The organism is Corynebacterium sp. SCR221107, assembly GCF_027886475.1.
Taxonomy (GTDB): Bacteria; Actinomycetota; Actinomycetes; order Mycobacteriales; family Mycobacteriaceae; genus Corynebacterium.
Genome location: NZ_CP115670.1, coordinates 2476114 through 2533784 on the forward strand (window position 1 = coordinate 2476114; position 57671 = coordinate 2533784).

A 57671-nucleotide genomic window follows, 5' to 3' on the forward strand; every position below is an offset into this window, starting at 1 on the left:
AAGAAGCGCCGAGGGAAAAGAACTCGTGGCCGTCGGCAAGCGCGTTGAGGTCGAGGATGACTTCTTCCCCGTCGGCGGGCACGCCCTCCTCGATGACCGGCGGCACCCAGCCATTCTCTCCACTTGCCACGGGCTTGCGGCAGGAATAGCCATAGCTTTTCCCTTCCTCCGTGCGGGTGTAATACCAGTAGTTGCCCATGCGCTGGGGAACGGACATGGCCGTTTCTTTCACCCGCGACTTGATCTCTTGGTAGATGTTTTCCCGCAAGGTCTCTAGCCCCTCGGTGGCCTCGGTGACGTAGGCATTTTCGGCCTCGAGGTACGCGCGCGTGTCGGCTGCGTCTTTGTCGCGCAACCACTCGTAATTGTCTACGAAATCATGTCCGTGAAAACTACGTACGAAGGGGATCTTTTTTGCTACCGGCGGATTAAGAGTCATGTGTGACTATCGTAGCCGTTTGCAATGGCTCTTGTTGCTTGCCGACGGCCATGGGCCAACGTTTATTGGATGCTAAAAAGCTCCACCCGCTGGGAAGGAATCAGCGGGTGGAGCTTTGTAGGTATTGCACTGTATCGACGGACTAGTCGTTTCTGCGGGATCGGGTGATGAAGCGGATACCTGCCAGTGCCAGCATGCCTGCCATTACCATCAGGTGCCAGACACTGGCACCGGTGTTAGCCAGGACACTGCGGGCCTGCTTCGCGATACCACTTGCCGCTGGTGCTTGCGCGTGATCGGCCGTCACGGTTCCCATGTCGCCAGTGCCTGCTGCAGCGTAGGCAGCGACATCGGTAGTTGCTACGCGATCATTCGTCGCCGGCGTAGACTGCCCTGTGGAACCAGTTGAATCGTTGGTGTTCTTATCAAGCTGACTCTCATGCTGCGCAGCGTAGGTGAAACTTGGAACCTCGTTGCTCTTGACTACCGGCCAGGTAAAGCCGCCATCGGTCTTCGTGGATGGAACGGCTGGCGTGGAATCAGTAGGCGCATTCGGGTCCTCGACCTCGACGATGGAGCATTTACCGATTCTCCAACAGAATTTCAAGCACTTTGATCCCGCGCCAGACCGAAAAGGCGCACAACCATTCACCTATGAATTCCATATTTAGGGCACACATAGTTGCCGGTCATCATATAGAAAACAATCGAATAGTAGGTTCAAAATTCGATTTTGAAACGGATTCATACGAACCTTAATTCACCCTCAAGACACCGAGCCCCAGATTAAGAAACCAGAGCCCACACTTTTGTCAAAGCGCCAGCATAAACCGTTAATTAGGGCCAAAAATCTAGCTTTCTGCCATACATAGCGCGAAGGCTTTTTGAAACACCCACACTCAAGGAGTCGACAAAACATCAAGGTAAGACGACAGCCCTTTCGCTAAAGCCACCTTCAGTTTCTTCGTCTTTTCCACAGCACTTCATCCAATTAGTCGCAGAATTTTACTCAACAGACTGGAAAGGATGTGCACAATTTAGTGCCATAAAACACACTTTTCGAGACTGTGACTTATGTGACTCTCAAATATGGATTGGCAGTTATTTTCCATTGCTGAGTGCAAAAGCCCATGATCAGTCCCGTGTGGCGAATCGCCGAACCCATTTTCACGCGTTAGACCCCACTACCAAATTCGACTACCACGCACCAACATGCCTACCCACCAGCAGAGCAATCGCAATGAAAGCGCCCATGCAATGACCCGGGAATGACTGCCGAATGATTAAGTCCCGCTCCCTGTCACACAGCACAGGAGGCGGGACTTACATTTCGATGAAACTCGTGCGCTTTACACGCAGCAACCAATCCATTCGTTGAACTTATGCCCAGTGATGCGCTCAAATGCCTCGACGTATCGCTCGCGGGTGGCCTCCACCACGGAGCCGGGCAGCACCGGCGGGGGCGTGGTGGAGTTGACATCCCAGCCAGATTTCGGACCGGTCAGCCAGTTACGGACAAATTGCTTATCAAAGCTAGGCTGCACGCGTCCTGGCTGATAACCGTCGGCTGGCCAATAACGAGAGGAATCCGGGGTGAGGACTTCGTCGGCAAGCACAAGGTTGCCCTCCTCATCGAGGCCGAACTCGAACTTGGTGTCGGCCAAGATAATGCCGCGCTCCTCAGCGATCTTCGCCGCCTGCGAGTAAATCTTGATGCTGGCATCGCGCAGCTCCTCCGCGCGAGCCTGACCCAACCTCTCTACAACCGCCTCAAAGGTGACGTTTTCGTCATGGTCACCGAGCTCCGCCTTGGTTGCCGGGGTAAAGATCGGTTCCGGCAGCTTGGAGGCCTCAACGAGACCCTCCGGCAGTGCAACGCCGCAGACGGACTGGCTCTCCTGGTATTCCTTCATGCCGGAGCCGGTAAGGTAGCCACGCACCACGCACTCGAAAGGTAGCATCTTCAGCTTCTTGACCACGATTGCACGCCCGAGGACCTCCTCAGGAATACGTGGATCATCGATTGGACCTGCGAGGTGGTTGGGAAAGTCAATGTGGTTGAAGAAGTACATGCTCATAGCTGTGAGCACGCGCCCCTTGTCCGGGATTTCTGGATCAAGGATGTGATCGTATGCCGAAATACGATCGCTGACGACCATGAGGAGGGTCTCGTCATCGATCTCGTAGATCTCTCGCACCTTGCCTGCGGAGACATGGTTGTACTGAGAAAGTTCAGGACGCATAAAGATGAAGTCTAGCCCTACATGGGTACTTGCGGTAATTGGCGAGGCATTCCAGCCTGCTTTTGCTTGCCGCACGCTCCCCCACGGGCGCCCGCTCTTGCAGTTGCTTGCCGACGCCAAGGGGGCGCGCCTTTCGGGAAAGCATCGGTGTGAGCAGGGCGTTCTCGGACCGTCGAACCTGACTTGTGTCATTTTAGTGCGGAAATCAGGGGTTCATGATGGTGTCCACGAGATTTTGCACCTCAGGCGGTAGCGGCATGGTGACGTGAACGGTGGTATCACCTGCCCCCAGCTCAATCGAGCGGTACTTCTTGAGTGCCCACACGACCCGCACAGGCAGCTGGGGCACTTTCGTAGCGCGAAAATGGTCTAGACCAACTTCGACAATGACAGTCTTGTTGCGAGATAAAAACATACCTTTACCAGCAACAACGGTTATTCTCTCAAGGCTGTAGGCCGCTGTGAATGCCTCGATCATCGGCGGCATTGTTTGGGTTTCTTCCTTGTTGCCCTTGTACGTCCCGACACGCAGCGGGAAGCCGGACAAGGATTTGTGGCTCTCCTCGGCGCTCTTGGGAAAATCCGGTCGACATGGAAGATGCCGGTTCTACGACCTCAAGAAATGGGCCACCCGGGATCAAGTACGCAAAGCCTCTCACTTGGTGGATCGAACTGGTCCACAACCGAAGAAGACTGCACTTCGCACTCGGGATGCAAACACCTGTGACCTTAGAAAACACCCATCAACAACAACTCAAACGAGAACAACTCGGTTCCCCCTAATGCCGCTTAACTAACTGTCCACAAAGTTGGGTGGGCAACCCCAGCCAGACCACCACTTGGACGTCAGTAGCACCAGATGCAGTCGTGACGGTACGGATGCACGATCTCATGAAAAATCACACCACAACTAAACTCGACCCGACCCGCATCGCACAAAAACTGCCATCCCCGAACCAAACCCGCAGGTCTACATGTCAAGGGCTAAGATGACCACACCTCTGTGACACAAGTCAGCTCGAACGTGAAAATCCTGCAAGGGAAAGCCCCATGTCCTAGGGGCATGGGGCCAGATGCGCTTGTGAGAATCGCGGGCTAGAGAATCTCACCCGGGTTGTAGTTCGCGGCCTCCGGGTAACGGCCAACGAGATCCTTGATGCGTGCAAGCACGCGGTCAACCTGGGACTCGGCCGAGCCGATGAAGGCGTGGCGGTCGGCAAGTGCCTCGTCGAGCTGTTCGCGGGTCATAGGCAGGCGCTCGTCAGCGGCCAGGCGCTCGATGAGGTCTTGCTCGCCACCGTTTTCGCGCATGTTCAGCGCCACGGCGACCGCGTTTTCCTTGATGACCTCGTGGGCGGTCTCACGCCCGACGCCCGCACGGACGGCTGCCATGAGGATGCGGGTGGTGGCCAAGAATGGCAGGTAGCGCTCGAGTTCGCGGTCGATCATGGCCGGGAAGGCGCCGAACTCCTTGAGCACGGTCAAGAAAGTCTCGAACATGCCGTCGAGGGCGAAGAAGGCGTCCGGCAAGGCCACGCGGCGGATGACGGAGCAGAAGACGTCGCCCTCGTTCCACTGCTGGCCGGACAGGTCAGCAACCATGGTGAGGTAGCCGCGCAAGATGACCTGCAGGCCACCGACGCGCTCACAGGAGCGGGCATTCATCTTGTGCGGCATCGCCGACGATCCGACCTGACCTTCTTTGAAGCCCTCGGTGACGGTCTCGTTGCCGGCCATGAGTCGGATCGTGTGAGCCAGAGAGGACGGGCCCGCACCCAGCTGGACGAGTGCGGAGACGGCGTCGAAATCGAGCGAGCGCGGGTAGACCTGGCCCACCGAATCGAATACGCGCTTGAAGCCGAGGTGATCGGCGATCTGGGTTTCCAGCGCGGCGAGCTTAGCTTCGTCCCCACCCATGAGGTCGAGCATGTCCTGGGCGGTGCCCATCGGGCCTTTGATGCCGCGCAGCGGGTAACGTCCGAGCAGCTCCTCCACGCGCTCGATGGCGATGAGCATCTCCTCGGCGGCGGAGGCGAAACGCTTGCCCAAGGTGGTGGCCTGGGCGGCGACATTGTGGGAGCGGCCCGCCATGACCAAGGTCTGGTACTGCCCGGCGCGCTCACCGATGCGGGCGACCACGGTAACAGCCTTGTCGCGCACCAGTTCAAGGGAGCGGTAGATCTGGAGCTGCTCGACGTTTTCGGTGAGGTCGCGGGAGGTCATGCCCTTGTGGATGTGCTCGTAGCCTGCCAGGGCGTTGAACTCCTCGATGCGGGCCTTGACGTCGTGGCGGGTGACCTTTTCCCGCTCGGCGATGGAGGCCAGATCCACCTGGTCGATGACTGCTTCGTAGGCGGCAATCGCCTCGGCGGGGATGTCCACGCCCAAGTCCTTCTGCGCGCGCATCACGGCGATCCAGAGCTGGCGTTCCATGACGATCTTGGCTTCCGGGCTCCACAGGTTCGATAGCTCTGCGGAGGCGTAGCGGTTGGATAGGACGTTTGCGATCTTCTTCTTTTCAGCCACGGTGGCAATTATCGCACGTTAAGCGCGCCTAATCCATCACATGGGGTGTCCTTGTTATCCCGGGAGGTAGGCCGCCAGGCGTCGGCAGGCTTCTTGGGTGTCCTCGACGCTGGCGCACAAGGAAATGCGTACCCACTTATGCCCCTCGAAGGGGTCAAAGTCGACGCCTGGGGCCACGGCCACGCCGATGTCTTCGACGAGCCTGTGGGCAAAGGCCTCGCTGTCGTCGGTAAGCGATGCAACGTTGAGCCACAGGTAGAGCCCGCCGTCGGGTTCGGCGAAGGTGCGTAGTCCCATCTTTGGTAGTTCTTCGAGCAGGACTTCGCGCGAACGGCGGTAGCGTTCGACGTGGGTATCTAGTTCGCTTAACGACGCCGGGCTCAAGGCCGCAACCCCTGCTACCTGGCTTGCCGCGGGGGCACACAGCGACAACGACGCCTGCAGATTCGATAACGGTTCCACGAGATTGTCGGGCACGATCATCCAGCCCACGCGCCAGCCGGTCATGGAGAAATACTTTGACAAGGTACCGATCACGATGGCGTCATCGGAAAACTGCCGTGCCGTTGCCGTGGGGCGGCCGAAGGAGATCCCGTGGTAGTCCTCGTCGGAGATCAATACGCACTCATTGCTCGCGCACCAGTGGGCGATGTTTTTCAGCTCTGCCGGGTCGATGATGGTGCCGGTGGGGTTGCCCGGGCTGGTGACGATGACCAGTTTTGGACTTTCGCCCCTCGCCGCGAGCTCCTCAAGCATCGCCGCTGTCGGCTGGAAGCGGGTGGAGGCATCAACCTTGAGGTAACTGACCTGTGCGCCCATTGCCTTGAGGATATTGCGGTAGGCGGGGTAGCCCGGGGCGGTAATGGCCACCCGATCGCCGTGATCGAGCAGGGCGAGAAAGGCATTCGAGAAAGCCCCGGACGAGCCGGTGGTGATGATGACCTGCTCCGGGGAGGTGGCTACGCCGTAGGTGCGGGAGTGCCACCCCGCCACCGCCTCGCGCAACCGGGCATCGCCGATGACCTCGGTGTAGCCCAAGGGGTCCTCAAAAAGTACCTCGTGTAATGCCTCCAACGCTGGGCGCGGGGCGCCGGTGGAAGGCTGGCCCACACACAGCATGAGGGTGTCCTTTCCCTCCTGCCGCCGCCTGTGGATCAGGTCAAGCATCTGCATGACTCTAAACGGTTCCACTTGGCTGCGATTCGAGGGAGTAAGCATAACCGCAAGGCTAGTCCATCGTGCCAAATGCCTCCAGATCGGCGGGGGCTCCCGCTGCGAGAATCAGCGAGCCCGCGCCCAGAACGTCGTCGGGTTGAGCGTCACGGAAGGTTTGCCCCGGCGGGCGGATGGCGATGATCTGGACTTGTTCGATGTCGCGGACCTGGTTGCCGTACAAGCTCACCGGCGGTGCCACCTTGACGATGGCATAGTCGGCGTCGAATTCGGCGTATTCCTGGAGCCGGCCATTCATGAGGTGCGCGATGCGGCGCCCGGTGTCATGCTCGGGGCGGATGACGTGGTGCACTCCGATCTGGCGCAGAATCTTGGCATGGGAGGGACTGGTGGCCTTCGCCCAGATACTCGGCACCTTGAAGTCGACCACGTTGGAGGCACAGAGCAATGAGGCCCCCATGTCCGAGCCGATGGCCACCACGACCCGATGAGCCTCGTGGACCGAGAGCTGGCGCAGCGCCTCGGGGCTATTGGTGTCGGCGACCGCCGCGTAGGTAAGCACCTGGGCGGCCTCGTTGACCTTGGCCTCGGAGCAGTCGATGCCGAGGACCTCCACGCCGGAGCGCACCAGCTCCTCTCCTACCGCCATACCAAACCGGCCCAGCCCGATGATGACAACGGAGGGGCGGGGGTTGCGTCTGAAACTAACCAATGATCGGCCTTTCAACTGGGAAGGAATACTTACGTTTCGTGGTGCGCGCCGACAGTGTCGACACCAGCGCCACCGGGCCCACGCGCCCGGCGAACATGAGCAAGACCAACAAAAGCTTGGCTGCAGGCGGCAGCGCGCCGGTGATGCCGGTGGAAAGCCCCACCGTGGCAAAGGCGGAGATGACCTCGAAGCTGAGTTGCATGGTGCGAAACTCGGGTGCCACGAACAGCATGAGCATGACCGAAAATCCGACGAACAGCACCGCCATCATGAGCACCGCCATCGCCTGACGCGCAGTGCGATTGGGGATGCGCCGGTGGTGGATGAGCATGTTTTCATCGCCCCGGATTTCGGCGATCATGACCGCGAGCAGCACCGCTACGGTGGTGATCTTGATGCCACCTGCGGTACCACCCGAGCCTGCGCCGATGAACATGAGAAAATCGGTCATCACCAAGGTCGATGGGTGGAATTGCCCGATATCGACGGAATTGAAGCCGGCGGTACGCGAAGAAACGGAGTGGAAAAATGCGGCCAATAGCTGCGTCGGCAAGCCAAATTGAGCCAGCGCCCCGCGCCTTTCGATGGCAAACGTGCCCACCGTGCCAACCGCCAGCAAGAACACGGTGCCCCAGAGGGTAAACACCGCCGTCAGCGACAGCTGCCCGCACGCACGCCCGGCACGCCTCTTTCGGTAGCGCACATACAGTTCCAACAACAGGGGAAAGCCCAGGCCACCGAGGATGATTGCGCCCGCTATCGGCACGATGATAAACCAGTCACCCACAAACGGCATGAGGTTGGTGGAGCGCAGCCCGAACCCTGCGTTATTGAAGGCGCTGACGGCGTGAAAGACCGCCTCCCACACCGCCGCAGGCCACGACAGCCCCAAGGCTAAGAACCGAAAGAATAGCAACAACGCCGTGATGGCTTCGACTAAGAAGGTAAACACCACACTTGCCACCAGCAGGCCGCGGACCTCCCCCAGCTGGGTGCCGCGACCCTCGGCCTTCGCGTTGAGCCGGGAGCGAAGCCCGATGCGGCCACTGATCACCCATCCGGCGAAGGTGGCAAGGGTCATGATGCCCAGCCCGCCCAGCTGGATGAGGATCATGATGATGGCCTGGCCCGTGTGCGACCAGTACGTGGCGGTATCGACGACCGTGAGTCCGGTCAAACACACCGCCGAGGTGGCGGTAAAAAGCGCTGTAACGAGATCTGCCTGGGCATCACCTTCCCGTGAGACCGGGAGGAGCAACAAAACAGTGCCCACGACAACCAGCGCTGCGAAACACCCGGCGACCAGCCGGGCTGGAGTAACGCGCATTGCGGCAATGCTACTCGACTCTTTTCCTCCCGACAACTGAATGCACGCGGCGCAATATTCAAGAAGATGAGAAAGAAAAAGCGGGCGAGCATCCCACCAGAAATGGGGCGCTCACCTGCATGCACGGTAACTTCGGCAGCGACTGCCTCAAGGGGCTAGATCGTGATCTTTCCCTCCACGGCAGGAAGCGCGATGTCACTGCGGTAGTGGCCACCGTCGAGATGAATGCCCTTGAGGACGGCATAGGCCTCATCCCGCGCATCAGCTAGGGTGGCGCCGGTGCCAATCACGTTGAGAACCCGGCCACCGGCGGAGACGAGTTCGCCTGCCTCGTTGCGGCTGGTTCCGGCGTGGAGCACGGCCTCATTGTCGGCTCCGGTGATGACATCGCCCGTACGCGGGGACGCGGGGTAGTCCTTCGCCGCGAGCACCACCGTGAGCGCGTAGCCATCCTTCCACTTCAGCGGGGGCAGCTGCGCTAGCTTGCCGACGGCCACAGCGTTGAGAGTCTCGGCCAGCGGCGATTCCAGCAGCGCCAGCACCGCTTGGGTCTCTGGGTCACCGAAGCGGCAGTTGAACTCCACCACGGCAGGGCCTTCCTTGCCCCAGGCGAGTCCCGCATACAGCAGGCCAGAATAGGAACAGCCACGGGCGACCATTTCCTTGGCAACGGGCACGCAGACCTCGTCGACGATGCGCTGCACGCCGTCCTCCGGCAGCCACGGCAGCGGGGTGTAAGCTCCCATGCCACCGGTGTTCGGGCCCTCGTCGTTGTCGAAGGCGCGCTTATGGTCCTGGGCGGGCAGCAAAGGCACCACGGTTTCGCCGTCAACTAGGCAGAACAGGGACACCTCGGGGCCGTCGAGGAAGGACTCCAACAACACTGGGTTCCCCGCGGATAAGACGCTATCGACATGAGCCCGGGCCGCCGCGCGATCATCGGTGACCACAACGCCCTTGCCACCTGCAAGTCCATCGTCCTTGACGACGAAGTGCGGGCCGAAGTTATCCAGCGCCGCCTCGATCTCGGCGTCGCTTGCGCCAGGGTTAATCTGCTGCGCACGCGCCGTTGTGACCCCGGCCTTGGCCATAACATCCTTGGCGAATGCCTTGGATCCCTCAATCCGGGCGGCATCCTTATTCGGGCCAAACACGGCGAAGCCTGCCTCGCGCAGCACGTCGGCAACGCCCGCGACCAGTGGGATCTCCGGGCCGATCACGACCAGGTCAGCCCCAATCTCCTGGGCCAAGGACAGCATCGCGGCTGGGTCATCTACCTTGCCCGCCTCCGGGTGACAAGTACCCACAGCCGCCATCCCGGCGTTACCCGGCGCGATGTGCAGCTCGGTGGTTGCAGGGTCCTTAGAAAGGCCAAGGGCCAGGGCGTGCTCTCGGGCGCCCGATCCGATTACAAGAATGCGCATGGTTGTTGATCTTAGCCGGTACATGGCCGCTCGCCGACGCTTCCATGCCCACTGTCCAAGAAGGCGTGCCTCACACTTTGCACGCGCCCCCTTCATGCACGTCAACCCCCAGCGTGTGCTGGGGGTTGAGGCAAGACTGTTCGCGAATTGTTCGATCGTTGTGGCATTGGCCCTAGAGAACTGGCAGCTCCTTGATGACCTGACCTGGGATGGTGCCGCGGACAACGAGGGCGTTGTACACGGTGCCCCAGAAGGCGAGGGTCAGCCCGATGCTCAGGGCGGAGTAGACGAGGCCTCCACCCGTGGAGGAGAGGATGGCCGAGGAGGTTGCAGCCTCCGAGGAAACATCTTGTGCGTGTGCTGCGGGAACAGCGGTGGTGACCAGCGCAACGGAGGTTGCTGCTGCCACGAGACCACGGCGGAATTTCAGTGACATGAGTGTGCTCCTATTGTGTGGGGCCGGGCCCGCCGGTATGGCGAAATGGAAAAGCGGGTAGCGGGCCCGGCAATCTTGGGGGGGGTGTCCCTATGTTTTTGTCAAGGGGCAGGCGGTGTACTTCCCGAAGCGTTTCGGGGGTAGCTGCTGATCCTGATGATGGGCGTGGCTGATCGGCTGGTCGGCAGGCTCGTGGCCAACCAGCTGATCAGCATGTGCTCTTGACTACGCGGCGATTCTGGCGGGGACCTCCCGGAAGAACTCGCCACGGGTCAGCATCGCGTAGATGACGTTGCACCGCCGTCTGGCCAGGCACATCACTGCAGCGTTGTGACGCTTCCCTTCGGCGCGTTTCTTCTCGTAGTAGGCCTTGGATGGTTCGTGGAACCGGATGGATGCGAACGCGGAGTAGAACAACGCATTCTTGAGTCGCTTGTTACCTGACCTGGCGGGGAACTCACCACGGATGGACGTACCCGATCTTCGGGTGACTGGGGCGATGCCGGCATAGGCGGCCAGGTGGCCAGCGGACCGGAAGTCAGAGCAATCACCGACGGCCAGGAGGATGTTCGCGGCGGTCTTGATGCCGACTCCCGGCATGGACATCAAGACCTCGGAAAGAGGGAAGTCCTGGAGCAACTCCTCGACCTGCTCGGCGATGGTTTTCCGCTGTTCCAGCAGGGCCTTGATGTTGGTCGCCAGCTGCGGGATCACCACCTCAGCGGCCGAGGTGCCAGGCACAGTGACGGTCTGAGCTTTGAGGCCCTCGAAGATCGCGTCCACGAGTGCGGTGGGGTCTTTCTTCGACCGCTTGGCCATCCAGGTGTGTACCCGCTGGTAGCCAGCCTTCTTGAGTTTCGTTGGCCCTCCGTAGTGGATGAGCATGTCCAGCACGAGTGGCCGGGTGATCACACTGCCCGGCAGCACGCGTTCCAGGGAAGGGTAGATCTGGGTCAGCACGCTACGCAGCCGGTTGATGGTGCGAGTGGCGTCCTTGGCGATGTCATCGTCGAAGCCGGACAGCATCTTCAGCGCTGACAGCACGTCGTTGTCACGGTCGACGGCCCGCAGGGTGTGCGGCATCGTCCGGGCGGTATCGGCGATGATGAACGCGTCCCGGCATTGTCGCAATCGGCTACATCAGCCCACTAGAGTACGAACGACGCCAGCTCACGCTGGCAGCCTGACCAACTAACCACCTGTCCGGAAAACGGGGTCAGCCTCAGAGCGCAACGGAGTGGACCTGCAAGACCCTGAGTGGGAGTCAAAACGCGCCCATAGTTGCCGGCAAACCATAAATTTCGCCCGCGCGCACTGACTGTTCGCGGTGTTAGGCTTGGGATGCCGCTTCTTCTCGCAGGCGTAGCTACTCTAACTTCACCAAGTCGAGGTGGATATGTTCGACAAAGTATCGAAGACATTCAAACGGGCGTTCTCTACCGGAGCGCCAGCCCATGCTGGCTGGGCCAAGCCTATTCGCGTGGTGAACGTTGATAAGACGTTCACGCAAGACGGCACTTCAGTTTTGCATGAAATTGTCACCTTTGACGTGGTCGCCTATTGCCACGACCTGCCACCGTACCGCACACGGTTACGACTGAAAGGTGGTCCTGGCGAGTTGGTAACCAAATCTGGGAAAGCTGCGATCAAGGAATGGCCGGTTGCGCGGGTTCGGCCAGACGCTGGCGACTTAACCACCGGTCCCAAGACTGAAAAACCCGCGAATTTCGGCACTGCTGACCCCACGAAAGTCGGCACATTTAGGTCTGTCGCAGGTAAGCTAAGCTGACTGAAGCGCATTTCCCTGCACAATATTCGCGGAGTCTTCCAACGGAAAATCCGTGATCGTCGAATAAACAATCGACGGGGCTTCAGCGTCCTCGCCGGCGAGGACGCTGAGCACGATCCTCGTCTTCTTCTCCACCGGAATCACTGGTGGTCTACCCATGGTCAAACACTCCGTTCAGGACTCAATCAATGGTCCTGCCACAAAGTCTGACGCGCGACATGAAGGCGTTTACGCCTTCGTAATGAGCGATGCCGGAGTGCAAGTGACCGTGGAATACCGGAGCGAGCGCAGCGAGCGAGGATATGCCGCGAAAGCACTTGCGCGCAGGTGGAGCGAACGTAGAATGCCGCCAGGCTTCAAGGTAAAAAACGCGAAGCGTTCAAGCACTGCGGCCGCTTGCGGCCGTCACATGGTGCAGCTCTTCGAGCTGCACTGCTTTGTCTGGGTCGCGGTGCGACCCTCGTGTTACTGCTTGGCTGTCCACACTGTGTGCAGGCTAGCCCCGCGATAGCTGGGCTGTGCACATTGTGGGCAGGTGAGGCTCTGCTTCGGTGTCCACATGCTGCCGCCTGCTCCGTCAGGTGGCGGCCTGTGTGTCATCCGACAAAGCGAACGGTCGTCGTGCGGTCGGTTCGCTCACGATAGGGCTGCCGCGCTCCGCTGCGCTGCGCTTTGCCTTCGAGGGGGTCTTCGGTTCCGTCGCTGCCGTAGATCTGTGTGGCTAGGGTTTTGACGCGGTCGAGGTCGCGGAGGTCAAAGGTCCATGCTTTGGTTTGTGGGTTCCATTTGCCGCCGAGTTGTTTGGCTGCTGGTGGAAGGACCTGACCCCTTGATGGTGGACACCCAGACCTGGATCTCCTCAGCAGAAGTCGCGGAAGTCCCCTTCACCGCGTTTGCGTCGAAGCCGGAGGTCGATCAGGTTCCCGGACGGCTGGTGGTCCGCCGGATCCCGGAACTCAACCCCAAGAAGAATGTGGATCAGCCGGGACTATTTGATCTGCACCGCTTCCACGCGGTGTTCACCACCGCTGACCCCGCACTGCTCGATACCGTGGCCGCGGACAAGACCCACCGGCAGCACGCAATCATTGAACAGGTCAACGCGGATCTGAAGAACAGCGCCCTGGCGCATATGCCGTCAGGGAAGTTCACCGCGAACGCGGCGTGGCTGGTGTGTGCGGTCATGGCTTTCAACCTCACCCGCACCGCCGGGGTCGTTGCTGCGGGGGCGCTGGCCAGGGCTACGACAGCGACGATCCGGCATCAGATTATCGCGGTGGCGGCCCGGGTGGTGCGTCGGTCCCGGCGACTGGTGCTGCACCTGCCGGAGGGCTGGAGGTGGCAAGCCCAGTGGCGGAGACTGTTCGATCACGGTCACTCGCCGCCGGTGGTTGTTTCTTCCTGACTACCTGCGCCGGATTCCTTCGGCCCGAGCTGAACTACCAATTCGTGGAACGACCAGACGACGACGTGATCTGGGGATCGCCCCTGCCCGAAATCCTTGGTAGTGCCCGCAGCCGAAATCAACCGATCACCGAAGGACCATCGGCGGATCCAGGCTAATCCGATGGTGACGTCGATGGTGCCGGTGGTCATGGCCGGCCTCCTCGTGTGTCGGAGCAACAGTGACAGGTCGAACCTCGTCGCTGGTGTCTCGACATCCGGTGCTGGCACCCACGTTACAAAGAGAACTGAACCTCGAGGTTCGTCCGTGTCCCTATTAGCAGTCAACGGGTGTCCTGGTAGCCCGGCGGCAACACCCCCCGGATCATGGAAACTACAGGGCGATTAAGCCATACCGGGCCCAGCGACTATCCCCATTATGGGGACACCATCAAAGTAACGGGGGGTAACACTCGGCACAACGTGTCGAGCGTGTTACCTACATTACAAACACCGGATTGATAAAGCCACCCTTTTTCATAAATTGTCCACTTTATTTGACATCGCCTCCATAAAATCCCACGTCATAGGGAAAGCCGTTGCTAGGACGAGACAATGGGTTTACGTTCGACGCAACGACGCTTCCGACTCCTGCCCGAATCAAGCGGAGGCGTATTACCCTAAAGGACATGAGTAGCGTATTTACCAAGATCATCAATGGGGAACTGCCAGGCCGTTTTGTCTACCGCGACGAGACGGTAGTTGCCTTCCTCACCATCGAGCCACTTGCCTACGGCCACACCCTCGTAGTCCCGGTCCAAGAGGTGGATCGCTGGACGGATCTAGACGCTGAGACGTGGGCTCACCTCAACGAGGTAGCGCAGAAAGTCGGCCAGGCCATTATCGCCGCTTTCGGCTCCCCGCGCGCGGGTTATATCATCGCAGGCTTTGACGTGCCACACACTCACATCCATGTCTTCCCCACCTCGAAGATGAGCGATTACGATTTCGCGAATGCCTTGGCCATGGACGCCACCGATCCGAAGAAAATGGATGAGGCCCAGGCCGCCATCCGCGCACAACTTGAGGCCTGACCTGCAGCGTCATCATGAGTCTGCTACTGTGGTTGCCCACCCGAGGCAGCCTTCCAGAATCTCCGGCGCTTACAGCGAAGGTGCCACCCGTGCTGTTCATACACGGGGCCCTTGCCTCGCCGGGAAACTTTGAGGTACCCGCGGGAATGCTCGCAAGCCGGGGTCGGGCGTTTCTGGCACCCGCCTACGGTCAGCGTGGCACCGGCGATATCACACAGTCACTAGAACACCTCTTGGGCATCGTCGATGACATCTCATCCCCGCAACTCGATATCGTCGGCCACTCCCTCGGCGGGCTCCTAGGATTGCAGATCGCCCAGCAACGACCGGGGCGGGTGCGCACCTTGGTGGGACTGGGTGCCTGCTTCCGCGGCGTCCCCCGCAGGTTACGTTTCCCGCGCCTGATGTCGCTGGTGGTCGGCCCAACCGTAGTTCAATTGACCCAGACCGACCGCTTTGGCGTTGACGTGCCTGCGGGGACGAGTGTTTTTTCCATCGTCTCCGATGCAGACGCCGTCGTGCCTCGCTCCTCCTCCGAGCTGGGCACGGTCATCCCGGTTCATGGTATCCGCCACGAACGCCTCCCGAGCCTCGGCAGCGAGGTTCTCCGCGCGCTCGGCTACGAATAAATGGTGGGCTGTGGGATCACGAAAGATCACACAACCCACTTTTAAATCTAGGAAAGTGCTTCATCCCCGGAGCTTGCAGCAGGAAGCGCCACGTGGAAGGTCGTACCTTCGCCCTTGGCAGAATCCACCGTGATCGTGCCGTGATGAGCCTCCACCAAGGACTTGGTAATCGCAAGCCCCAGGCCGGAGCCACCGGTGGAGCGGGTGCGCGAGGTATCCGCACGGTAGAAACGCTCGAAGATGTGAGCGGCATCGTTGTCGGACATGCCCACGCCATCATCTTTGACATCCACCACGATGGCGTTGACAGGGCCGGTGGGGCGCACGAGCGTATCGTCGCGAACGGTGATGACCACCTTTGCGTCTTCGCCACCGTGTTTGAGGGCATTGACCACCAAGTTGGAGAAGACCTGGTGCAACCTAGGGGCGTCGCCAAGCACGATGGGCACGGACCTGACTGTCGACTGGACGGTAATGGAACGGCCCGGATACGCCGCCGATAGCGAGCTTGCCACGGACAAGTTGAGCTCGAGGATGTCGACCGGCTTTTCCTCGTGCCGCGCCCCCTCAGCGCGGGTAAGCGCCAAGAGGTCTTCGACCAGCAGGCTCATTCGGGAGGCCTCGGACTCGATTTTTTCCACCACCAGGTCGGCATCGCGGGTAGCGCCTGAGCGATACAGCTCTGCATAGCCCTTCACACTGGTCAGCGGCGTGCGCAGCTCGTGGGATGCGTCGCCGACGAAGCGGCGCATCTGATCTTCTTTCTCCTGCAGCTCGATGATGGACTGTTGAAGGCGCTCGAGCATCTGGTTCAAGGCCAAGGCCAAAGAACCGATCTCGGTGTTAACCGGCCACTGCGGCACGCGGCGATCGAGGTCTCCCCTGGCGATCGCCGTCGCGGTTTCTTCCACCTCACGCAACGGACGCAGGGTTCGCCTGATGACGTAGTAGGCGATCAGAGCCAAAAGCAGCAGGATCACGCTTCCGATGACCAGCTCACCCAGCCCGAAGCTGCGCAGGATCGAATCTTCTCGCTGCACGCTCTTTGCCACCACGATGATGCGCCCGTCGCTCACGCTGCGGGCAAGGGCGCGCCATTTTAGCTTCTCCGTCGACGCCGCCGTGGACTGCACCGTCTTCGCCCCGGCGTTGGCGTAGAGGCCTTCCAAGTTCGGAGCGGAATTCTCGCTCGGGCCTGGGTTCACGCTGACGGATCCATCCGGGTAGATCCAGGCCACCCAGAATTCATTTGGCGGCATCGAACTGCGCGAGCCGTAGATGGAGAAGATGTCTTGGTCCATCGCCCAGCCCTCGATCGCACGATCAAGGTCGGCGTCGACCGATTGGTAGGTCACATCCTGCAGCGTGCGCTGCGCGGCAACAGAAAAGGTTGCCAGGCCAAGACCCGACAGCACCAGCACGATGATCAGCAGCTTAACACCCAGCGGCGTGCCTTTGCGGGCGCGCCGCTCACGGAAGGCGTCGATGCGCCGGCGCAACCAAGAAGGACCATCCTTGGGTGGGTCGACCTTTAAGGATGTGTCGGCCACCGCCGGCAGCTCTTGGGTGAAGGCCTGCTGTTCGGCTGGCGCAGACGCCCCTGGTACGGGCTGGGCTTGCGCGGTGGGTACGGGCTGTTTCTTGCCCTTGTCTGGCTTAAATACTGACACGCGCGCGACCTAGGTGCGCGGGGTGCGCAGGACGTAGCCGACACCGCGGACGGTGTGGATGAGCGCGGGCTCGGTGGTATCAATCTTGCGACGCAGGTAGGAGATGTAGGATTCCACGACGTTGCCGTCACCGCCGAAGTCGTAGTGCCACACGTTGTCAAGGATCTTCGCCTTGGACAAGACAACCTCGGCGTTGAGCATGAGGTAGCGCAACAGGTTGAACTCCGTCGGCGACAACTCCACGACCTCGCCGGCTTTGGTGACCTCGTGGGTATCATCGTTTAAGGTCAGATCGGCGTAGGTCAAGGTGGCATCGTCCTCGGCCTCCGGCTCGATGGTCGCGCCGCGGCGCAGGATCACGCGCAGGCGGGTGATGACCTCCTCCAGCGAGAAGGGCTTGGTCACATAGTCATCGGCGCCGATGGTCAGCCCGTGGATGCGGTTTTCCACCGCATCCTTGGCGGTGAGGAACAAGACCGGGCCGTCGAAGCCCGCCGCGCGCAGCTTCGGGAGCAGCTCGAAGCCGTCCATGCCCGGCATCATCACGTCCAGGATGAAGGCATCGGGCTCAAATTCTTCAGCAACCTCCAAGGCCTCGATACCGGAGTTGGCCGTAGCCACCTCGAATCCCTGGAACTTGAGGCTTACGTTGAGAAGCTCGACGATATTGGGTTCATCGTCGACGACGAGAACTCGGGTTGCGCTATCATTCATAGTTTCCATTTTTACCTCAACAACCTCTAATTTCAGACTTTTTATTAATGGGCCTTCGAAAAGCACAAAGTCTTATGACTTCCACTTTTCCGCGCGTGCTCTTTCATTGGCCCAGCTTTTCGCGCACTCGCGCTCTAGTCTGAATGCCATGGCTTGGCACCTCCTGCCCTCACACTGGAGGAAAGCTGTGAGTTTGAGGTCTACATTATGAGAATCGAGCCCACCTCCAGATGCGGTAGCAGCTCATGCCCCGACCCGTTCGCCCTGGCACATGTCTTCCTTATCTTCCCCAATACCTGCGTTGCGCCCTCCCTGCCCCTTTCCCAACCCCTTTTCGGTCGTTACTCTCCCCATTCCACGTGCGCCAGATCCACCCCTTCGGCTTGCGCCTGTGCCTCGACGAGGCGGAGGAGGTAGTCGGCGTTGCCTTGATAGTTGCTGGCAAAGCGCTGATCGGTGACATACATGCGGGCCAGCAGCACCTGCTTGGCGGCACTGACCTCATACCAACGCCCGATCTGGGCGCGGTGCCAGGCCACCAATTCGGCTGCTTCCGCGCTGGTCGGCTGAACACCCATCTCGCGGGCCGACGCCAATGCGGCCACAAATTCCAGGTGGTCGTCCTTGATTCGCTCGTAGTCCGCGCGGCCGAGTGTCGCCTTGATGCTGCTTGCCTGTTGCCATTCCGGGGTATGCCCGTAGAGTTGCTGCGCTTCTTCCTGATAGGCGGGCATGTCTTCGCCGAATACTGCTTTGATCTCTTCCATGGTGATTTCCTTTTCGGTATGGGCCTGGTGGTCGGCGATGATCTCATCGAGGTGGCCGATCATCACATGCACGTTGCGCAGCTGCCGGGAAAGCACCTCACGCTGGGCGCGCAGGCGCTCGAGGCGGGTTGCGGCCGAGGACTCGCTGAGCAAGTGTTCGATCTCGGCGATGCTGAGCCCCGCGCTTTTATACAACACGATCGCAAAGCCGGTCTGGAGATCGTCTTGGGTATAGAGGCGATAATCGCTGGCCGTGCGCCAGGCGGGCACCAGCAGGCCCTTGTCCTCCCAGTGCCGCAGGGTACGCGGGCTGACCCCAAGAATTCGGGCGGCCTCGCCGATGTGATACTCAGCCTCCGCATTGGAAGCCACCTCATCCGCTGTTTCCTGGGTGGCGTGGGCAGCTACGGCGCTTGCCCTGATTCCCGGGTTGCTCATTTCGTGCATAGTTCCATTCCAGTCCTTGCCGTCGCGTCAAGGTCAAATCAACACCACCGACACCAGCCAAGCAAACCCCACAAGGAAGGTATTGGTTTATTCCATTCCAGTCGGCACGCTTGCAGCCTAGGCAGAATGTGGTCGCGCACGCCCCAGAGAAAAAAGCTGATGGCGCACGATAACTCTCCTACCCGGCCGGCACCCGAGCGCCCTCCGCGAAAGCGACTAGGCCACAGTTGCGGCTATCCCCGCGAGGCTGGTGACCTACCGTAGGCGTCGGAAAGCGCCCCTCAACGCGGCCTACCACGAACGCCGTTGGCCTAAGCCAAGCTAGCAGGCGGCAGCACTTTTGAAACTGTAACGTCCGTTCGGTACAGTAACGGGAATGAACAACGTTGCGACAACCACCCACAACAGGTGGGTGTTCCTTGGGGTTATCTCGCTGGGACTGTTTCTGATCGCAGCCGACAACTCGATCCTGTATTCGGCACTCCCCACCCTCCGCGAGCAGCTCCACACCACTGAGCTCGAAGGCCTGTGGGTCATCAACGCCTATCCGCTCGTGCTCGCGGGACTGCTGCTGGGCACCGGTACCTTAGGCGACCGCATCGGCCACCGCTTCATGTTCGAGGCGGGACTGGCAATGTTTGGACTCGCCTCGCTCGTGGCCGCCTTCGCCCCGAACCCGGAGGTTCTCATCGCAGCCCGCGCCTTCCTAGGCATGGGCGCCTCCGCCATGATGCCAGCCACCCTAGCGCTGATCCGCATCACCTTTACCGACCCGCGCGAACGCAACACCGCGATCGGAATCTGGGGATCGGTTGCCACCGTCGGCTCGGCGGCTGGCCCAGTCCTCGGCGGACTGCTGCTGGAACACTTCTGGTGGGGTTCGGTGTTTCTCATCAACCTGCCCGTCGTGCTCGTGGCACTGGTGGCAATGCACCTGCTTGCCCCCGCGAATGTGACCAACCCCGATAAGCACTGGGACCCTATTTCCTCGATCATCGCGATGGTGGCCATGGGTGGTGTGGTCCTCGCCATCAAGGAGCTCACCCACTCCCCCATCAACCCCGTACTCCTCGCCGCGTATGTTGCGGCCTTCGTGCTGGGAGCGGCCGGCTTTGCGCACCGTCAACGCCGCCTCACCCAACCGCTGGTGACCGCCGACATCTTCGCCAATCGCCTGTTCGTCGCAGGTGTTGTGGGCGCGATGTTGTCGATGTTTATCCTCGCCGGCACGGAGCTGCTTACCACTCAACGCTTCCAGCTCGCCGAGGGACTCAGCCCCTTGGAGGCGGGACTGATCAACGGCGCTATCGCCATGGCGGCCTTCCCCACCTCCATCTGGGGCGGGGCGAATCTGCACCGTTTGGGCTTCCGCCCCATCATCTCAGGCGGCTTCCTCGTTATCGCTGCGGGCCTTGCCACCAGCCTCCTCGCTCTCGGCACGGGTGCGGGCTTCGGCTGGTTTATGACCGGCGCGATGGGACTCGGCCTCGGCATTGGCCTGGTCATGTCGGTGACCTCCACCGCGATCATCGGGTCTGCCCCACGCCACCGCGCGGGCATGGCCAGCGCGCTAGAGGAGGTCTCCTATGAGCTAGGGACGGTTTTGTCCATCGCGATCTTAGGCTCGCTGATGAGCATGTTTATCCACGGGCCTTTGGACACGGCCACTCCAAAGGCCATCGATTTTGCCTATGTTGCCACGATGTGCGTTGCGCTTGCTGTGTCGGTTGTGGCGATGGTGGTGACGTTTATCCTTCTCAAGGGCAACCCCAAGGAGACCGAGTATGCGCACGAATAAGAAGGAACAGTTGTTGACTACGGCGATTGAGATCGTCGACAAGCACGGCCTGGAGGCGCTGACCTACGAGTCACTGGCAGAGGCTTCGGGGCTGTCAAAGTCCGGGCTCATCTACCATTTCCCTTCCCGCTATGCGCTGCTCATGGACATTAACCGCTTCCTTGCCACCCAATGGAGAAATCGGCTGGTTGCGACGGCCGGAGCCGATGCCGACTCGCTTGACGACGACCAGCGCGCCGCAGCCACCCTCGCGGTCTGCAGTGCGAACGCGACCCGCGCCGACCTGCTTTTCGCACTCGATGCCTCGCGCGTACCGGAGTACAACGCGGTCTGGGACGAGGTCTTAAGCGCCTGGCAGCTTCCCCGGGCGCTCATCTTGTCCGACCCGCGCCGCTACCTCATCCACCTCATCGGCGACGGCCTGTGGGTTCACGACCACATCAACGGCTTTTCGCTTTCCGACGACGAACGTCGCGCGCTCGTCGATGCGGCCTTGGAGCTGCTGGGCTAACCCCGCCGGCGCCAAGGCAGGCCAGCATCAGCGGGCCCATTGAACGCAAGAAGGCTTCCAGCTGCCTAAAGCTTAGGAATGTTGCGCAGGTTGGACTTGGCCATGTCGATCATGTGTCCGACGCCGCCGTCGAACACGGTGCGGGTGGCCGCCTTGGAAAAGCCCAGGAGCATGGCCATCGTGATGCTCGGCGGGATCGACAGCGCATTCGGATCTGTGATCACGTCGATGAGCACCGGACCGCGGTAGGCAAAGGCCTCCTCCAGCTGGGCCCGCGCAGCCTTCGGATCGGTGATCCTTACGTGCTTGATTCCAATGGCCTTGGCAATGCCCGCGAAGTCCACCTGATCATGGTCGGTCTCGTGCTCCGGCATGCCCTGGACCAGCATCTCCAGCTTGACCATGCCGAGCGAGGAGTTGTTAAAGACCACGATCTTGATGGGCAGCTCGTGCAGCTTGACCGTGAGCAGCTCGCCCATGAGCATGCCCAGCCCGCCATCGCCGGACAGGCTCACCACCTGGCGGTTCGGCTGTGCAGCCTGCGCGCCGATGGCTTGAGGCAGGGCGTTGGCCATGGTGCCGTGACGGAAGGAGCCCAGCAGCTCACGCTTGCCATTGGGGGTGACATAGCGGGCGGCCCACACATTGCTCATGCCGGTATCCACGGTAAACACGGCGTCGTCGGCGGCGATCTCGTCGACGATATTGGCAATATACTCCGGGTGAATCGGCACGTGCTTGTCCACGTTGCTGGTGTAAGCATCGACAACATCGCGCAGCTTCTTGTGGTGCAGCTTGAGCATGTGATCGAGGAAGGTGCGGTCCTTTTTTTCCGCAACCCGGTCGATGATCGCATCAATGGTTGCGGCGACATCGCCGGTGACCGGGTGCTTGATGGTGGTACGCCGGCCAATATGGGAGCCGTCGATGTCGACCTGGGCGACATTGTCGCGCGGCAGGAAGTCGTTGTAGGGGAAGTCGGTGCCCAACAGGATGAGCAGGTCGGCCTCGTGGGTGGCATCGTAGCAGGCGCCGTAGCCCAAAAGCCCGCTCATGCCGACGTCGAAGGGGTTGTCGTACTGGATGTACATCTTGCCGCCGAGGGCGTGGCCAATCGGGGCTTTGATCTTTTCCGCCAGCGCGAGCACCTGCTCACGGGCATCCTTGGCGCCAGCGCCACAGAAAAGGGTGACGGTCTTGGCGGAATTGATGGCCTCGATGAGGTCGGCGGCCTCTGCCGGATCGGGATGCAGTGCCGGACGCCCCGAGGAAATCTTCGAGGCAACAAAGGTATCCGGCTCGGCCTCCTGCATGGAAACATCACCGGGGATGACAAGCACGGACACACCCTTGCCGGCCATCGTGGACTGGATGGCGTGGTGGAGGATCACCTCGCCCTGGAAGGCGGAGTTGACCATCTCGCAGTAGCCGGAGCACTCGTTAAATAGCAGTTCCGGGTGGGTTTCCTGGAAATAGGAGGAGCCAATCTGGCGGGAGGGGATGTGGCTTGCGATGGCGAGCACCTTCGCGCCGTTGCGGTGGGCGTCGTAGAGGCCTTGCACAAAGTGGGTGTTTCCCGGGCCGCAGGATCCAGCGCACACGGCTAGCTCGCCGGTCACCAAGGACTCAGCCTCGGCGGCGAAGGCGGCCGCCTCCTCGTTGCGCACGTGGACCCATTCGATCGAGGATCGACGCACGGCATCGACAATCGGGTTTAGACTATCGCCTACCAGGCCAAAGATCCGCTTCACCCCCTGCGCTTCGAGGGTGTCGACGAGTTGTTCCGCATACGTGCGTGCCACCGGTCTTGCCTTTCTTTGTCGTGTACTTCGTTGCTCATTAATTCGATTCTTGCTTGCCGACGATGGGAGGCGGCGAGCCAAAAGAGTTACTTAACCGTTTCAGTAACCCCTTTGACCCCACTATGCGCCCGCAATTGTTGCTATTTCAACCTAAAATCTCAAGAACCTCACTGACCCCCACACTAAGTCATAGGTCACACTTTTTCCTCCGCTTGTGCTGCGCGCTGGCCGCAAAGGCCTTAAGTTGGTTCCCATGAACGAGACAGGACTTGCCCACCGCCAGCAGCATCCCGCACCGGCACCAACCAGTTCCCCCGGCATCCGCACCGATCGAGCCACCATCGTCTCGTGGGGCCTGTGGGATATGGGTTCCGCTGCTTTCAACGCGGTGCTGGTCACCTTCGTCTTCTCCGTCTACCTCACCGACTCGGTGGGGCTGAACATCCACACCAGCGCCCCTCCCTCCACGTGGTACTCACTCGCCATCGCGCTTTCCGGCGTTGCCATCGCCGTGGTCGCGCCGGTCATGGGGCAACGCGCCGATGCCCGCGGGCAACGCCGCCGCAGCGTGCGGGTCTGGACGCTGGCAACCTTCGCGCTCATGATGGCGTTGTTTTTCATCCGAAACGATGGCCCCGGGTATTTCTGGGCGGGCATCACGATCATGGCGATCGCCTCGGTCACCTTCGCCATGTCCGAGGTTTCCTACTACGCGATGATCAACCAGGTCTCCACGAGGGACAACGTCGGCCAGGTCTCCGGCTTTGGCTGGTCGCTTGGTTATTTCGGGGGCATCATCTTGCTGCTGCTGTGCTACGTGGGCTTCATCTCCGGCTCTGCGGGCGGTCAGGCCGGACTGCTGGGTATCTCCACCGACGGTGGGCTCAACATCCGCCTTGTTGTCGTCATCGCAGCCTTGTGGTTTTTGTTCCTTGGTCTTCCCGTGATGTTCAAGGTCCCGGAGATCCCCGCTAACCCAGCGATGGAAACTGGGGGCTTGAAAAGCTCCTACAAGTACCTTTTTGCCACCTTGAAGCACCTGTGGGTGGCCGACCGCAACACTTTATGGTTCCTGCTGGCCTCGGCCGTCTTCCGCGATGGGCTCGCGGGGGTGTTTACCTTCGGCGCCATCCTCGCGGTGTCCGTCTACGGTTTCGCCGCCGACCAGGTCCTCTTGTTTGGTGTTGCCGCCAACGTCATCAGTGCTATCGGCGCCTTGGCCTGTGGCCGCTTCGACGACAAGTATGGCCCCAAGCCGGTAATCGCGGTCTCTCTTGCCTGCATGCTCATCGTCTCTGCGGTGCTCTACGTCGTCTCCGGCCCCACAATGTTTTGGATCTTCGGGCTAGCTCTGTGCCTTTTCGTTGGCCCCGCCCAGTCCGCCTCCCGCACCTTCTTGTCGCGCCTAGCTTCCGGCGGCAACGAGGGCCAGCTCTTTGGGCTTTATGCCACCACCGGCCGCGCCGTAAGCCCCCTGGCACCGGCTTTGTTTTCCCTGTTTACGGGCATCACCGGCCAGGATCGCACCGGCATCCTCGCCATCGGGCTCATTCTTGTCGCCGGTCTGGTCATGATGATCCCGGTCAAGCAGCCCCGTTAAGGCAACACCTGCGCTATTATCGCGGATAACTTCTTGAGCTCATCCAATAAATTCGCTGGGTGTAGCGCTGTGCACTGAGCACAAGGCGCTGCGCTCAGTGACCAGCACACAATGAGAACAACGAACACGGAGGCACCATGCACAATGGCACCTTGGCACGGATCCTGCGCGTCCAAGATGCCGGGGCTTACCTGGCTGAGGGCTGCTCCAACCCGGTCACAGCGTGGAAGTTGCAGCAGCTTGTGTACTTTGCCCAGGGGTTCGCCTTCGCGCTCACCGATCGGCCGATCGTCAATACCACCTTCCAGGCATGGTCGCGGGGGCCGGCCAGCGCCGATCTGTATCTAAGCTTGGACGAGCAGACCATCGTAGACACTGTCGACGGCGGAATTCCCTCACGCATCGACGGCAATAACAAGGTCATTCTCGACTCCATCATCACCACCTTCGACAGCTTTAGCGAGGACAAGATCACCCACATGGTCACCAAGCCCGGAACCCCCTGGGATCAGGTGCGCTCCCATCACGGGCTTACCCTCGGTGCCGACAGCAACGTAGAAATCCCCGAAGACATCATCTCCGACTACTTCCACGCGATACTCAGCCTGACCGACACCCCACCTACCCCATGAGCATGCCTTGGGGCAGCAGAATCTTGCTTTGTCCACCTAGAGCACGCTACTGCACGGTGCCTAGAAGAACTTTTTTCGGTGTGACCTGCGGTCTATTTTTTAGTGATTTTTTAGTGACTTAGCACTACAGGCCACAACCGGTTGGGCTGTGGCCTGCATGTTTGGAGCTGAAGATGGGACTTGAACCCACAACCTACGGTTTACAAGACCGTTGCGCTACCAATTGCGCCACTCCAGCACTGTCACGGCGAAACTGGCCATAAGTGAAACCCACCACGGGGCGATGAATCCAACCTTCGCTTTGACTGCCCACTGATAATAGCCTAAAGGCGCAGCCGATTCCAAGGAACGGGTACACGCGGCGTTGTTGGTAGTTTGGTGGCAGGTTAATGTGGGCGCGGTGAACGTCGGAAAGCAACGACCGTACCGCCTGCCATAAGCGATCGAGGTGTGGAAGCCTAGGCCGCGATTCATCACGCCCATCTTGTCATTGCCCCATTAAAGCGGAAGGAAGCAACCGAATGACTTTAGGCACAAGGATGCGCAGCTTCCTCCAGCGCGCAGGGCGGGTGGCCACCATCGATGCCGTCGGTGCAGCGCCGCCGCCGTCGCCGCTGGCACCGGTGGATCTCACCGATACCACACAGGTCGCCGCCGTCATGGACGTCGCCGCGCGGATCGGCGACATTTTGTTGTCCTCGGGCACCTCCAACAAGGACGCCAGCGCGCAGATCCATGCGGTCACCGCCGCCTACGGCCTGGTGTATTGCCACGTGGACATCACCCTCAACACGATCACGGTCTTTACCAACATCGGTGTCGACGATCAGCTAACTCCGGTGAGCGTGTTCCGCGTGGTGGGCAAGATGACCACGGACTTCTCCAAACTCAGCGCGGTTGACCGGCTCATTCGCTCCATTCAGGCGGGCGCCACCCCGCCGGAGGTGGCAACGAAGATCCTCGACGAGCTCTACGCAACACCGGCAACCTATGGTTTTAGGACCTCCCTCGTGGGCTGGGGTGGCATGGGTGCCTCAGTGGCGGTGCTTTTGGGCGGTAGCTGGCTGCAGGCGGTGATCTCCTGCTTGGTCTCCGTGCTGATCATCGCCGGTTCAGCCTGGTTGGCTAAGCATTCGCTGCCGCTGTTTTTCCAGAATGTTTATGGCGGTTTCGTCGCCACCCTGCCGGCCGCGGCGGCCTACTTTATTGCCACCAGCCAGGGGCTTTCGGTGGTCCCCAGCCAGATCGTCGCCTCGGGAATCGTGGTGATGCTGGCCGGTTTGACGATGGTGCAATCGCTGCAGGACGGCATCACGGGTGCGCCGGTGACGGCATCCGCGCGGTTTTTCGAGACCTTGCTGCTTACCGGCGCCATCGTCGGCGGCGTGGGCCTTGGAATCCAGGTCGCCCAGTTGATGGGGATTTCCTTACCGCCGTTGGAGTCGGCGGCCGCGCCCAACTACGCCTCCGCGCTGGCCAAGGCGTTGGCCGGTGCCTTTGCCTCGGCTTCCTTCGCCCTGGCGTGCTACGCGGAGATCGGCTCGGTGTTCATCTCTGGACTTACCGCGCTTGCCGGTTCGTTGTTGTATTACTTCGTGCTCATCCCCTCCGGCCTGGGTGTGGTGACCTCCACCGCCATTGCCGCAACCGTCATCGGACTCGCCGGTGGCCTGCTCGCGCGCCGGTTCCTCATCCCGCCACTGATCACGGCCATCGCGGGCATTACCCCCATGCTGCCCGGCTTGTCGATCTACCGGGGCATGTATGCCGCCCTCAACGAGCAGATGCTCGCCGGCTTTACCAACCTCGCCATCGCGCTTTCGCTATGTTCCGCGCTGGCCGCCGGGGTGGTGCTCGGCGAATGGATCGCTCGTAGGTTGCGCCGTCCGCCGCGCCTGCGGTTGTATCCCCGCGGCAGCCTGAGCCGATAGTCGCTATTGCTTTCCGACGTCCACCGCGTGGCTTCCCCCGCCGGTTGCCTCCGCGTTTGAGCCGATGGGCTACAATATTTTGTCAAGACTTGTCTTACTTTCATAAACAGGAGGACCCTTGCCACCCAAGGTCACTGACACCCGCACCACCTCAGCCGACGCGCTGCACGCCGTCGAGGCCGAGACCGCAGCCGCCGCGCGCCGCATTGTTGCTACCTACGCGGAGGATTTCTTTGACGGGGTCACCCTCATGTGCATGCTCGGCGTAGAGCCAGAGGGCCTCAACTACCGCCAGCTCGCCGCTCAGCACGAGGAGGCCACCGCCCCGAAGAAGGCCACAAAGAAGGCCTCCAAGAAGGCGGCGAAGAAGGCCACCAAGAAGGCTACGAAGAAGACCACCAAGAAGGCGGCTAAGAAGACAACAAAGAAGGCCGCCAAGAAGACAACGAAGAAGGCCTAAAGATCATGAGCGGTGACAACACATTCGTAGTGGTAGCTAACCGGCTGCCTGTAGATATCAACGTCGCCGTTGATGGCACCAGTACTTTCAGCCCTTCGCCGGGCGGCCTCGTCGCAGCGCTCAGTCCAGTGCTCGAGCGCCATCAGGGCTGTTGGGTGGGCTGGCCGGGCACCACCGATGAGGTGCCCGATCCTTTCCACACCGACGGCGGGGTGCTCCTGCACCCAGTCGCTTTGAGCGCCCACGACTACGAGTCCTTCTACGAGGGCTTTTCCAATGCCACCCTGTGGCCGTTATATCACGACCTCATCGTCCCGCCGATCTACGATCGCAGCTGGTGGGTGGGCTACCGCGAGGTCAACCTCAAGTTCGCCCACGAGGTCGCCGAGGTCGCCGCCGAGGGAGCGATCGTTTGGGTGCAGGACTACCAGCTGCAGTTGGTTCCCGGCATTCTCCGCCAGATCCGTCCGGATCTGACCATCGGGTTCTTCCTGCACATTCCATTTCCCTCCCCGGATCTTTTCCGCCAGCTTCCGTGGCGCGAGGAAATCGTCCGCGGCCTACTCGGCGCCGACCTGGTCGGTTTCCACCTGCCGTCGTCTGCCGCCAATTTTCTGGAGCTTACCCGGGAGGTGGCAGGCGGGGTTGGCTCGCATACCGGCCAGCCGGACGAGCTCGAGGTTTCCGGCCAGCCAAGCGTCCGCGAGATCACTGCACACATCACCGCAAGCGACAAGCGCGAGGTGGGAGTGGGCAGCTTCCCCATCTCCATTGACGTCGATGAGGTTTTCCGTCTAGCCCCCACCAAGGAAGAGGTCGCCGCCGTGCGCGCCGACCTCGGCGATCCCGCAACGCTTATCCTGGGCGTGGATCGCCTCGACTACACCAAGGGCATCCTGCAGCGCCTGTTGGCCTTCGAGGAATTGCTCGAGCAAGAGGTGCTCGACCCCGAAGAGACCGTGCTCCTGCAGATCGCCACGCCTTCGCGCGAGCGCATCGATCACTACAAGCGCACCCGCTCCCGCGTGGAGGAGGCCGTGGGGCGTATCAACGGCCGCTTCGGGCGCATCGGCAAGCCGGTTGTCTTCTACCAGCACCAGTCGGTGTCGAAGAAGGAGCTCATCAAGCTCTACACCGCGGCCGATATTATGCTGGTGACCCCGTTCAAGGATGGCATGAATCTCGTGGCCAAGGAGTACGTGGCCTGCCACGGCGACGGCACTGGCGCGCTCGTGCTCTCGGAATTCGCTGGTGCTGCCTTAGAGCTTTCCGATGCCTTCTTGTGCAACCCCTTTGACATGGAGTCGATCAAACGCCAGCTCAGCAACGCCGTCTCCATGCTGCGAAATGACGAGGCCACCGCTGCCCGCCGCATGCGCGCCATGCATCAGCAGGTCATCGACCACGACGTGAACCTCTGGGCCAGCTCTTTCCTCGAGTCACTTGCCACGATCCACCGCAACACCCGCGACAGCGGTGATGCGTGATGCGGGCACTGGCCACCCGAGTTGGCCTCGCCCTTATTGCTGCTACCTGTCTTGCCCCCCTTGCTGCCTGCGCCGATGATTCCACCGCCGTCGCCGATGCCACCTGGCAGGTCACAGATGTCTACACCACCCCCGGCACCCCGAGCGCGGTGGATGATTCCGTCGCCGGCGCAGTGGAGCTGGGATTCGGCGGAAAGTCGGTGACCGGGTTTAGCGGCTGCTCCCCTCTTGCGGGCATGGTCGCCTTCACGGATGAGTCGGGCGCTGCCGCAGCACCGGAGGATGCCACCCACGCCACGTTTAGCCAGATGCAGTTTCGCCCCATCGACGAGTCCCAGTGCACGGGGCGGGTGCGCTATATCCATGACGCGCTGGTGGACCTGCTCTACGACGGCACCTTCAGCATTCGCCATGAAGGCTCCGGGGAGATGATCTTACAGGAAGATAAAGGCGATGCCGATCCGCGCGCCATTCGGCTTGTCTCGGTGGGCTAGAATTTAATAACCATGAGCCCAAGCATTGAAGAGTTAGCAACAACGAGCCAGCTCCTGGTGGTTTCTGATTTCGACGGCACTCTCGCCGGATTCAGCGCCGATCCCAACGACGTCCCTATCAACGCCGAGGCAGTCGACGCATTGCGTCGCCTCGCAGCACTGCCGGCCACCACCGTTGCCATCCTCAGCGGCCGCCACCTAGACGGACTGCGTTCCGCCTCGGGGTTCGGCGAAGATGAGTTTCTCCTCGTCGGTTCTCACGGTGCCGAGTCCAGCGACCACCCAGTCGTGCTCACCTCGGCTCAGGTCACCGGGCTTGCCCAGGTAGAGGCCAAATTCGAGGTGTTGGCATCCGCGGCAGAGGGCATGTTCGTCGAGCACAAGCCCTATCACAGGGTGCTGCACGCCATCCGCGCGATCGCGCAGGGACATGAGGACGACGTGGAAAAGGCCAAGCGCGCGCTTGATGAAGCCCTGGAGCTTTCCATTCCAGGTGTTCGCCTCAAGCCCGGCAAGTGGATCGTGGAGGCCTCGGTCACCGAGGCCACCAAGGGCACCTGGATCGCCGACTACAAGGCACAAAACACCCCCACCGCCACCGTCTTCTTAGGCGATGACACCACCGACGAGGATGGCTTCCGTGCGCTCGGCCCAGATGATTTGTCCGTGAAAGTGGGCGACGGTGACACGGAGGCAACCTGGCGGGTTGCCGACATTGCGGGCGTCGGCACGCTACTGGCACAGCTTGCCGACCGCCGTGAGGCCTTCATGGACCGCTAGGTCACCGCGCGGCCGCTGCTAGATCGCAGAAACCTCCATGCCGTTGGCCTGAGCCCAGCGGATAATGGGGCCACGGATCTCTACCACGTCGCCGACGGTCTTTGGCACAAGCACCGGGTCGTTCGGCAGCACTCGAGTGGGATCGCCCACCGGCACCACGTCGAGCACCGCCTTTGCCCCGTCGACGCCGGGGTGCAGGATGGCCAGGCCAATCATCTCCACGTTGGTCTGCTCGCACACCGCCCAGGTGTACATCGTGTCATCCGCCCAGCGCTGGCGTAGTTCGGCCACACCCACCAGGTCCATGCCACCCGGGTTGGCCAAGGCCAAGGCCGGGGTGTCGTCGATACGCTCGTCATCGTGCAGCGGGCGGGCGTAGAAGCGGCCGCCGTTGATCTCAAGTGGTTCCATAGCTATCAAGCATAGAGGCAACTAAACACCGTTCAGCACCCGGTGTCATACATTACTTTGCACGCCCTAGGCGCGCGGCGCCGCCACGGTCGTTCCCTCGTTGTACGTGTACTCCAAGAGCACTCGTTGGTTGCCCTCGACCGCCTCGTCCCCGGTATTGAGCAGCGATGCCAGCATCCGGCCGGCGTGCTTTCCCTTGTCCTTGTTCGGCTGAATCACCGTCGACAGGCCCATCGTCAAAGCAGGCGCGATGCCGTCGAAGCCGGTGACCGAAAGCTGTTCGGGCACGGAAATCCCCTGGGACTTTGTATACCCGATAACCCCGAGAGCCATGGTGTCGGTGGTGCACAGCACCGCCGTCAGCTCCGGGTTCTGCTCCAGCAGCTCACGGGCGGCATCGATATTGTTCTCGGGATCGTTGATGTGGCGCTCGACGATTGGCACGTCCGCGGGGTCAATGCCGGCATTGCCGAAGACATCCAAGGCGCCCAGCACGCGGGAACGCTGCACGTGATGGTGCGCGTTTTCGAGGCGCTCTGCGCTCACGGGCCCATTGTTGGGCTGGGTATCCAAACGGATACACAGGATGCCGATCTTTGTATGGCCCGCATCGACGAGCGCTTGGGCGGCGGGGCCGATGGCGGCGCGATCATCAATACCCACGAAGGGCAGTTCTAGATCGTCAGCGGGCTGATCACAGATGACGATCGGCAGGCCGCGGGTGCGCGCGGCGACCAGATATGGGTCATCCTTTGCCACTGAGTACACCACAAAGCCATCCACCACAGCGGAGTTAACCAGCTGGCGGGCCGAGAGGACGTCGGTGGTGTTGGGGCCCACCGGGACGAGCGTTAGCGAGGTCTGGGAACCATAGGACGCCTCGGCCATGCCGGCCAGAAAATCTACCGATGCCAGATCCTCGAAGGCGTAGGTGAGGTGCTCAGTCAGCAACACGCCTACCGCGCCTACCCGCTTCGTGCGCAGGGAGCGCGCCGTGGGGTCAGGGCCTGGGTAACCCATCCGCTCTGCGGTTTCCAGGATCTTCTCACGAAGACGCGCCGAAAGCTGCTCGGGGTGGTTGTAGGCATTCGAGACGGTGGTCCGGGAGACCCCCAGTTCCTTCGCCAGGGAGGCAAGGGAGGTTCGCTTTGCTCGCTTCGACATGAAACAAAAATATCCCACAAAGTTTTGCTTTCACATAAGCACGCAGAAATGGTTAAGTAAATTTCCCTCATTCGGGGCTGTTTTTCACGAATTGTGCCGACACCCTATCCCCGTGCGCACTTTTATGCCGTAGCCTGCACGAACTCACCCTTTATGGTCTGACCTTTGATGGACGGTGTCTACAGGCAGCCACTTTCCGCCCCTGCTTTCCGCCCCCGATCATGTTCGATTGCATCCCCTTTATCGTTTTAGTCCTTGTCAACCCGGCGGTACGAAAAGCGTGACATGGTACGCCCAGACCCACAATTTACAACGCCCGGTTATGCTGACTTCTCTTCCGTTTTCTTCCACCTTCTTTGGCGGAAGTACTCTGGAAGGCATGCCGAACTCGTCCCACGCGCGCCCTCAGCGCCATGAAATCGCCGTTGGTGCAACCTCGCGCCATTATCTGACGATTCCCGGCACGAACCCGACCGGCGATCTTCTCGTGTGGTTGCATGGCTCCACCCAGTCGGGCACCGTTGCCCGCCGCTTCACCAACCACACCTTCGATGCTTTCGCACAGACCGGAACCACCGTGGTCTATCCCGAGGGCATCGCCCATCACTGGAACGACTCCCGGCGCGACCTTGGCGAAAAGACCAGGCAGCTTGGCACCGACGACGTCGCATTCCTGCGCCTGCTCATCGAAGCCTTCTCCCCCAACCGCGTGATCGTCGCCGGTTATTCCAATGGCGGGCAGATGGTCATCCGCCTATTGCACGAGGCCCCAGGCCTTATCGATGCCGCCGGCATCTTCGCCGCCACCCAGCCCGTCCCCGACAACTTTTTGTCCAGTATCACCGGATGGAAGCCCACCCCTATCTTCCTCATGCACGGCACCGTAGACCCCCTTTCCCCCTTCCACGGCGGCCACAATACCCGCGGCGACATCACCTCTTTCAGCGACACCGTCGACTACTATGCGCGGCTCAATCACGCCGTGCTTGCCGACGTCACAGCGTTACCACATTCCCTCGAGCAAACCGCCGCCATCGCCCGCTATACCGGCCTTGCCCCCATCGAGGCGTGGGCGTTGCATGGGGTGGGACACGCAGTTCCCTGTGGCAAGGAGTTCCCCGAAAGATTCCTAGGCCCTTCAACCACCATGTTTCTGGCCGCAGAAAAGTTTGCTCAATTCTGCGGGTTGGACTATCCAATTCCCCAGGACTGACGCACCGCCAGCAATGACGCAGGCTGGCAATAGGAACATCGAGCGCCCAAGCAATCGAAGCGATCACGACACCCAGCTACTCACGAAAAGTGCGTGGGCACCGGCAGTCCTGCCACTGGTGTCCACGCTTCGAAGGAGTAGAAAGCCTCCTAATTTGCCCGGCGCTGGCGTGCGAACTCGCTTAAGACCACGCCGGCTGCGACCGAGGCGTTGAGGGATTCGACCCACCCGGTCATTGGGATCGACATGATCGTGTCGCAGGTCTCGCGCACGAGGCGAGAAATACCCTTGCCCTCGGAGCCGACCACGATGACCACCGGGCCGGTGCCGTCGTAGGTGTCGAGCGTGTAGTCGCCGCCCGCGTCAAGACCCACGACCTGATAACCGTTTTGCTTGAATTGCTTGAGCGTGCGGGTGATATTGGTGGCCTTGGCCACCGGCAAGCGCGCCGCGGTACCCGCCGAGGTACGCCAGGCCACGGCCGTGACCGATGCCGAGCGACGTTCCGGTATCACCACGCCGTGCCCGCCGAAAGCGGCGACGGAGCGAATGACCGCACCCAAGTTGCGCGGGTCGGTAATGTTATCCAACACCACGATCATGCCATTTTCGCCGGAGTCCTTCACCTTGGCAATGAGGTCGAAGACGTCGGTGTACTTATAGGGCGGAATTTGTAACCCAATGCCCTGGTGCATGCCGTTGCCGGTCATGCGGTCCATCTCGTAGCGGGGAACCTCGATCAGCGGGATGCCACGGGAATGAGCGATCTGCACCGCTTCGCTTAAGCGGTTGTCGTTCTTAGTACCCTCCACGATATACATCGCGGTGGCGGGCACACGCGCGTGCAGGCACTCAACAACAGGGTTTCGCCCGACGACCAGCTCGGTGGTCTCCTCTTTGACGTGGCGGCCGGAATCCCGGCGTTCCCGTTCCTTCTTGCGCTTATACGCTGCGTGGTATTCGCGCTCCTCTGCCTTCGGGGTGGGGCCTTTGCCACGCAGGGCGCGGCGGGCGTGTCCGCCGGTGCCCTTGACGGCACCCTTCTTGTTGGTCTTTCGCAGACCTGGGCGCTTGGGGTCGTTACCAGCCATGTGAGTCCTTATTGAAAAAAGTATGAGTGTGCAAGTCTAGTTGTTGGAATCCTGAAGCGACCAGCGCGGACCTTCAGCGGTATCGGTAACCTCGATGCCGGCCTGGGCCAGACGGTCGCGAACTTCGTCGGCAACTGCCCAGTTCTTCTCGGCGCGGGCATCGGCGCGACGCTGTAGCTCTGCGGTGACCAGCACGTCCAGGGCGTCCAACGCGGCCGTGTTCTCGGCGTTGGCCTGACCCGCCCACTTCTCCGACTGCGGATCCACGCCCAGCACGTCCGTCATCGCGCGCAGCGCGGACGCCAGGCGCACGGCCTCCGCCTTATCGCCTGAAGCAAGGGCGGAGTTTCCGGCGCGGACAGTGTTGTGGATTTCGGCCAGCGCGCGCGGCACGGAAAGGTCATCGTCCATCGCCGCCTCGAACTCGGGCGTCCACTCGCCCTTGTCAACCGGACCCACCTTGGCCAGGAAGGCCTCGATGCGCCGATAGCCTTGGGCTGCTTCCTTCAGCGCCGCCTCAGAGTATTCGAGCATGGAGCGGTAGTGAGCCGAGCCTAGATAATAGCGCAGCTCCACTGGGCGCACCAGCTCCAAGATATTGGGCACGCTGAGCACATTGCCCAGCGACTTCGACATTTTCTCCCCACTCATGGTGACCCAGTGGTTGTGCATCCAATACTGAGCGAAGCCATCGCCTGCGGCGTGAGACTGGGCGATCTCGTTTTCATGGTGAGGGAACTGGAGGTCGAGGCCACCGCAGTGGATATCGAAGGAGCCACCGAGGTACCACGTGGCCATCGCCGAGCACTCCAAATGCCAGCCTGGTCGACCCGCTCCCCACGGCGTGGGCCACGAGGGTTCGCCGGGCTTGGCGGCCTTCCACAGCGCGAAGTCCAGCTGATTGCGCTTGCCCGCGTTATCCGTTTCCCCTTGCTCCATCTCATCGACTCGGTTGCCGGAAAGGCTGCCATAGTCACCATCGCTGGCGGCGACCCAGGCGGCAACATCGAAGTACACCGAGCCATCGGCGGCGTAGGCGAAGCCGGCGTCGATGAGGCGCTGCATGTACTCGACCATTTGGGTCACGTGTCCCGTAGCTCGCGGCTCCACCGATGGGGGCAGCACGCCTAGGGTGTTATAGGCCCAGGTGAATTCGCGTTCGAAGGTGGACACCCACTCCCACCACGGGCGTCCATTCTCGGCTGCCTTGGTGAGGATCTTGTCATCAATGTCGGTGACGTTGCGGACAAAGGCAACATCATAACCCTTGGCCAATAGCCAGCGACGCAGCACGTCGAAGGCCACGCCAGAACGCACGTGACCGATGTGCGGGTAGGACTGCGGTGTGGCGCCACACAGATAGATTGACACGTGCCCTTCCCGGAGAGGCTTGAAGTCACGGAGCGAGCGGGAACCGGTGTCAAAGATCTGTAAAGTCACGCCCTTTAGTGTAACTGATGCCCTTATTGGCTTCGCTTCCACACGACGGCTGTGGCCACTGCGGCCCGCCCCTCACGGCGACCGGTGAAACCGAGGTGGTCGGTGGTGGTTGCCGAAACCGACACCGGCGCACCGAGGATCTCACTCATGACGGCCTCGGCCTCGAGCCGGCGCGGCCCCATTTTAGGGGTTTGCCCCACCAACTGCACCGCGCCGTTTCCAATGACGAAGTCATTGTCCTCCAACAACGCGCGACACTCGCGCAGCAACTGGGCACCGGAGACTCCGTCGTATTCCTTGCGCCCCACGCCGACGAAGCTGCCTAGGTCGCCCAAGTTGGAGGCGGACAGGAGGGCGTCGACAAGCGCATGGGCGACGACATCGCCGTCGGAGTGCCCTTCACAGCCGTCCACGCCGTCAAAGAGCAGGCAGGCGATCCAGCAGGGCTTGCCCTCCTCGATTTGGTGGGCGTCGGTAGCTACACCGACGCGCGGGATGATGAAATCAGACATCGGGCACCTCGAAGATGGTCGGTTCGGCCTGGTCCGTCACTGACCTGGCCAGTTGGTAGTCCAGCGCGGTGGTGATCTTAAAGGCCATCGGGTCACCCTGCACACAGGCCACGCGGGCGCCGAACCACTCCATGAGGCTGGCATCGTCGGTGGCCGTGAAGCCGGGGGCGGGATCGCCAAAATAGGCGCGATTGGCCGCACGCAAGGTGCGCAGATCGAATCCCTGCGGGGTTTGCACCGCGCGCAGGTCGGCGCGGGCGGGGGTTTCCACCACCAGGTGGTCGTGCACCCGCTTGATGGTGTCCGCCACCGGCTGGACGGGGATGACGGCATCTTCGCCTTCGAGCACCGCACGGGTAACCCGGGCGATCATGCCGGGCGGGGTCAGCGCACGGGCGGCGTCGTGGATGAGCACCACGGCGTCCTCGTCGGCGATGGCCTGCAGTCCGGCCCACACGGAATCGGCGCGTTCGCCCCCACCGTGGACCAGCCGCACGGGGATTTCGGCGTCCAGAAGGCCCGACTTTGCCAGCAGCGTACAGGCAAAGTCCTCCATGGCGGGGCTAACCAAGACGATGACCTCGTCAACCACCTCGGAGGTGATCATGGCCTGCACCGAACGCACCACCAGTGGTTTTCCTCGCAGTGAGACGTAGGCTTTGGGAATCTCGGCGCCGAGCCGAGTGCCCTGCCCCGCCGCGGCCACTAGCGCGACGACTCGGCGCGGATTTTCGCCCAGTGCGGCCATGTCGGACTAATCCTCGTCGTCGAAGTTGAGGTCATCCAAATCCACGTCGAAGTCATCATCCAGCGAGGACTTCGCTGCAGCGTCGGCACCCGAGACGCCGGAGGCGCGCTGGCGTTCGATCGTTGCGTCGATGTCAGCCAGCAAGGAATCAGCTTTGGCGTCATCGACGTTGTCGGCCAGTGCCAGCTCCCCCACCAGCACCTGGCGTGCCTTGGCGAGCATGCGTTTCTCGCCCGCGGACAGTCCGCGTCCCTGATCGCGGCGCCACAGGTCACGCACGACCTCCGCCACCTTGTTCACATCACCGGATGCCAAGCGCTCCTGGTTGGCCTTAAAGCGACGAGACCAGTTGCCTGCCTCTTCTACGTCGGTTTCACGCAGGAAGCCAAAGACCTTGCGCAGGCCCTCGTCATCGACGACGTCGCGCACGCCAACCAATTCAGCGTTCTTGGAGGGGACGCGGACGACGAGGTCAGACTGGTGAATCTGGAGAACCAGGTACTCCAAGGTCTCTCCGCCCATCTCGCGCTGCTCGATCGCCGAGATTACTGCCGCACCGTGATGCGGATAAACGACGGTATCGCCGACCTTGAATTCCATCTACACTCCTCAATAGGCGTTTTCAGACTGACCTATTCTAGCATGCGCACAAATTCGGGCTACCACCTCCCCATACCGGTGATTCACGCCACACACTTTGTCCGTCGGAAAGCAAAAAGCAATCGATTTAAACGCCGTGACCTCGAAGGAAGCAAATCAACATTCTTTTTCGTGAAAAAACGCGAATCCGTCTTTCGTTTCCCCCCTTTTGGTCCCGTAGCTTTCAAACAAACTGTGTGGAGGCAGACAGAAGATACTAGAGTGAATAGGGAAAATTTGGCCATGATGGTTCCCCTCCCATCCGCGCATGAGGGGGGGCTTTTCGGCCAAGCTATACGCCTAACTCACCCCCGATGGAGGACGAACACGTGAAGTCCCTGAAGGCCACCGCACGCCGCGGCGCTTTGATCTCTGTAGCTGCAGTCTCCGCCTTGGCGCTGGCATCCTGCTCCGCTGGCCAGATCACCCAGACCTCATCTCAGGTCGCTGCCGTCGATGGCGCTGAGGGCAACACCAGCGACAACGCCGTCGCTGTCCGCGACGTCACCGTGCACCTGACCTCCGAGGGCGAGGCTGGCCTGAAGTTCACGGCCATCAACCAGGATCCGTCGGACAAGGAGCACAATCTTCAGTCCGTCACCGTTGGCGGCGAGGAGGTCACCATTGACGGTGAGACCGCCATCCCGTCCGGCACCTCCTTGGTTGCCGACATCGCTTCCGAGATCGAGAAGCTGACTGAGCCCGACCTATCCAACATCACCTTCGTGAAGACCTCCCTGAAAAACACCGGCCTGGCACTCGGTGGCACGAAGGACGTTGTTTTCACCTTCGATGATGGTGAGATTACCGTTAAGGCCACAATCTCCGAGCCGGTTCTGGAGTCCGGCACCGAGGACCGCACGGTTTCTACCGAAGAGGCCTCCCACTAAGAAGTTCTCCCCCTGCTTGCAGGGGGAGCTTTTTTTTGCTTTCCGACGCCCACAGCGCCCGGCAGAAAACCACCGATTCCTGCCGGGCGCTGTTTTCCACCCTCACTGACTACCTCGCCCGCTCCCTGCATGCAACACACGCAGGCATTCCATGTCTTTACTGACGAGGATCCTGACCATCATAGTTACCCAAGCGCACGTGGGGAGGGGCCAGAAGCACACAATGCCCAGCTCGGGGTTTTCACCCTCGTGCTGGGCACTTTGAGCTTGTCCTTTAAAGCTTCAGCAGGCGGTAGAGACCCACTGCCCCACCGATGAGCACCGTGAAGGCGACGGCGTTGAGAGCGATATCCACTGGTGGGATACCCCGATCACCTTGATCAGCCTCACGAATGCTATGGATTTCAGCGAGATCCCCCGGTGCGGGCTGGCTGGCAGCAATCACAGTATCCGCAGTGGAATCCGATTTTTCAGCATCCGCCAAAGCAGAATCCGGGTTCGCCGAATCCCGCTCGGCCTGCGCGTCTGACGGCTGGTCAGCGGGAGCAGCGCCTCCATCGCCGGTGCTCGGCTGGCCGCTCGCGGCTGGCTGCTGTGCCGGGGCAACGGGGGTTTCTGCCTGCCCAAGCGCTACGGTCGAGGCTTGCGCGGACTGCAGTGCTTGCGGCTGAGCCGTACGCGACCGCCGATTGTTCGTGTTCGCTACCGCCGTATCCTCGTTGCCAATAGAATCCTCGGTACCTGTCTCCTCCGTGGTGATGGTTGCCAACGCTGAGCGGCTTGTTGCTTCCAGCGAGGTGGTCTTTTCTTCGATGGGCTCGACAGCCGCATCATTAGTGCTGGTAAGGGAAGAAACAGGCTCCTGCGTCGAGCTTTCCTCTGTGAAGGACGCTACTGTAGAGGTTTCTTCAGCAGTGATTTCCCCGTGAGTGGTTTCCACCGTAGAAGTGACGGCCTCAGTGGTAGAAGACTCCTGCGCACTCGGGGTCGGCTCAACACTGGATACAGGCGTGACACTAGTATCCGGCGTCGGCTCAGCAGAATTAGAAGTCTGCTCCTTCGACGTAGTCTCCGAAGTCTGTTCGGTAGTTTTCTCGGAGGTTACAACCACGGACGACTCAGCAGTCGGCTCGGAAGCGCTAGTCGAAACTTGCTCTGTCGTTGCCTCCGCAGTAGAAGACTCCACGGTGGTAGATGGGTTCTCCGTGGACAGTTGCAGTTCGTATTGTCCTGTGAGGGAGAAAGAATCCTTCGCACCGGAAATTCTTACTGAGGCCTTATTGATCTTGCCATCGTTGCCACGCTCGAGCCCCGGAATGGTCACGGACCTAACCTCACCCGCAACTAGATTGTCGATCGACAAAACTACGAGATCGTTCTTCACGCTGACAACGGTGATACCTGGGCCGAATTCGTATTTCCCAAGAATCTTCTTATCAAAACCCCAGTTGCCACCCGATCGAGTGATCTCCAAGGTGGTGTTTGCAACATCCTGGCTCGGGGCAGGGATAACGACATTCCATTCCACCACTTCGCCTTCGTGGTTTCCCGAAATCTCAAGCTCGCCGTCAAAGGTCACCTCAGCGCCAGAGGCCGAGGTGCTCGTCAATACCGTCTCATTGTTCGCGCCTGTCTCCACAACGGTTGGCTCAAAGCTTTCCGACGTCACCGGCGCAGGTTCGTATATTTTCTCAGCCGAGGCGGTCTGCTCGGCAGTTGTTCCCGTTCTTGCTTCAGCACTGGTCGTGGCGCTGAATTCCTTAGTAAGCTCCCCAGCCTCATCGTTTTCGGTATCGCCATTGCCCCAGCAGGGCCAATAGTAAACGCCATCGAGATAGCAAAATGCCCAGTCATAGTAATCGAAGTCAGCTGAAGTTTCAGTCACGGTCGGCCCAACCAACTCAGTGGTTGCGGCATGCTCGGCAGTGGCCGATTCAGACTCATCCCCATGAGGTTCGATCGCACCAGAGATGCTACTTGGACCGGACACCCCCGCGCCGTCCGTGTTCCCGGTAGCAGCATCACCATACTCAGCAATAAGAGTCGCCTCAACAGCGAAAGCATCACTGGCCGCATCCGAACCGGCAGCGTTGCCGATCAACGGGCCAAAGGCAAGCTGCAGCCCCATTACCGCACCGAGTGCGGCAACACCGACTGACTTCTTTCGCATATCTTTGACCACGATTCTTTGCTTAACCAGCACATAAGCTGGAAGTTCTATTTGCCAAACAAGTTGCGCAAAACACCATCTTTAAGAGCTAATACCCGTAGAAGTATGCGATGTCCAGACCATTTGCTGAGAACTTCTCATTTGAAGCTTGATGAAAAGTTAAGCTTTAACTTCGACCGACTCTAAATTCTAGCTTAACTAGTTCAAATTACACAACTAAGATATTCCTCCACAATGATCACCAAATGATAGGCTACAGCCTAACTTGGAGAATATATCAACAAACTACTTTCATTAAGTAAAGTAACCCACTACCACACATTTTTGGGAATGTGGACTCGGAAATGACAAACGCAAAATTGCAATCTCATTACTTTCACCAGTCGAACTCCTCGACGCCAAATTGAGATGAAATCCTTTACAATCTCTCTCGCTTTTACTTATATAAGCAGAGGCTTCTGGGCTTTATTCCATCTAAGAGAAAGTCAGTCTCTCACGATTCACTCAGTTTAAGCAGTTTGACTATGCAAGCCGGAAACTCAGAATTGGGCGACAGTTGGATACCATTTTGTTCGTGCACAGTGTTCGAATGCTTAGTTCGAAGGCAAAATCCTGAATGTCGCGGACACGTTCTAGCATGGGCACATGGCAAAAAAGGCTCGCAGCATCCATACTTGTTCCGAATGCGGTTATTCTTCTCCTAAGTGGTTAGGGCGGTGCCCAGAATGCGGGGCATGGGGTTCCATGGAGGAGCGCGCAGTCGTAGCGCAAGTAGCCAGTGGCCGCGCCCCCGGTCAAGGAGAAGGCGCCCAGCACATTCTAGGCGGGCTTACTCCGGCTAGTCCCGCGCGAGCTATTACAAAGATTGATGCCGCAACCGCGGATGCATTTAGCACCGGAATCGGAGAGCTTGACCGCGTACTTGGAAATGGCGTGGTGCCTGGCTCCGTCATTTTGCTCGCAGGAGAACCAGGCGTTGGCAAATCCACGCTCCTGCTTGAGGTTGCCAGCCGGTGGACTCAGCAGCATGGTGCAGATGGCAAAAACCGCACGGCTTTATATATCACCGCGGAGGAGTCCGCAGGCCAGGTGCGAATGCGCGCCCAGCGAACGGGGGCGTTGCAGGAGACGCTTTTTCTGGCATCAGAGTCCAACCTGGACGTAGCTTTCGGCCACGTCGAGCAGGTTAAGCCATCGCTGATCATCGTCGACTCGGTGCAGACCATGCAGGCAGCGGGAGTAGAAGGGGTGGCTGGCGGCGTGGCGCAATCCCGTGCGGTAACGGCTGCATTGACCACCCTGGCAAAAACCACCGGAATCCCAGTATTGCTTGTAGGCCACGTCACTAAGGACGGCAACGTGGCGGGTCCGCGTGTACTCGAGCACCTCGTAGACGTGGTCTTGCACTTCGAAGGCGATAGGCACTCCAGCCTACGGCTGCTGCGCGGCATTAAAAATCGCTTTGGCGCCACAGACGAAGTCGGCTGCTTCGAGCAACAAGCTGACGGAATCAAGGAAGTACCGGATCCGTCTGGTCTTTTCCTCTCACACCGGGATGCCACCCCGGACGGAACCGCTGTAACCGTGGCGATGGACGGGGTTCGCCCCATGGTGGCTGAGGTACAAGCACTCGTTGTTCCCACGGAGTCAAAAAACCCGCGCAGGGCCGTCACCGGCCTTGATGCCACGCGCGTACCGATGGTGTTAGCAGTGTTGTCCGCCCGGGCGAATAAGCGCACCCATGACAAGGAAGTCTATGTCGCAACCGTAGGGGGTATGAAAGTAGGAGAGCCAGCAACCGACCTGGCTGTAGCGCTTGCCACCGCCAGCGCGATGGCACGCAAGCCACTACCCGCGAAGTCGGTGGTGCTGGGCGAGGTTGGCCTAGCCGGGGAAATCCGCCGGGTGCCCAATGTTCGTAAGCGCGTCCAGGAGGCGGCCAGATTGGGTTATACGCAGGCCTTCGTCCCGCAAGGCTCCCAGGTAGGTAAGCGAACCGACATGAAAGTCATCGAAGTTGCCGACATCAACGACGCGCTATCGATGACGTTGGGGGCCTCGACTACTTCAGGTTAAAGGTTGCGGGTTCGGAGGCGTTGTTACCGATGACGGTGTGCAGGTAATAATCGGCCGCCGGAACGGTTTCGCGCTGCGTACACTTTTCTGGTGCCGAGGACGTGCGCGACCACTTAGCCTGGAAGTAGATCTCTTCCCCCGCCTTGAGCTCCTGCTGGCCGGTCTTGACGGCCGTGTTGCAGTCCACGTCGGACCACATGCGCTGGTTTGTTGCTAGGTCATAGACTTCGAAGCGAAGGGGATTCTCGTCGACGTTGACCACACAGTCCACCGGCGAGGTGTTCTTCAGTCCCATGTAAAACACCGGGAGCGCACCCGCCGCATAGGTGGGGTGGTCGGTGCTCGCGGTCATCAGGAGCGCATTGATGTCACACACCGGCAGGTTTGCGGCTAACGCCGTGCTAGTCGGGGTTTCCTCGTCTGAACGGGCTGCGGCGGACTCATCGGAGGCAGCGGGAGCCGCCGGTACCCCTCCGGAGTCACTATCACTGCCGGGTTCGGCTGTGGGAGTAAGGGAGGCGGAGGTCGAAGGCGACACCGCCTTACTGCTGGTTGCGGTGGAGGCAACAGGGGAAGCCGATTCCTCACTGCTTCCACCAATCGCGGACAACGCCCAGGCCACGAGCAGGACGATGATGACCAATGCGATCACCGCGGCGGCGCGACGGCGCTGGTAGTAGACCTGCGGTAAACGCCCACCTTGGGCGCGCACGTCCGACTGACGATGGCGGGCACCGGTAGATGCACCATCGCGCCTTGGGCTGCGCTGGTGCGCGCCACTTCGCTGTCCTTGCCTGCTTTCCTCGCGTCGATCCACGAAACCCAGCCTAAATGTAAATGGAGACAAATCGAGGACTTATGCCTCGGTGTGTCTTAAAACCGATCTCGATTTGTTTCGAACTTCCCGCTATTCGTCGATGCCGATCGTTTTGACGGTTTCCACAGCGCCATCGGAAAGGCGGTATCGGGCGGCAACGAGGGCGACCTCGCCGTTATCCACAGCATTCTTGATCGCGGGGGAAATCTGCATGATCTTATTGACCACGGCGGCGGCGTGGTGGCGCTCATAATCGGCGGAGTCATCACCACCGAAGGAGCGCGACTCAAGAATAGATGGGGTGATCTGCTCAACTAGCGTACGCTGGTGGCCGGTGGGCACCTCAGCGCCGTCGAGGACCGAACGCGCGGCGCCCACGGCACCACAGTTTTCGTGGCCCAGGACCACGAGGACATCAACGCCAAGGCCAAGCACGGCGAATTCGAGTGATCCCATCACACCGGAGTCCACGACCTCACCGGCGGTGCGGACCACGAAGATGTCTCCGAGACCCTGATCGAAGAGGATCTCTGCTGGAACGCGGGAATCACCGCAGGTAAACACACACACGCGGGGGGACTGGCCGTGGGTCAATGCCTGACGGCGCTCGATGTCTTGGTTCGGACGCTGTGGCTTTCCGGCGGCAAAGCGAGCGTTGCCCTCCAGCAGTGCTTTCCAGACTTCTTTTGGATCATGTGATGTGTCAGCGGTCATATGTTCATTCTGGCACCATTAAAGGCCTATTTGGTATTTTTGCACTGCCTCACATTCCAATGGGTGTATGGCTTAGACGACACTTTAGGCATTTGACACAGGATTTTCTGGTTTATGAACAATTCACGCATTACCCCCGCCGACAAGCTCATCGGGTGGTACGAGAAAAACGGGCGCACCATCGCCTGGCGCAATCCAGAAACCTCGGCGTGGGGCATCCTTCTGTCCGAAGTCATGAGCCAGCAGACTCCTGTCACCCGCGTCGAGCCACTGTGGCTGGAATGGATCGATCGATGGCCTACGCCTGCAGCCTTGGCGTCAGCAAGCAATGCGGACGTACTGCGCGCCTGGCACAATCTTGGATACCCGCGGCGTGCACTCAGGCTCAAGCAAGCAGCAGAAGCGATGGTGCAACGCCACGGCGGCGAGGTACCAAGCACGGTTGATGAACTGCTCGCGCTGCCGGGCATCGGCGACTATACCGCGCGCGCCGTGGCGGCTTTTGCCTACGGGCAGGCCGTGCCGGTGGTCGATACCAATGTGCGCCGGGTGATCGCCCGCTGGATTCACGGGCGGCTTTTGGCAGGCCCTGCGCGCAAGGCTGATCTCGAGGATGCGGTCGCGCTCTTGCCCCAACGCGATGCGGCAACCTTTAGCGTGGCCGTGATGGAGCTCGGGGCGTTGGTGTGTGCAAAACAACCACACTGCGAACACTGCCCCATCGTCGACGACTGCACCTGGCAACGCCTGGGGTGCCCGCAACCGCAGGAGGAAGAGGTACGCGCGGCGGCAAGGCGAGTCCAGAAGTTTGAGGGCACGGATCGGCAAGTACGCGGCAAGATCATGGCGGTGCTGCGGGCGTCGGAAAGCCCGGTTGCATTGAAAGAAATCGACCTTGTGTGGCCCGATGCCGCGCAACGCTCACGGGCATTATTTTCCCTGATTGAGGATGGTTTAGCGATACAGACCGACCCGGGTCACCTATCACTTCCGGCATAACATATCAGCTTTGCCACTCAGCCGCTAGAATGGCCTTCGCTTGAGCAACGCCACAGTTGTAACCGATACTTTTGGAGGCCCCTATGCGCTTTTTGAACGATGCGCACGCCCCGTATGAACTCACCTATTCCGATGTCTTTATGGTGCCCTCGCGCTCGGACATCGGATCCCGAATGAGCGTGGACCTATCGACCACAGATGGCTCGGGAACCACGATCCCGCTGGTGGTGGCCAATATGACCGCCGTCGCTGGCCGGCGCATGGCAGAAACCATCGCCCGACGCGGCGGCATCGCCATCCTCCCGCAAGACGTGCCCGCCGACATCGCAGCGGAAACCATCGCGAAGGTCAAGGCCGCCGACCTCGTGGCCGACACCCCCATCACGGTCAAACCCCACCACACCGTGGGCTACGCCAGCAACCTGCTGCACAAGCGCGCGCACGGCGCTGCCATCGTCGTCGACGGCAACCGTCCCGTCGGTCTAATCACCGACAGCGACCTAGCAGGCAACGACAACTTCACCCAGGTGGGGCAGCTGATGAGCTCCGATCTCATGACCCTACCCCAGGGCGTGGACCCGCAGGAGGCCTTCCGGCTCCTGCGCGCGGCCTCCAAGAAGCTCGCGCCGGTCATCGACGCCGAGGGCAACCTCGCTGGCATCCTCACCCGCCGCGGCGCGCTGCGCTCGACCGTCTACACCCCGGCTACCGACGCCGCGGGGCGCCTGCGTGTCGGCGCGGCGATCGGCATCAACGGCGACGTCGAGGGTCGGGCCCGCACCCTCATCGAGGCCGGTGCCGACGTGCTCGTCATCGACACGGCCCACGGCCACCAGGCCTCCACCCTGCGGGCGGTTGAGCGCGTGCGGGCGCTGGGCATAAGCGTGCCGATCGTGGCCGGTAATGTGGTCAGCGCCGAGGGTGTCCGCGACCTGGTAGGCGCCGGCGCCGACATCATCAAGGTGGGCGTGGGCCCGGGCGCGATGTGCACCACCCGCATGCAAACAGGTGTTGGCCGCCCGCAGTTTAGCGCCGTCCTCGACTGCGCGGCCGCCGCCAAGGAACTGGGCGCGCACGTGTGGGCCGACGGCGGCGTGCGCGACCCGCGCGACGTGGCCCTCGCGCTGGCGGCGGGCGCCTCCAACGTCATGATCGGCTCGTGGTTCGCGGGCACCTTCGAGTCCCCGGGGGATCTCAAGGTCGACGGCGACGGCCGCTTCTACAAAGAGTCCTTCGGCATGGCCTCGCGCCGCGCGGTCAAAAACCGCAACGCCGACGTGGAGGCCTTTGAACGCGCCCGCCGCGAGATGTTCGAGGAGGGAATCTCCACCTCCAAGATCTACCTCGACGAAAAGGACGGCGGCGTGGAATACCTTATCGACCGGATCACCTTCGGTGTGCGCTCATCCTTCACCTACGCAGGGTCCGCTTCCATCGCACAATTCCAGGAACAAGCGGTGGTGGGCATCCAGTCGGCGGCCGGATTCGCCGAGGGGCTGCCGCGCGCAACCCGCGGCTAGGACCTCGGGGCGGGAAGCGGTTTGTCGAAGTCGATGACCCTTCCCAGCGCCCAGTCCGGATCGGTGAGCATACGCGCAATGACCAGCCCCATCGCAATCGCCAACACCGTCATCCCCGCTGTCGCGCCGTGGCTCAATGCGTCATTCATGTTGCCGGCGTTGAGATAGTAGACGGTGCGAAACATCGACGTGCCCGGAATGAGAATGACTGCCGCGGGCACCGTAGTGGTCACCCGGGGCAGGCTCGCCTTCTTGGAGGCCACCGCGCCGATCAGCCCGATGAGCGCGCCTGCGCAGAAGGCGGCGAAGTAGCCGTTCGCGTCCAGCTCGACCAGGAGCATACGCAAGGTGTTGGCGATCGTGCCGATGCACGCCGCGACCAGCACCATCCGGCGTGAGGAGTTAAAAAGAAAAGCAAAGCCCGCGATGCCGAAGAAGCTGGCGGCCGCGGCCGTGGCCAGCCAGGTGGGGTCGACAGAACCCGTGGCCACAGGGACCGGCTTCGGGTCTAATCCGGTGACACCGCTGACTAAGGCCACGGAGAACGTAGCCGCGAAGATCACCACCATCGCGTAGGCCAGCCGGGCCATTCCCGCATCGAAGTCGAAGCGCCCTAAGTCGATCATGGCGGAAAACAGCGGGAAGCCCGGCACGAGGAACAAAACCGCTGTCACATACCCCGCGGTCAGCGAGCCGACGCCGGTGATCCCCAGCTGCGTCAGGGCCAGGGCAAGCAGATAGAAGACCAGCGAGGCAATCGTGCCGGAGGCCACCACCCCACCGAGCTGGTGTACGTGGTGGGCGGCCAGCCGCGCGCGCACCCACTGCCCAGTGCCGGCAGCGATGGCCACCACGACCACGGCGGTGGGCGCGAAGTGATTGAGCACGGCAAAGGCCGCGCAAGCGACCGCAGCAGCGGCCACCAGGATGAGCGTGGACCAGCGCCGGCGCACCGTGGCCTCTATGAGGTCGAGCTTCGCGTTGAGCTCGGCGGCGTCGATAGGACGGTCGAGGTGGTGCGTGAAGTACTCGAGTGCCTCGATGCGCGAGGCGTCGACGGAGAGGTGGTCGTGCTGGCTGGCCACCGTGCGAAAGCGCTCGCCCTTGTGAAAGGTGCAGGTAATCTGGGTCACGCCAACCACTGCATCGAGGTCATCGAAACCCATCGCCCGGGCGGTGCGTTTCATCCCGCGGATAACGCGGTAGCCACTCGACCCGGCCGCCATGAGCATCATCCCAAGGCGCAGGACGGCGTCGGCGGCCACACCCATCTCACGTTGCTGCTGGTGCTCCAGCGCTTTCCGATCAGTCACACATACTTACCTTAGTGTCCGAACGGAAGCCCACAAATGCCTGTTTTATTCTATTTCCAGCGTCCGCGGAAGCTCAGGCCACCGGGGAGCTTGACGTAGACTCCCCCGCGGGAGTTGAGGGTTACAGGCCCTACCTTGGTACTTGCGGACACGCCCGAGCCGGAGATATTGATCCAGCTATTCTTGCCCACCTTCTTCCGCTTACGGAACGTAATTCCCATCACTGTATCCTTCGTTAGTCGTCTGTTTTGGGGGAACTGCTGAGTGCAAGTCTACGGCGCGCGCGGTCGTTATTGCCCCACAACGGCGCAAAGCCAGCACCGAAAAGGTGCTGGCCTCTTGCTTGTTACATGCGCCCGCTCTTACTCCGCGCGGTGAGCGCCACCTGGCTGCTCAGCGTCAAAGCCCTCGATGTCCACCTCCTCAGGGACAGAGGCCTGGTCATCGGCGGCGTTGATAACGGCCTGCTGGGCCTCAACGACCGCCACGTCGCGCTCGACTGCCTGGGCGATGGCGTCATCCTTCGGGCGCGGGGTGAAGGTGAACTGCGCCTTGTCGATGTCCTTGGACTCGCCGTCCCAGCCCTCGACGTCGACGGTGACGACCTCGCCTGCGCCGACCTCGCCGAACAGGATCTTCTCCGAGAGAGCATCCTCGATCTCGCGCTGGATGGTGCGACGCAGCGGACGTGCGCCCAGCACTGGGTCGAAGCCGCGCTTGGCCAGGAGGTTCGTGGCCTTGTCCGTGAGCTCGATGTCCATGTCCTTGGCCTTGAGGGCCTTGGCCACGCGACCGACCAGGAGGTCGACCATCTCGACGATCTGCTCCTGAGTGAGCTGGTGGAAGACCACGATGTCGTCGATGCGGTTCAAGAACTCCGGGCGGAAGTGCTTCTTGAGCTCGTCGTTGACCTTCTGCTTCATGCGCTCGTACTGGCCCGCGCTGTCCTGCTCACCCACCGAGCTAAAGCCCATGCCCACGGCCTTCGAGATGTCCTGGGTACCCAGGTTCGAGGTGAAGATGAGCACCGTGTTCTTGAAGTCGACCACGCGACCCTGGCCGTCGGTCAGGCGGCCATCCTCGAGCACCTGCAGCAAGGTGTTGTAGATCTCCTTGTGGGCCTTCTCGATCTCATCGAAAAGCACGACGGAGAACGGCTTGCGGCGAACCTTCTCGGTGAGCTGACCGCCCTCTTCATAACCGACGTATCCCGGAGGGGCACCGAACAGGCGCGAAGCGGTGAAGCGGTCGTGGAACTCGCCCATGTCGATCTGGATGAGGGCATCGTCCTCGCCGAAGAGGAACTCCGCCAGCGCCTTCGACAGCTCGGTCTTACCCACACCGGACGGGCCGGCGAAGATGAAGGAACCGGAGGGACGACGCGGATCCTTCAGACCAGCGCGGGTGCGGCGAATCGCACGCGAGACCGCCTTGACGGCGTCCTCCTGGCCGATGATGCGCTTGTGCAGCTCTTCTTCCATGTGCAGCAGGCGGGAAGACTCCTCCTCCGTCAGCTTGAACACCGGGATGCCGGTCCAAGAGGCCAGCACCTCTGCGATCTGCTCTTCGCCTACTTCGGCGATTTCCTCGAGGTCACCGGAGCGCCACTGCTTTTCCTTCTCCGCGCGTTCCTCGCCGAGCTGACGCTCCTTGTCGCGCAGGCTGGCGGCCTTCTCGAAGTCCTGAGCATCGATGGCGGCCTCCTTCTCGCGGCGCACCTCGGCGATGCGATCGTCGACCTCGCGGATGGAGGCAGGGGCGGTCATGCGCTTGATGCGCATGCGGGCACCCGCCTCGTCGATGAGGTCCACTGCCTTGTCCGGCAGGAAGCGGTCATTGATGTAGCGATCCGACAGCTGGGCGGCTGCTGCCAGCGCGCCATCGGTGATGGACACGCGGTGGTGTGCCTCGTAGCGATCGCGCAGACCCTTCAAGATCTCGATGGTCATTTCCACGGAAGGCTCCGGGACCTGGACCGGCTGGAAACGACGCTCCAGGGCCGCGTCCTTCTCAATGTGCTTGCGGTACTCATCCAAGGTGGTGGCGCCGATGGTCTGTAGCTCACCACGAGCGAGCTTGGGCTTGAGCAGGCTGGCCGCGTCGATAGCGCCCTCGGCAGCACCCGCGCCGACCAGCGTGTGGATCTCGTCGATGAACAAGATGATGTCACCGCGCTGGTTGATCTCCTTGAGCACCTTCTTTAAGCGCTCCTCGAAGTCACCGCGGTAGCGCGAACCCGCCACCAATGAGCCCAGGTCCAGCGAGTAGAGCTGCTTGTCCTTCAAGGTCTCCGGCACCTTGCCGTTGACGATATCGAGTGCCAGGCCCTCAACCACCGCCGTCTTACCAACGCCGGGCTCACCGATGAGCACCGGGTTGTTCTTGGTGCGGCGGGAAAGAACCTGCATAATGCGCTCGATTTCCTTCTCACGACCCACGACCGGATCGAGCTTGCCGTCCTTGGCGGCCTGGGTCAGGTTGCGACCGAACTGGTCCAGTACGAGCGAGTTGGAGCGCTCGCCTGCGCCGCCGGAGCGCCCGCCGCCCGTGCGCCCCGCGGCAGAACCGGAGCCAGCTCCGGCGAGGTTGTCGCCGCCATCATTCTCGGGGCTGTTCTGGCCACCTTCATAGCCGGACAGCAGCTGGATAACCTGCTGGCGCACGCGCGGGAGATCCGCGCCGAGCTTGACCAGCACCTGGGCGGCCACGCCGTCACCCTCGCGGATGAGGCCGAGCAGCAGGAACTCGGTTCCGATGTACTTGTGGCCCATCTGCAGTCCCTCACGCAGGGACAGCTCCAGCACCTTCTTGGCACGCGGGGTAAAGGGGATGTGTCCCACCGGCGGTTCGGCGCCGTGGCCGATAATCTCCTCGACCTCTTGACGCACAGCCTCGAGGGAAATGCCCATGGACTCCAGGGCCTTGGCGGCAACGCCCTCACCCTCATGGATAAGACCGAGCAGGATGTGCTCCGTGCCGATGTAATTGTGGTTAAGCCCACGAGCCTCTTCCTGCGCAAGCACGATGACTCGACGAGCGCGATCGGTAAACCGCTCGAACATGCTTGTTCCCCTTACTGTCTACTTTTTCTATTAGTGTCACCCACTCTAACGTGCGTGCGCGACATTTCCTTGCACTATTGGAATATTCCTTGCCAGTCCCAGACTCAACCTTTTATAAAAAACGAGCTGAATGCCCATTTTTGACCCTGTACGCCGGTAGCGAACATGGGAAAAGAGACCACTTTTTCGCGCATTATTTTGCTTGCCGACGCCCACAGCGCCGCTCGTTTGACGGCTTTTCCTCGTGACATCAAGGTGCGCGCATGCAAGCCTCAAAGGAGGTACAAAGGGGATCATGGAATTCTTCCCGGCACACAACCAACCTGCGCGCGCCGCGGTGCTGATCAGCCACGGCTACGCCGAGCACCTTGGGCGTTACCGTGGCCTCATTGAGGCGCTCAATCGCTGTGGCTTCGACGCCTATGGCTACAACCATCGCGCCCACGGTGAGGTGGCAAGCACGCCCGGGGTCAAGCGCGCGCAGGTGGACGTCGGCACGCTCATCCAAGACCACCTGCGAGCACGCGCGGCGGTGATCGCTGCCATGGAGGCGGCGTCGGCGCAGTTGCCGCTGTATCTGTTCGGGCATTCGATGGGCGGGCTTATTACCGCGGCGTCCGTGCAGGCCAACTCGGCGCAGGTCGCTGGCGTGGTTCTCAGCGGCCCGGCGCTGCGCCCGCTACCCCGCGTGCCCCTTGTTATCGCCCGGGCCGGCCGCACGCTGGCCCGGATTGCCCCGGGATTGCCCACCGCCAAGCTTGACGCCGCAGCGGTCTCGCGCGACCCGCAGGAGGTGCAGGCCTACCAAGACGATCCGTTGAACTACCACGGCGCCGTTGCCTTGCTCACTGCCACATCGATGGTGCTCGCCGGCGACAAGGTGCTGCGCACGCCATGGCCAGGTATTCCTACGTTCGTCATCCACGGCACCCAGGATCGCCTCGCCGATGTGGCAGGCGCCCGCCAATTCGCCCGCATGAGTCAGTCGATCACCCTAGAAGAGGTGGAGGGCGGATTCCACGAGGTCTTAAACGATAGCTCCCGTGAGCAATCACTGGCCCACATTCTTGACTGGCTCATTGAGCAAACGGATCAGGAATAAACGAATAAAAGCCATAATTTCTTTCAAACGACAGATTTCTTTTCGCAGGTAGAGGCCATCGCGCCGGAGATTTTTGGAGCTTTTCCCTTAATTTTCATCAAAAACTCTCGTAGGCACGGTCACTGTTTGATAGCTTGTTGCCTCATGAGGCGCGCGGGGCACGAACCCCTCGCATTCCTCGGCAGGCAAGGCAGCTGGTGCGCCAGCTGAACTCCAGCGTGCCCCCGCTCGCCTATGGATAAAACAAACACCCCTTGCTAGGAGGAGCTGTGGACAACAAGAAATCTCTGCGCATCGCCGCACCCATTGTGGCCCTTATGACGGGACTGACCATGACCGCCTGTGCGAACACGGATTCCTCAACGGAATCAACGCAGTCCTCCGGTGGCGGGCAAACCGCCGGGCTGACCATCGGCACCACGGACAAGGTCACCAAGCTGGACCCGGCGGGTTCCTATGACAACGGTTCCTTCAATGTCATGCGCCAGGTCTACGGCTTCCTCGTGGAACCCGAGCCGGGCTCTACCGATGCCGCCATGCAGCCATCCCTGGCGGAATCGGCGGAGTTTAGCTCGCCGACCGAATACACCGTCAAGCTCAAGTCCGGTCTGAAGTTCGCCAATGGCAACGAGCTGACCTCCTCGGACGTCAAGTTCTCCTTCGATCGCCAGATTGCGATCGACGATCCCAACGGCCCCGCCTCCCTGCTGGGTAACCTCGACTCGGTGTCCACGCCTGATGACACCACGGTCGTGTTCAAGCTGAAGGCCGAAAACGATCAGACCTTCCCGCTGGTGCTCAACTCCCCGGCCGGCCCGATCGTCGACGAGGACACCTTCTCCGCCGACGCCACCATGGACAACGCGGATGTGGTGGCAACCGACGGCTTCGCCGGGCCTTACGCCATTAGCTCCTTTAGCGAGAACGAACTGGTCAGCTACGCGGCCAACCCGGACTACCAGGGACTTTTGGGCGCCCCGAAGACCGAAAACGTCAACGTCAAGTACTACGCGGATGCCTCCAACCTGAAGCTGGACATCCAGCAAAACAACATCGACGTCGCCTACCGCTCGCTGTCGGCCACCGACATCGAGGACCTGCGCGGCAACGACAACGTCCAGGTCATCGAGGGTCCCGGCGGCGAGATCCGCTACCTGGTCTTCAACTTCGACACCATGCCCTTCGGCGCGAAGACCCCGGAGGCCGACCCGGCCAAGGCCACCGCCGTGCGCCAGGCCATCGCCGCCTCCATCGACCGCTCGGCGCTGGCCACAGACATCTACAAGGACACCTACGCCCCGCTTTACTCCTCCGTCGCCTCCGCGATGGACGGCGCCACCACCCCGGTCAAGGACAAGTACCTCACGGCCGACGGCGCCCCGGATGTGGAGAAGGCCAAGGAGATCCTTTCCGCCGCGGGTGTTACCGACCCGGTCGAGCTCAACATCCAGTACAACCCGGACCACTACGGCCCGTCCTCTGGCGATGAGTACGCCGCGATCAAGAGCCAGCTCGAGGCCACCGGCCTGTTTACCGTGAACCTGCAGTCCACCGAGTGGGTGCAGTACAACAAGGACCGCGTCTCGGATGTGTACCCGATCTACCAGCTGGGTTGGTTCCCGGACTTCTCCGACGCCGACAACTACCTCACGCCGTTTTTCACCAAGGACAACTTCCTCGAGAACCACTATGAAAACGCCAAGGTCGAGGCACTGATCAAGCAGGAGGTTACCACCGCGGATCCAGCCGAACGCCTCAAGCTCATCGGCGATATCCAAGAACTGGAGGCCGATCACCTCTCCACGGTTCCGCTGCTGGAGGGCAAGCAGTTCGCTATCGCTGGCAAGGATGTCTCGGGGGTAATCCTCGATTCCTCCTTCCACCTGCGTTTCGGTTCGATCGAAAAGTAAGCCATGACGAGCGCAGCCCCAGTTGAGCTGGGAACAACTGCGGAAGTCAAAGATGAAACGGGTAAGAATCGTGGCGGCGGCTTCGCGCGCTACATTCTTATCCGTTTCCTTTTGATCTTCCCCACGATATTCATTCTGGTCACCACTGTCTTCTTCCTCATGCGAATTACCGGCGACCCCATCACGGCCGCCCTGGGTGGCAGGCTCACGCCGGATCAGCTCGCCGAGCGCGTCCATGCTGCAGGTTACGACCGCCCGCTGCTGGTCCAATACTTTGAGTACCTGGGCAATGTCGCAACAGGCGATTTCGGCACCACCTTTACCGATGGCCGCCCGGTCACCGACATCCTGGTCAAGTACGGCGCGGCCACCGCGGAGCTCGTGTTCTACTCGCTCATCGTCGCGCTGGTGCTGGGCGTCCCGCTGGGCATGGTGGCCACCTACTTCCGGGATCGCCTAGGCGACGGCTTCCTGCGCGTGTTCGCCATCCTCGCCTACGCAACCCCGGTCTTCTTCGTCGGCTTGGTGCTCAAGCTCATCTTCTCGGTCAAGCTGGGGTGGCTGCCGATCGCCGGGCGGGTCTCCTCAAGCGGGGAGTCCACGCTCAACTCGATCACCAACCGCACGCCCTTCTACCTGCTCGACGCCCTGCGCTTGGGCGATCTGGCGCTGATCAAGGACGTGGCCTCCCACGCCGTGCTGCCCGCGGTGGCCTTGGGGTTGCTCACCGGAGGTGTGTTCCTGCGCCTGGTGCGCACCAATTTGATCGGCACACTCGATCGCCAGTATGTGGAATCCGCCCGCTCCCGCGGGGTCAGCGAATACCGCCTGGTGACCCGGCATGCCCTTCGGCCGGCGCTCATCCCGGTGATCACGGTGATGGGCATGCAAATCGCGCTGAGCCTGGGCGGTGCCGTGCTCACGGAGACCACCTTCGAATGGAAGGGCTTGGGCTTCATCCTGGTGCAGTACATGCAGGCCCGCGACTACGTGGCGGTCCAGGGCATCGTGATGCTCATGGCCGTCATCGTGGCGGTGACGAACTTCTTCGTGGATGTCATCGCCGCGCTCATCGATCCCCGAGTGAGGTACTGACATGGTCAAAGACTGGCCCATCATTTCCGACGTTCGTCGCTCCGCAGGCACCCAGCGTTTCATGCTGGTAACAGGTCTCATCCTGAGCGCAATGCTGCTGCTGGTGGCGTTGTTCGCACCGCTGATCGCCCCCTATTCCTGGTCGCAGACCGCCGACGACCTCGGCTCCTTCGGCACCCAGCAGCCACCGTCCTCGGAGCATATCTGGGGCACCACCGTCTCCGGCTTCGACGTCTTCTCCCGCGTGATCTGGGGGACGCGCACCGCGGTGGCGGTCATCGTCGCAGCGGTGGTGGCCTCCATCATCATCGGCGTGCTGCTCGGCCTGGTCTCCGGCTACATCGGTGGCTGGCTCGACCGGATCCTCGTGATGATCGCCGACGCCATCTATGCCTTCCCTTCTCTACTGCTGGCCATCGTCATGTCCATCGTGCTCACCGGCGGGCAGTCCAACGCGGTCGGCGGGATCGCGGCGGCGGCCATCTCGATCACCGTGGTGTTCATCCCCCAGTACTTCCGCGTCATCCGCGCGGAGACCATCAGGCTCAAGGCGGAGCCCTTCGTGGAGTCCGCGCAGGCGGTGGGCGCTACCCACTGGCGCACCATGACCGTGCACATCCTGCGCAACGCCACCCGTACCCTGCCGCTGATCTTCACCCTCAACGCCTCGGAGGCCATCCTCACCCTGGCGGGCCTGGGCTTCATCGGCTTCGGCATCGAACCCACCTCCGCCGCCGAGTGGGGCTATGACCTCAACCGTTCGATCTCTGAGGTCACCTCCGGCATCTGGTGGACCTCGATCTACCCCGGTATGGCCATCGTCTTGTCCGTGCTGGGCATCACGCTCGTGGGTGAGTCGCTCAATGACCTCAACGATCCGCGGCTGCGTATTCGTCGGAAAGCAAAGAAGGCACGCTAATGGAAACAACACAATCCAGAAAACCCCGTGTCAGCATTGACAAGCTCGCGGTCACCTTCGCCACCGACGAGGGTCCCGTCGAGGCGGTGCGCAACGTCAGCCTCGACGTTGCAGAAGGGGAAATTCTCGCCTTGGTGGGCGAGTCCGGCTCCGGCAAGACTGTTACCGCGCGCTCGGTCCTGGGCTTTACCCCGGAAGCAGAAGGCACCATCGTCGTCGACGGCAAGGACGTGCTTCACCTCGGGCCGCAGCAGCTGCGCGCGCTGCGCGGCACGGACGTCTCCATGATCTTCCAGGAACCGTCGAGCGCGATGAACCCGGTCTATCCGATCTGGTGGCAGATGGGCGAGGGCATCCGCGCCCACGATAAGAAGATCAAGAAGAAGGAGATCAAGGCCCGCTGCGTGGAGGCGCTGCGCGCGGTGGGGATCCCGAACCCGGAAAAGCGCATCGACCATTACCCGCACGAGTTCTCCGGAGGGCAAAAGCAGCGCATCATGATCGCGATGGCGCTGGAGATGGGCGCGAAGACCATCATCGCCGACGAGCCCACCACCGCGCTCGACGTCACGGTGCAGGCGGAAATCCTCCAGCTGCTGCGCTCGATCCGCGATAAGTACCACACCTCGATCATCATCATTACCCACAACATGGGCGTGGTCGCCGACCTCGCCGACACCGTGGCCGTGATGTACCAGGGTGAGATCGTGGAGAAGGCGCCGGTGGCCGAGCTGTTTGCGAATCCCCAGCAGGAGTACACAAAGAAGCTACTTGCCGCTGTCCCGCATCTGGGGCGCAGGTCGCACTCGGCCGGCCTGGATTCCGAGGCGAGGCAGGAGCTGCTCGAACGCACGGCCGTGGTCGAGGCCCGCGGCCTAGAAATCACTTACCCCGGGCGCTTGGGTTCGCCGGCGTTCCGTGCGGTCAAGGGGATCGACTTCGACATCCACCAGGGCGAGGTCTTTGGCCTGGTGGGTGAGTCCGGCTCCGGCAAGACCACCATTGGCCGGGCGATGATCGGCTTGGAAAAGACCACCGGCGGCTCGCTCAAGGTGCTGGGCCAGGAGCTTGCCGGCATCAATCAGCGCGAGCTTCGGCAGCTGCGCCGGCGCGTTGGCTTCGTATTCCAGGACCCGGCGACCTCCTTTAATCCGCATTTCACCATCGCGGAGTGCATAGCCGAGCCGCTGGTGATCAACCGCCCGGAGCTGTCTGCCGCTGAGCGGGACAAGGAGGTAGCCGACCTGCTCGATGCCGTAGCCTTGCCCACTAGCTACGCGAGGCGCTATCCGCACGAGCTCTCCGGCGGCCAGCGCCAACGCGTAAGCCTCGCCCGCGGGCTCGTGCTTCGCCCGGAGCTCATCATCGCCGATGAGCCAACCTCGGCGCTGGATGTCTCGGTGCAGGCCGTGGTGCTGGAGCTGTTCCAGCAATTGCAGCGCGAGTTCAACTTCGCCTCACTGTTTATTAGCCACGATCTCGCGGTGATCGACATGGTGGCCCACCGCGTAGGCGTGCTTTATCACGGCGAATTGGTTGAGGCTGGATTTGGCGCGGATATTCTTCAAAATCCTAGCCAGCTCTATACTCAGCGCCTT

The 57671-nt window shown here is 61.2% G+C and carries 51 protein-coding genes, 1 tRNA gene and 2 pseudogenes (2 of these 54 only partly in view); 23 read left to right on the forward strand and 31 right to left on the reverse strand.

Translation table 11 applies throughout. The features are described from left to right. The 11 genes and pseudogenes from PAB09_RS10750 to PAB09_RS10800 form a co-directional block, all read right to left on the reverse strand. A protein-coding gene (locus tag PAB09_RS10750; protein WP_271033650.1) for a S9 family peptidase crosses the window boundary here: on the reverse strand, nt 1-439 show its 5' end (the start). It extends 1700 nt beyond the left edge of the window; the window shows 439 of its 2139 coding nt (coding positions 1-439); its start codon is at nt 437-439; the stop codon falls past the left edge of the window. 142 nt (nt 440-581) lie between these two features. Next, complete coding sequence (locus PAB09_RS10755; RefSeq protein WP_271033651.1) at nt 582-1046, reverse strand: hypothetical protein; 465 nt, start codon at nt 1044-1046, stop codon at nt 582-584. Nucleotides 1047-1788: 742 nt separating this feature from the next. After that, on the reverse strand, nt 1789-2682 hold the full coding sequence (locus PAB09_RS10760; protein WP_271033652.1) for a phosphoribosylaminoimidazolesuccinocarboxamide synthase: 894 nt from the start codon (nt 2680-2682) through the stop codon (nt 1789-1791). Nucleotides 2683-2887: 205 nt separating this feature from the next. Further along, the gene (locus PAB09_RS10765; protein ID WP_271033653.1) at nt 2888-3229 is read right to left on the reverse strand and encodes a hypothetical protein; all 342 of its coding nucleotides are present in this window, start codon (nt 3227-3229) and stop codon (nt 2888-2890) included. Between the two features lie 548 nt (nt 3230-3777). Further along, complete coding sequence (gene purB / locus PAB09_RS10770) at nt 3778-5217, reverse strand: adenylosuccinate lyase (protein ID WP_271035376.1); 1440 nt, start codon at nt 5215-5217, stop codon at nt 3778-3780. A 45-nt stretch (nt 5218-5262) separates the two neighbouring features. Beyond that, the gene (locus PAB09_RS10775) at nt 5263-6381 is read right to left on the reverse strand and encodes a pyridoxal phosphate-dependent aminotransferase (RefSeq protein ID WP_271035377.1); all 1119 of its coding nucleotides are present in this window, start codon (nt 6379-6381) and stop codon (nt 5263-5265) included. 55 nt (nt 6382-6436) lie between these two features. Beyond that, nucleotides 6437-7093, reverse strand: coding sequence for a potassium channel family protein (locus tag PAB09_RS10780; protein WP_271033654.1), 657 nt, complete (start codon nt 7091-7093; stop codon nt 6437-6439). After that, nucleotides 7086-8420: a TrkH family potassium uptake protein gene (locus PAB09_RS10785; protein ID WP_271033655.1), complete on the reverse strand. Its 1335-nt coding sequence runs from the start codon at nt 8418-8420 to the stop codon at nt 7086-7088. Before PAB09_RS10785 ends, PAB09_RS10780 begins: the two co-directional genes overlap by 8 nt. 155 nt (nt 8421-8575) lie before the next feature. After that, the gene (gene purD, locus PAB09_RS10790; RefSeq protein WP_271033656.1) at nt 8576-9844 is read right to left on the reverse strand and encodes a phosphoribosylamine--glycine ligase; all 1269 of its coding nucleotides are present in this window, start codon (nt 9842-9844) and stop codon (nt 8576-8578) included. A gap of 172 nt (nt 9845-10016) precedes the next feature. Next, nucleotides 10017-10280 (reverse strand): hypothetical protein, encoded by a 264-nt coding sequence (locus tag PAB09_RS10795; protein WP_271033657.1) that lies wholly within the window; start codon nt 10278-10280, stop codon nt 10017-10019. 225 nt (nt 10281-10505) lie between these two features. Then, nucleotides 10506-11399, reverse strand: a pseudogene (locus PAB09_RS10800) (IS110 family transposase); the annotation flags it as partial. A gap of 277 nt (nt 11400-11676) precedes the next feature. On the opposite strand from PAB09_RS10800, the gene PAB09_RS10805 reads away from it, so the two are divergent. Next, complete coding sequence (locus PAB09_RS10805) at nt 11677-12069, forward strand: hypothetical protein (RefSeq protein WP_271033658.1); 393 nt, start codon at nt 11677-11679, stop codon at nt 12067-12069. On the opposite strand, the gene PAB09_RS10810 is transcribed toward PAB09_RS10805, so the two are convergent. Next, entirely contained in the window at nt 12061-12228 is a 168-nt protein-coding gene (locus tag PAB09_RS10810; protein WP_271033659.1) for a hypothetical protein, read from the reverse strand. The genes PAB09_RS10805 and PAB09_RS10810 overlap by 9 nt on opposite strands. 670 nt (nt 12229-12898) lie before the next feature. On the opposite strand from PAB09_RS10810, the pseudogene PAB09_RS10815 reads away from it, so the two are divergent. Continuing rightward, nucleotides 12899-13474, forward strand: a pseudogene (locus PAB09_RS10815) (IS1380-like element ISCef7 family transposase); the annotation flags it as partial. On the opposite strand, the gene PAB09_RS10820 reads toward PAB09_RS10815, so the two are convergent. Beyond that, on the reverse strand, nt 13444-13665 hold the full coding sequence (locus PAB09_RS10820; RefSeq protein WP_271033660.1) for a hypothetical protein: 222 nt from the start codon (nt 13663-13665) through the stop codon (nt 13444-13446). The pseudogene PAB09_RS10815 and the gene PAB09_RS10820 sit on opposite strands and share 31 nt — an antisense overlap. A 476-nt stretch (nt 13666-14141) precedes the next feature. Between PAB09_RS10820 and PAB09_RS10825 the strand changes: the two genes are divergently transcribed. Next, nucleotides 14142-14546 carry an HIT family protein gene (locus PAB09_RS10825; protein WP_271033661.1) on the forward strand — a complete coding sequence of 135 codons (405 nt, stop codon included), beginning with the start codon at nt 14142-14144 and terminating at the stop codon, nt 14544-14546. A gap of 89 nt (nt 14547-14635) precedes the next feature. Then, complete coding sequence (locus PAB09_RS10830) at nt 14636-15175, forward strand: alpha/beta fold hydrolase (protein WP_271033662.1); 540 nt, start codon at nt 14636-14638, stop codon at nt 15173-15175. A 47-nt stretch (nt 15176-15222) separates the two neighbouring features. Here PAB09_RS10830 and PAB09_RS10835 read toward each other — a convergent pair whose 3' ends face one another. The 3 genes from PAB09_RS10835 to PAB09_RS10845 form a co-directional block, all read right to left on the reverse strand. Beyond that, on the reverse strand, nt 15223-16845 hold the full coding sequence (locus tag PAB09_RS10835; protein ID WP_442873669.1) for a sensor histidine kinase: 1623 nt from the start codon (nt 16843-16845) through the stop codon (nt 15223-15225). Nucleotides 16846-16854: 9 nt separating this feature from the next. After that, nucleotides 16855-17568 (reverse strand): response regulator transcription factor, encoded by a 714-nt coding sequence (locus PAB09_RS10840; RefSeq protein ID WP_271033663.1) that lies wholly within the window; start codon nt 17566-17568, stop codon nt 16855-16857. A 332-nt stretch (nt 17569-17900) separates the two neighbouring features. Beyond that, nucleotides 17901-18764 carry a MerR family transcriptional regulator gene (locus tag PAB09_RS10845; RefSeq protein WP_271033664.1) on the reverse strand — a complete coding sequence of 288 codons (864 nt, stop codon included), beginning with the start codon at nt 18762-18764 and terminating at the stop codon, nt 17901-17903. Nucleotides 18765-19149: 385 nt separating this feature from the next. On the opposite strand from PAB09_RS10845, the gene PAB09_RS10850 reads away from it, so the two are divergent. Next, nucleotides 19150-20571 carry an MFS transporter gene (locus tag PAB09_RS10850; RefSeq protein ID WP_271033665.1) on the forward strand — a complete coding sequence of 474 codons (1422 nt, stop codon included), beginning with the start codon at nt 19150-19152 and terminating at the stop codon, nt 20569-20571. After that, entirely contained in the window at nt 20558-21082 is a 525-nt protein-coding gene (locus PAB09_RS10855; RefSeq protein ID WP_271033666.1) for a TetR/AcrR family transcriptional regulator, read from the forward strand. The genes PAB09_RS10850 and PAB09_RS10855 overlap by 14 nt, the downstream gene beginning before the upstream one ends. 65 nt (nt 21083-21147) lie before the next feature. On the opposite strand, the gene PAB09_RS10860 is transcribed toward PAB09_RS10855, so the two are convergent. Next, nucleotides 21148-22884 (reverse strand): pyruvate dehydrogenase, encoded by a 1737-nt coding sequence (locus tag PAB09_RS10860; RefSeq protein ID WP_271033667.1) that lies wholly within the window; start codon nt 22882-22884, stop codon nt 21148-21150. 364 nt (nt 22885-23248) lie between these two features. Here PAB09_RS10860 and PAB09_RS10865 point away from each other — a divergent pair, with 364 nt between their 5' ends. Beyond that, entirely contained in the window at nt 23249-24484 is a 1236-nt protein-coding gene (locus tag PAB09_RS10865; RefSeq protein WP_271035379.1) for an MFS transporter, read from the forward strand. 137 nt (nt 24485-24621) lie between these two features. Continuing rightward, nucleotides 24622-25116, forward strand: a complete 495-nt coding sequence (locus tag PAB09_RS10870) for a Panacea domain-containing protein (protein WP_271033668.1) — start codon at nt 24622-24624, stop codon at nt 25114-25116. Nucleotides 25117-25278: 162 nt separating this feature from the next. On the opposite strand, the gene PAB09_RS10875 is transcribed toward PAB09_RS10870, so the two are convergent. After that, nucleotides 25279-25354: transfer RNA gene (locus tag PAB09_RS10875), tRNA-Thr, on the reverse strand. Nucleotides 25355-25637: 283 nt separating this feature from the next. Between PAB09_RS10875 and thrE the strand changes: the two genes are divergently transcribed. The 5 genes from thrE (at nt 25638) to otsB (ending at nt 30268) form a co-directional block, all read left to right on the forward strand. Then, nucleotides 25638-27047, forward strand: coding sequence for a threonine/serine exporter ThrE (gene thrE / locus PAB09_RS10880; RefSeq protein WP_271033669.1), 1410 nt, complete (start codon nt 25638-25640; stop codon nt 27045-27047). Between the two features lie 118 nt (nt 27048-27165). Then, nucleotides 27166-27507 carry a hypothetical protein gene (locus PAB09_RS10885; protein WP_271033670.1) on the forward strand — a complete coding sequence of 114 codons (342 nt, stop codon included), beginning with the start codon at nt 27166-27168 and terminating at the stop codon, nt 27505-27507. 5 nt (nt 27508-27512) lie between these two features. Then, nucleotides 27513-28994: an alpha,alpha-trehalose-phosphate synthase (UDP-forming) gene (locus PAB09_RS10890; protein WP_271033671.1), complete on the forward strand. Its 1482-nt coding sequence runs from the start codon at nt 27513-27515 to the stop codon at nt 28992-28994. Then, on the forward strand, nt 28991-29488 hold the full coding sequence (locus PAB09_RS10895) for a hypothetical protein (RefSeq protein ID WP_271033672.1): 498 nt from the start codon (nt 28991-28993) through the stop codon (nt 29486-29488). Before PAB09_RS10890 ends, PAB09_RS10895 begins: the two co-directional genes overlap by 4 nt. Before the next feature lie 12 nt (nt 29489-29500). Beyond that, entirely contained in the window at nt 29501-30268 is a 768-nt protein-coding gene (gene otsB, locus PAB09_RS10900; RefSeq protein ID WP_271033673.1) for a trehalose-phosphatase, read from the forward strand. Nucleotides 30269-30286: 18 nt separating this feature from the next. Here otsB and PAB09_RS10905 read toward each other — a convergent pair whose 3' ends face one another. Together PAB09_RS10905 and PAB09_RS10910 are read right to left on the reverse strand one after the other, a co-directional pair. Next, on the reverse strand, nt 30287-30679 hold the full coding sequence (locus PAB09_RS10905) for a hypothetical protein (protein ID WP_271033674.1): 393 nt from the start codon (nt 30677-30679) through the stop codon (nt 30287-30289). Between the two features lie 66 nt (nt 30680-30745). Further along, nucleotides 30746-31843, reverse strand: a complete 1098-nt coding sequence (locus tag PAB09_RS10910; RefSeq protein ID WP_271033675.1) for a LacI family DNA-binding transcriptional regulator — start codon at nt 31841-31843, stop codon at nt 30746-30748. A 379-nt stretch (nt 31844-32222) separates the two neighbouring features. On the opposite strand from PAB09_RS10910, the gene PAB09_RS10915 reads away from it, so the two are divergent. Then, nucleotides 32223-33056: an alpha/beta hydrolase family esterase gene (locus PAB09_RS10915; protein ID WP_271033676.1), complete on the forward strand. Its 834-nt coding sequence runs from the start codon at nt 32223-32225 to the stop codon at nt 33054-33056. A 149-nt stretch (nt 33057-33205) separates the two neighbouring features. On the opposite strand, the gene rlmB is transcribed toward PAB09_RS10915, so the two are convergent. From rlmB to PAB09_RS10940, 5 genes are read right to left on the reverse strand one after another with little or no spacing between them, the layout of a single operon-like run. Then, nucleotides 33206-34147, reverse strand: coding sequence for a 23S rRNA (guanosine(2251)-2'-O)-methyltransferase RlmB (gene rlmB / locus PAB09_RS10920; protein WP_271033677.1), 942 nt, complete (start codon nt 34145-34147; stop codon nt 33206-33208). Between the two features lie 36 nt (nt 34148-34183). Further along, nucleotides 34184-35587: a cysteine--tRNA ligase gene (gene cysS / locus PAB09_RS10925; protein WP_271033678.1), complete on the reverse strand. Its 1404-nt coding sequence runs from the start codon at nt 35585-35587 to the stop codon at nt 34184-34186. Nucleotides 35588-35610: 23 nt separating this feature from the next. Next, complete coding sequence (gene ispF, locus PAB09_RS10930; protein WP_271033679.1) at nt 35611-36099, reverse strand: 2-C-methyl-D-erythritol 2,4-cyclodiphosphate synthase; 489 nt, start codon at nt 36097-36099, stop codon at nt 35611-35613. Beyond that, on the reverse strand, nt 36092-36847 hold the full coding sequence (gene ispD / locus PAB09_RS10935) for a 2-C-methyl-D-erythritol 4-phosphate cytidylyltransferase (protein ID WP_271033680.1): 756 nt from the start codon (nt 36845-36847) through the stop codon (nt 36092-36094). Before ispD ends, ispF begins: the two co-directional genes overlap by 8 nt. Nucleotides 36848-36853: 6 nt before the next feature. Beyond that, nucleotides 36854-37447 (reverse strand): CarD family transcriptional regulator, encoded by a 594-nt coding sequence (locus PAB09_RS10940; RefSeq protein WP_271033681.1) that lies wholly within the window; start codon nt 37445-37447, stop codon nt 36854-36856. A 353-nt stretch (nt 37448-37800) separates the two neighbouring features. Between PAB09_RS10940 and PAB09_RS10945 the strand changes: the two genes are divergently transcribed. Next, nucleotides 37801-38376 carry a hypothetical protein gene (locus PAB09_RS10945; RefSeq protein WP_271033682.1) on the forward strand — a complete coding sequence of 192 codons (576 nt, stop codon included), beginning with the start codon at nt 37801-37803 and terminating at the stop codon, nt 38374-38376. A 274-nt stretch (nt 38377-38650) separates the two neighbouring features. Here the strand turns inward: PAB09_RS10945 and PAB09_RS10950 are convergent, their stop codons facing one another. Then, nucleotides 38651-40546 (reverse strand): hypothetical protein, encoded by a 1896-nt coding sequence (locus PAB09_RS10950; protein ID WP_271033683.1) that lies wholly within the window; start codon nt 40544-40546, stop codon nt 38651-38653. A gap of 645 nt (nt 40547-41191) precedes the next feature. Between PAB09_RS10950 and radA the strand changes: the two genes are divergently transcribed. Then, entirely contained in the window at nt 41192-42622 is a 1431-nt protein-coding gene (radA, locus tag PAB09_RS10955) for a DNA repair protein RadA (protein WP_271033684.1), read from the forward strand. Here the strand turns inward: radA and PAB09_RS10960 are convergent. Together PAB09_RS10960 and PAB09_RS10965 are read right to left on the reverse strand one after the other, a co-directional pair. After that, a complete protein-coding gene (locus tag PAB09_RS10960) occupies nt 42609-43439 on the reverse strand; it encodes a hypothetical protein (RefSeq protein WP_271033685.1) in 831 nt (276 codons plus the stop codon). The two genes, radA and PAB09_RS10960, sit on opposite strands and share 14 nt — an antisense overlap. Before the next feature lie 90 nt (nt 43440-43529). Further along, nucleotides 43530-44153, reverse strand: a complete 624-nt coding sequence (locus PAB09_RS10965; RefSeq protein WP_271033686.1) for a carbonic anhydrase — start codon at nt 44151-44153, stop codon at nt 43530-43532. A 114-nt stretch (nt 44154-44267) separates the two neighbouring features. On the opposite strand from PAB09_RS10965, the gene PAB09_RS10970 reads away from it, so the two are divergent. Together PAB09_RS10970 and PAB09_RS10975 are read left to right on the forward strand one after the other, a co-directional pair. After that, on the forward strand, nt 44268-45152 hold the full coding sequence (locus PAB09_RS10970) for an A/G-specific adenine glycosylase (protein ID WP_271033687.1): 885 nt from the start codon (nt 44268-44270) through the stop codon (nt 45150-45152). Between the two features lie 83 nt (nt 45153-45235). Next, nucleotides 45236-46672 (forward strand): GuaB1 family IMP dehydrogenase-related protein, encoded by a 1437-nt coding sequence (locus PAB09_RS10975; RefSeq protein ID WP_271033688.1) that lies wholly within the window; start codon nt 45236-45238, stop codon nt 46670-46672. On the opposite strand, the gene PAB09_RS10980 is transcribed toward PAB09_RS10975, so the two are convergent. From PAB09_RS10980 to PAB09_RS10990, 3 genes are all read right to left on the reverse strand, one after another. Further along, a complete protein-coding gene (locus PAB09_RS10980; protein WP_271035380.1) occupies nt 46669-47943 on the reverse strand; it encodes a threonine/serine ThrE exporter family protein in 1275 nt (424 codons plus the stop codon). The two genes, PAB09_RS10975 and PAB09_RS10980, sit on opposite strands and share 4 nt — an antisense overlap. A gap of 92 nt (nt 47944-48035) precedes the next feature. Continuing rightward, on the reverse strand, nt 48036-48206 hold the full coding sequence (locus PAB09_RS10985; RefSeq protein ID WP_271033689.1) for a DUF4236 domain-containing protein: 171 nt from the start codon (nt 48204-48206) through the stop codon (nt 48036-48038). Nucleotides 48207-48347: 141 nt separating this feature from the next. Further along, the gene (locus tag PAB09_RS10990) at nt 48348-51047 is read right to left on the reverse strand and encodes an ATP-dependent Clp protease ATP-binding subunit (RefSeq protein ID WP_271033690.1); all 2700 of its coding nucleotides are present in this window, start codon (nt 51045-51047) and stop codon (nt 48348-48350) included. A gap of 295 nt (nt 51048-51342) precedes the next feature. On the opposite strand from PAB09_RS10990, the gene PAB09_RS10995 reads away from it, so the two are divergent. The 5 genes from PAB09_RS10995 to PAB09_RS11015 form a co-directional block, all read left to right on the forward strand. Then, nucleotides 51343-52149, forward strand: coding sequence for an alpha/beta hydrolase (locus tag PAB09_RS10995; protein WP_271033691.1), 807 nt, complete (start codon nt 51343-51345; stop codon nt 52147-52149). A 317-nt stretch (nt 52150-52466) separates the two neighbouring features. Further along, nucleotides 52467-54059, forward strand: a complete 1593-nt coding sequence (locus PAB09_RS11000) for an ABC transporter substrate-binding protein (protein ID WP_442873755.1) — start codon at nt 52467-52469, stop codon at nt 54057-54059. A gap of 3 nt (nt 54060-54062) precedes the next feature. Next, nucleotides 54063-55154 (forward strand): ABC transporter permease, encoded by a 1092-nt coding sequence (locus PAB09_RS11005; RefSeq protein WP_271033693.1) that lies wholly within the window; start codon nt 54063-54065, stop codon nt 55152-55154. A gap of 1 nt (nt 55155) precedes the next feature. After that, a complete protein-coding gene (locus PAB09_RS11010) occupies nt 55156-56073 on the forward strand; it encodes an ABC transporter permease (RefSeq protein ID WP_271033694.1) in 918 nt (305 codons plus the stop codon). Beyond that, nucleotides 56073-57671, forward strand: the 5' portion of a protein-coding gene (locus PAB09_RS11015; RefSeq protein ID WP_271033695.1) for a dipeptide ABC transporter ATP-binding protein. Its footprint extends 66 nt past the window's final position; the window shows 1599 of its 1665 coding nt (coding positions 1-1599); the start codon lies at nt 56073-56075; its stop codon lies off the right edge, out of view. The genes PAB09_RS11010 and PAB09_RS11015 overlap by 1 nt, the downstream gene beginning before the upstream one ends.

What these genes read in the sequence shown, in the direction of transcription:
- PAB09_RS10760 (WP_271033652.1), bottom strand. Translation starts at nt 2,682, where the DNA reads ATGCGTCCTGAACTTTCTCAGTACAACCATGTCTCCGCAGGCAAGGTG.
- PAB09_RS10775 (WP_271035377.1), bottom strand. Translation starts at nt 6,381, where the DNA reads ATGCAGATGCTTGACCTGATCCACAGGCGGCGGCAGGAGGGAAAGGAC.
- PAB09_RS10785 (WP_271033655.1), bottom strand. Translation starts at nt 8,420, where the DNA reads ATGCGCGTTACTCCAGCCCGGCTGGTCGCCGGGTGTTTCGCAGCGCTG.
- purD (WP_271033656.1), bottom strand. Translation starts at nt 9,844, where the DNA reads ATGCGCATTCTTGTAATCGGATCGGGCGCCCGAGAGCACGCCCTGGCC.
- PAB09_RS10795 (WP_271033657.1), bottom strand. Translation starts at nt 10,280, where the DNA reads ATGTCACTGAAATTCCGCCGTGGTCTCGTGGCAGCAGCAACCTCCGTT.
- PAB09_RS10805 (WP_271033658.1), top strand. Translation starts at nt 11,677, where the DNA reads ATGTTCGACAAAGTATCGAAGACATTCAAACGGGCGTTCTCTACCGGA.
- PAB09_RS10810 (WP_271033659.1), bottom strand. Translation starts at nt 12,228, where the DNA reads ATGGGTAGACCACCAGTGATTCCGGTGGAGAAGAAGACGAGGATCGTG.
- PAB09_RS10820 (WP_271033660.1), bottom strand. Translation starts at nt 13,665, where the DNA reads ATGACCACCGGCACCATCGACGTCACCATCGGATTAGCCTGGATCCGC.
- PAB09_RS10825 (WP_271033661.1), top strand. Translation starts at nt 14,142, where the DNA reads ATGAGTAGCGTATTTACCAAGATCATCAATGGGGAACTGCCAGGCCGT.
- PAB09_RS10840 (WP_271033663.1), bottom strand. Translation starts at nt 17,568, where the DNA reads ATGGAAACTATGAATGATAGCGCAACCCGAGTTCTCGTCGTCGACGAT.
- PAB09_RS10845 (WP_271033664.1), bottom strand. Translation starts at nt 18,764, where the DNA reads ATGAGCAACCCGGGAATCAGGGCAAGCGCCGTAGCTGCCCACGCCACC.
- PAB09_RS10850 (WP_271033665.1), top strand. Translation starts at nt 19,150, where the DNA reads ATGAACAACGTTGCGACAACCACCCACAACAGGTGGGTGTTCCTTGGG.
- PAB09_RS10855 (WP_271033666.1), top strand. Translation starts at nt 20,558, where the DNA reads ATGCGCACGAATAAGAAGGAACAGTTGTTGACTACGGCGATTGAGATC.
- PAB09_RS10865 (WP_271035379.1), top strand. Translation starts at nt 23,249, where the DNA reads ATGGGTTCCGCTGCTTTCAACGCGGTGCTGGTCACCTTCGTCTTCTCC.
- PAB09_RS10870 (WP_271033668.1), top strand. Translation starts at nt 24,622, where the DNA reads ATGCACAATGGCACCTTGGCACGGATCCTGCGCGTCCAAGATGCCGGG.
- thrE (WP_271033669.1), top strand. Translation starts at nt 25,638, where the DNA reads ATGACTTTAGGCACAAGGATGCGCAGCTTCCTCCAGCGCGCAGGGCGG.
- PAB09_RS10890 (WP_271033671.1), top strand. Translation starts at nt 27,513, where the DNA reads ATGAGCGGTGACAACACATTCGTAGTGGTAGCTAACCGGCTGCCTGTA.
- otsB (WP_271033673.1), top strand. Translation starts at nt 29,501, where the DNA reads ATGAGCCCAAGCATTGAAGAGTTAGCAACAACGAGCCAGCTCCTGGTG.
- PAB09_RS10905 (WP_271033674.1), bottom strand. Translation starts at nt 30,679, where the DNA reads ATGGAACCACTTGAGATCAACGGCGGCCGCTTCTACGCCCGCCCGCTG.
- PAB09_RS10910 (WP_271033675.1), bottom strand. Translation starts at nt 31,843, where the DNA reads ATGTCGAAGCGAGCAAAGCGAACCTCCCTTGCCTCCCTGGCGAAGGAA.
- PAB09_RS10915 (WP_271033676.1), top strand. Translation starts at nt 32,223, where the DNA reads ATGCCGAACTCGTCCCACGCGCGCCCTCAGCGCCATGAAATCGCCGTT.
- rlmB (WP_271033677.1), bottom strand. Translation starts at nt 34,147, where the DNA reads ATGGCTGGTAACGACCCCAAGCGCCCAGGTCTGCGAAAGACCAACAAG.
- ispF (WP_271033679.1), bottom strand. Translation starts at nt 36,099, where the DNA reads ATGTCTGATTTCATCATCCCGCGCGTCGGTGTAGCTACCGACGCCCAC.
- ispD (WP_271033680.1), bottom strand. Translation starts at nt 36,847, where the DNA reads ATGGCCGCACTGGGCGAAAATCCGCGCCGAGTCGTCGCGCTAGTGGCC.
- PAB09_RS10940 (WP_271033681.1), bottom strand. Translation starts at nt 37,447, where the DNA reads ATGGAATTCAAGGTCGGCGATACCGTCGTTTATCCGCATCACGGTGCG.
- PAB09_RS10945 (WP_271033682.1), top strand. Translation starts at nt 37,801, where the DNA reads ATGGAGGACGAACACGTGAAGTCCCTGAAGGCCACCGCACGCCGCGGC.
- PAB09_RS10950 (WP_271033683.1), bottom strand. Translation starts at nt 40,546, where the DNA reads ATGCGAAAGAAGTCAGTCGGTGTTGCCGCACTCGGTGCGGTAATGGGG.
- radA (WP_271033684.1), top strand. Translation starts at nt 41,192, where the DNA reads ATGGCAAAAAAGGCTCGCAGCATCCATACTTGTTCCGAATGCGGTTAT.
- PAB09_RS10965 (WP_271033686.1), bottom strand. Translation starts at nt 44,153, where the DNA reads ATGACCGCTGACACATCACATGATCCAAAAGAAGTCTGGAAAGCACTG.
- PAB09_RS10970 (WP_271033687.1), top strand. Translation starts at nt 44,268, where the DNA reads ATGAACAATTCACGCATTACCCCCGCCGACAAGCTCATCGGGTGGTAC.
- PAB09_RS10975 (WP_271033688.1), top strand. Translation starts at nt 45,236, where the DNA reads ATGCGCTTTTTGAACGATGCGCACGCCCCGTATGAACTCACCTATTCC.
- PAB09_RS10980 (WP_271035380.1), bottom strand. Translation starts at nt 47,943, where the DNA reads ATGGGTGTGGCCGCCGACGCCGTCCTGCGCCTTGGGATGATGCTCATG.
- PAB09_RS10985 (WP_271033689.1), bottom strand. Translation starts at nt 48,206, where the DNA reads ATGGGAATTACGTTCCGTAAGCGGAAGAAGGTGGGCAAGAATAGCTGG.
- PAB09_RS10990 (WP_271033690.1), bottom strand. Translation starts at nt 51,047, where the DNA reads ATGTTCGAGCGGTTTACCGATCGCGCTCGTCGAGTCATCGTGCTTGCG.
- PAB09_RS10995 (WP_271033691.1), top strand. Translation starts at nt 51,343, where the DNA reads ATGGAATTCTTCCCGGCACACAACCAACCTGCGCGCGCCGCGGTGCTG.
- PAB09_RS11000 (WP_442873755.1), top strand. Translation starts at nt 52,467, where the DNA reads ATGACGGGACTGACCATGACCGCCTGTGCGAACACGGATTCCTCAACG.
- PAB09_RS11005 (WP_271033693.1), top strand. Translation starts at nt 54,063, where the DNA reads ATGACGAGCGCAGCCCCAGTTGAGCTGGGAACAACTGCGGAAGTCAAA.
- PAB09_RS11010 (WP_271033694.1), top strand. Translation starts at nt 55,156, where the DNA reads ATGGTCAAAGACTGGCCCATCATTTCCGACGTTCGTCGCTCCGCAGGC.